This window comes from Pseudaminobacter soli (ex Li et al. 2025), assembly GCF_003012705.1.
GTDB lineage: Bacteria > Pseudomonadota > Alphaproteobacteria > Rhizobiales > Rhizobiaceae > Pseudaminobacter > Pseudaminobacter soli.
On record NZ_PXYL01000017.1, the window covers coordinates 1 to 56,280 of the forward strand.

Genomic DNA, 56,280 nt, shown 5'->3' on the forward strand with positions numbered 1-56,280 from the left:
GCCGACCTTGCCAGCCGTGCGCAGGGCGGTCATCAACGCACTCGCTATACCGACAGCACAGATCCGATGTCCGCACTGTCGACGTCACTTTCAAAGCCCAAATTCCATTCTGCCAAAGTAGTGCTAGTCTAGCTAGTACTCAGACGTCGCTTTGGGCCGAAATTTGGCGCAGACCGTCGAGGACCCCTTCGGGACGCTCAAGGCCTGGATGGGCAGTGCACTCGGTCAGGTCGAGACATTCACTACGTCGCTCTGGAACGCCCGCTTGCGCTCATGTGCGCCGCAGCAAAAATATCGTGAGGCACGCCGCACTTCCTTGGACGTTCTTCCTATATAATTGGATCGAGGAACGACTGCGGAGCGAAGCGCGAAGCTAGGGGTAAGCCCAAAGGTGCCTCGCGATCTCGACCGGGGTCGAAGCCCACCTATTCTCCGCTTGCTTCAGTGTCAGGCGTTTTGACGGCCAAGTGCTTGCTGCTCTTGAAAGGGGAGCTCAGACATGGCGCAGTCGTTGCATCCAGCGGCAGTGGATCATCTGCCCATATTCATCACCGCGCCAGGGCAGACGGATGTTCTCCTCGTCGTGATGGCCATATTCATTCTGGTGATCATCTTCCTGGTCGGAGTCCTGTACTTTCGGCTTCACGCCCTTCCCGAGCACATGGCGCATGGTGCCAGCAAGCGGCAGCTACAGCTGGTTGCCGTGCTGGCGCTGATTGCTCTGTTTACGCACAACCATCTCTTCTGGATCGCGGCACTGCTCCTGGCACTGATTGAGTTTCCGGACTTTTCAAGTCCCATGAACTCAATTGCCAGATCGCTTCGGAGGATTGCCGGCCAAGGCACCCCGCCGCCCGAGCCGTTGCCGACGGAAGCCCAGGGGACGCCCGCAACAGCCCATGCCGCCCAGACGGAGTCTCAAAAGCCGCACGCTCTCCAGACCGAACCTCAGGTGTCGCCGGTCGAACGCGACCCCGCTCCTGGCGACGAACTTTCCGAGCGCAGGGGATGAGCCATGCTTGAATTCATGATCTGCTCCCTGCTTACGATCTTTCCGGACTATCTCTTCCGCCGCTATGTCCAGGGCAAGAGAATTGGGCAAGAGATCAACCTCTATTCGATGTGGTTCGAGCTGCGGTGGGGCATTACCGCTTGCGTGATCCTCACGCTTTCGCTGATCACGGCGATCTTCTTTTTCCACCCTTCCACCAGCAACGTCACGGCCATCTTCCGCACCGTCACCATCCTGCCGCAAACGAACGGCCGCGTCGCGGAGGTCTATGTCGGCACCAACGACAAGGTGGCGGAAGGCGCTCCACTATTCCGACTGGACGACGCGAAGCAAAAGGCCGCCGTCGAAACCGCCCGGCGACGCGTGGCAGAAATAGATGCCGAGACAAGTGTGACGGAAACCGAACTGGCGGAAGCCGATGGTTTGATCACGCAGGCCGAAGGTGCCTATCAACAGGCCGTAGATGAATATGAGACGAAGGTCGAACTGAACAAGCGCAATCCGAACGTCGTGGCCAGGCGTGAGATCGAGAAGCTCCAAGTCGCGACAGAATCAAAAAAGGGCGGAGTAGCCGCGGCGATAGCGAACAAAACGACGTTGGAAACCAAAATCTCCTCGCTCCTGCCGGCGCAGAAAGCGAGCGCAGAAGCGGAATTGGCGCAGGCGCAGGTGGAGCTGGAAAAGACTGTTGTCCGCGCCGGCACGGCAGGAACAGTTCAGCAGTTTGCGCTACGGCCGGGCGATATCGTCAATCCGTTGATCCGCTCTGCCGGCATCCTGATACCCGACAATCGCCGCGTAGCTCTGGTCGCAGGCTTCGGCCAGATCGAGTCCCAGGTCATCAGGCAAGGGATGATTGCCGAAGCGACTTGCATCGGCAAGCCTTTCACCATCATTCCGATGGTCGTGACCGAGGTCCAGTCTGTCATTGCCGCCGGCCAAGTCCGCCCGACGGATCAGCTCGTCGATGTGCAGCAGATGGCACGTGAAGGAACGCTGACCACCTATCTGGAGCCGCTCTACGAGGGACAACTCGACGACATTCCTCCGGGCAGCAGTTGCATCGCCAACGCCTATACAAGCAACCATGACGAGTTGGAGCACGGGAACCTGAGCACCCCGCGCTGGTTCGTCCTGCATATGATCGATACGGTCGGATTGGTACATGCCATGGTTTTGCGCCTGCAAGCGATTCTTCTGCCGATCCAGACGCTGGTTCTGACAGGGCATTGAGAAGTTCCTCGATACGCCCTACGCCCGAAGCGACGATCAGGGCAGTGCGCGTCAGCCAGAATTTGAGGAAACTCGGTCGGCTGGTGCGAGAAGACCGCAAAATCCAACCTCCTGCAATCACACCTCACGGCGGGAAGGGCACGCCATGTACGATCAACCCACCGTGGACGCGGCGGCGGCCAATGCCGCGCGTCTGGGGATTGAGGAAACCACTCCATTCGACCTGACCTGGCCGAGACGACAGCGGAGGCAAGCCGCTCCACGCCTGAACGAAACATCTTCGCGCGATGATAGCCCGCATCAGTCTCCGAGGCGGGGTTTTCTTCGTGCCGGAGCTTCTGTTTCCCCTGACATGACCGACAACTCTGTCGGAGCTAAACTGCAATTGCGAATGAGCCATTTTCGCCCATCTGAACGGCTCGCCTCGGTCTCCGGGCGGGCGATATCCTCATGAACCGCCTCCGGAAAAGCCAGTCCGGGGGAACTATCCCCTTTGCGATGCGTTCACTCCAAACGTCCGATTTGGGGCCAGCCCTCACGGTTATCGCGTAGAGGCCGATCTTCCCCACGATCACCGCAGGCTATGGCCGAGCGGACGATTTCCGTTGGAGAAGGACAATGAGACGCTATCTCTCAACACTCGCATGTTCGGGGATGCTGACCATTGGCGTGCTGTCAGGATTTACAGCGTCGGCGATGGCTATTCCTGCCTTCAATCCAAACATTGCTCCGAAAGTCGCCGCGGCCGACGAGGCGTTCCATACGCCTCCAGCGCAACCGACGACCGATGGCACCATTTGGAATCTCACCTGCGCCGCTGGAAGTTGCGACCAGGGTGGCCTGCAGTCGGCCGTTCTGTTGCGCAATCCCGGAGATCTTGGCGGTAGCGTGCAGCTTATCCGCGGCGGCGATCGCGGCGGCGGCGATCGTGCCACCTACCTGCGTGGCGGCGGCCGGTACGGTATCGGCGGAGGCGGCTGGCGCGGCAATAACTGGCGTGGCGGTCGGTACGGTATCGGTGCCGGCGGCTGGCGTGGCAACTACTGGCGTGGCGGCCGATACGGTATCGGTGGCGTCGGCTGGCGCGGCAACTACTGGCGTGGCGGTCGATACGGTATCGGTGGTGTCGGCTGGCGCGGCAACTACTGGCGTGGCGGCCGGTACGGTATTGGTGGCGTCGGCTGGCGTGGTAACTACTGGCGCGGCGGCTGGCGCGGTGTCGCCCCCGTCGGCTGGCGCGGCAACTACTGGCGTGGCGGCTTCCACGGCTTTGGTGGCAGCGGTGCCATCCACAGCTTTGGTGGCGGCGGTGGCTTCTACGGCATGGGCGGCCCCAACTACACTGGCGGCTGGTACGGCATCGGTGCCGGCGGCTGGCGCAACAATTACTGGAACAACAACTGGAACAACAACTGGGGAGGCGGTGGCTTCTTTGGCTTTGGCCTGCCACTCTTCGGCGCGGCCACCACTTATGCGGCGGCGCCGGTTGCGACGACCCCGGTGTTGACGACTGCGCATGTCGCCTGGTGCTTTGGTCGCTTTCGGACGTATAGCGCTGCCGACAACACATTCCAGCCCAGGTTTGGACCGCGTGTTCAATGCGTTTCGCCTTTTTGATGTACGGGCTTAACGGTTCAACGGAATAGAGACGGCGCCGCTTGCGGCGCCGTTTCCTTTAAGCCTTCTGCCTTTCTGCTCCTATCACCTTTTGGATGTTGTCCGGCTTGCTACCATCGGTGACCTCAGATGCAACACGCCGCAAATCCAGGTTGCAGGTGGGCAGCCGCCGGGGCAGGGCGAAATTTGGCACCGCTCCCGGAACGGACGCCCGACCAAGCGTTGAGCGCTGCCTGCATTGCTTAGCAAATGGAGATCACGATGCTTAGAGCAGCAATTGTAGGGGTCACGGCCCTTCTTATCAGTTCGTCGACGTTAGCCTATGCGCAAACCGCTGCGCCCACGGATGCGCAGGGAGCTTCGAACGACTGGAAGGAATTAACCGATGTACGGATCGACCTGATCAAAGCGGCGTTGCAATTGACGCCGGAGCAGCAAAAATTGTGGCCAGCAGTTGAGTCGGCTATAAGGGCGCGGGCCGAAGTCCGGCGCGATCGCATCGAAAACCTGCAAAAGATGCGCAGCGATCAGCCCGATTTCTTCGATATCCTGCGTAATCGCGCCAACAACATGGCGCAGCGGGCCAACGGACTAAAGCAATACGCCGATGCCTGGGAGCCGCTCTACAAGACCCTCGATGACAAGCAAAAGGCGCGGCTGCGCTTCGTGGCGATGCTTGCCGCACACGAAGCTCGAGAGTGGATCGCAGAGGAAGGCGGCGGCGAGTAACGCAACTCGGCGCCCTCGCCCGCTATCCTACAAGCGTGCGCCTGTCAGAACTGGCCGGAAACAGCCCGCCTCGGTCTCCGGGGCGGGCTTTTGCGTCTAAATCGCCCAAGTCCGTCAAGACCTTGTCGACCACGTCGGGCCACGATATGGCGTCTACGGTTTAGTACTCCGTGCCGCAGCATCAAATGCCCAGGCAACAGGGCCGATGGAACATCAACGATCGCGACGCGTTTGGTCTGCATTCCTGCTACGGCACTGGCGCCTTCTCGATCGACGCCAGTCGAGCCTGTCGTCTCACCCGAGGCGGCGGGCTCCTTTTTGCGTTTCAGGCTTGGAATTTGGCCGCTTTCCCCCTGACGGGGCGCGGCGCTCGTTCTTCCTGGAGCCCTTGGCGGGCTCCGCAGCCTCCCTTGCGATAGCGGAATGGCCGCATTCTGGCGGCACCGTCCCAGAACCGGACGGTTCGCATACGCCCCAAGGCTGCCAGTCAGCATCGCGCCCAATGTCGGCCATACAGGCAAAGTTTTTCTCCGCCCAGAAGCAGACATCGCGGGGCACGATGCAGAAGGTCGTGGTCGCGCCACGCCGCGTGTACGTTTCCACCATTGCTGTCGAAGTAACGAAGTGCGCGCCCGATGCCGCAACTTCCGACGCAAGCAAGTCTACCTTGTCTGCGAATTCAAACTGGCCCCGAATTACAAGGATGGTTTGCGGTCCGGCGTCAGCCAGCCTTTCGATGGTGACGGCGGCTTGGGCGGCAGAAATCGACGCCAAAAGGCCCAGCAATACACTCGACAATGCCGAACAGAAGCGCACCAAATGTCCCCGGTTTGTTAATCAGCGCATAGAAGCATATCCCGTAAGGACAGTCGCAATCATCCAAACTCTGTCACTGGCTTTGGCCGTAGCGAGAAAGGAAGCGTTGCTGAGCTTCCTCGATTTCATTCAAGGGATAGCAGCCGACCACCCACGAGTAGTTGATAGCTGCACCGTGGAAGGCGGTCTCTGCAATTCCCATAACGGACCTGCTCACCGTCCATTGGAGGAGAGAACCTCCAATGATTCCCTTCTTACAGCCAAATCGCACACATTCGAGCGCAACGGATTTGGAGACCTGGGTGCAGCTAAATCCCAGGGTGCGGAGTTTCGCAGCCATCGCGGCTTCGTTGCCGTCCACTTCGGCAGCCAGTTTCTGTACGAACGCGTCGTAGTCATCGAGGTGCAGCGGCAATGGAGCGAGTGCGTCGTGGTGGTGGTCTTCAGCACGCGCCATGCTGCAGCTGCCGAGGCAGGCCACGAGGATGAGTGCCAGACCGCTTGGCGTTCTGAACCTCGATTGCTTCATGGCTCTCACTCCATATCCGGCACCTGCCCGGCCAAGACTGTGTCGTCGGCTCTCCTTGTCGCCGAGCGACCACCTCACCGATATTAAGTTCCTATTGTACAAGAACAATCAGAATTGTAAGCACAACCAAAATCGTAGAGGAAAGCCCAGCGCAAATCGAATAAAGTGGCATCACTTTGTTGTACTCAGCGCGAAATGATTCCGGAATTTCCTTATTTTTCCAATCTATATGTACGTATCCAGAGCCTGTTCCCCATGCGAACTTTCTATAGCCTCCCTACTTCCGCGCAAGTTTCTCCCGTTTCACGTTCCAGATTTTCTGGATGGCGAATGTAAAGACAGCCCATCCCATAAATACGGCGAAAAGCCACATAGAACCCTCCAAGGTTCACACTGTTACCGCTTGCCGGCCGTGGGCGTTCATTGAGGCCCTGGCAGTTCGATGGGTTGCTCTGGTCTAGCATGCTGCTCAACGTGCTGAATAAGTGCCTCTCGAATTTTGGCTCTCATCTGCTCGAACTCGTTGCTAACCTCAGAGAGCCTGTCACTATTGAGCAGGGCATCTGACGTGCCCCCGCAGAATTGGACCAGTTTGAATTGGAATTTTCCACTTATGATCCCGGTGTCGGGAGAGGGAGAGTTCCATGAAAGCATCGAAGTTCACGGAGGCGCAGATCGCCTTTGTCTTGAAGCAGGCCGCGGATGGCGCGCCGGTGGCTGAAGTCTGCCGGAAGGCGGGCATCAGCGACGCGACTTTTTATAACTGGCGCAAGAAATACGCCGGGCTGATGCCCTCGGAGATGCGACGTCTGCGTCAGCTCGAGGAGGAGAATGCCAAGCTGAAGCGGATCGTGGCCGATCTGTCGCTCGACAAGGCCATGCTTCAGGATGTGCTGTCAAAAAAGCTCTGAGGCCTGCCCGCAAGCGTGACCTTGTCGACAGGCTGCGGCGCGAATGGAAAGTGTCGGCCAGGCGTGCCTGCGCGACGCTGCGGATCGACCGTTCGCTCTATGTCTACAAGTCCAAGCGCGGCGGTCAGGCCGACCTGAAGCAACGGATCAAGGAGATCTGCGAGACCCGCGTACGCTACGGCTATCGCCGCGTGCACGTTCTGCTGCGCCGGGACGGCTGGGCGGTGAACCCGAAGCGGATCTATCGTCTTTACAAGGAGATGGGGCTGCAATTGCGCAACAAGGCCCCCAAACGTCGGGTTAAGGCGAAGCTGCGTCAGGATCGCACCGCAGCCGTCCAGATCAACGAGACCTGGGCCATGGACTTTGTCCACGACCAACTGGCCACCGGTCGCAAGATCCGGATCCTGACCATCGTCGATACCTATTCCCGGTTCTCGCCGGCCGTCGATCCGCGGTTCAGTTACCGCGGGGAAGATGTCGTGCTGACGCTTGAGCGGATCTGCGGCAATGTCGGCTATCCGAAGACCATACGGGTCGACCAGGGCTCGGAGTTCGTCAGCCGCGATCTCGACCTGTGGGCCTATCAGAAAGGCGTTACGCTCGACTTCTCGCGGCCGGGCAAGCCGACGGACAACAGCTTCATTGAGTCGTTCAATGGCAAGTTCAGGTCAGAGTGCCTGAACACGCACTGGTTCATGAGCCTTGACGATGCCCGCGCGAAAATGGAGGAATGGCGTAGAGACTACAATGAGGTCCGGCCACACAGCGCGATCGGCAACAAGCCGCCGATTTCGCTCATGAACGGCTCGCCGGCATCCCCGCCGGCATGAGCCTTAACCCCGGAAAATTCCAGCTCCCGCTGGCCCAAATACGGGGTGCACTTCACAACGGCTCAAGAGCCTACTTCGGGGAGGACCACTTTTCAGGGGGCAGACCAGATCAGGTCGGCTGTTCGCGCTGCGTCTGCCAGAAATTGCGTCGGATCGAAGACCGAGGACTCCCATTTGCGATTTCACTGCGACGCCCGATAGGGCCTTGTCGAATTCGGCTTCAAGCTCCTTGTGGCGTGCTTCTATCTCCTTGCGTTCGACGACCATCGCCTCACCGTCGAACACCATGCCGTCTGCCGCAACCACCGGCAGCGGGATGTCGGTGCCGCATAATCCCGTCAGATGGGCATCGAAATCTCTTGCCAATGCTGCAGCATAGCCGACGATGGGGCCAACGGCGGCGCAGTCGATGTCGATGTTCACGAAGATGGATTTGTAGGACATGGCGCTTCTCCCGGACTGCCTTGCGCTCGCCAGTATAGATATAGGCGCGCAAGGCGCCTTGACGCGGATCAAGCCGGTGGCTGCCCCTCGCGTTGCCAGGGCGGGAAAATTCGCGCTCGGGCTCTAATTGAGGATTCCGTGCAGGATCAAAAGGAACCGCTTCAATGTGGGTGAAGACCGTTTTCAGCGTCATCGGCGTCAACAGGTTCGAAACCGATCTGCAGATTGCAGCCGACCTCTGTGCCGATGCCGGCGCGCATCTCAGCATTCTCGTCGTCGCGCTAGCGTCTCCGCCACCGATCGGAGGTTATGCGGCCGTCCTCTCCGATCCATGGCGCGAGGAGCGCGAGAACGACCTGGTCAAGCTGGGCGAATGCAGTGAGCAGGTCGAAAGCCTGATCGCCAAGATCCCGGTCTCCGCCGACCTCGATCGGGAGTATACCGAAATGGCCTGGGCCGATTTGATCATCGGCGAACGCGCCCGCTATGCCGACCTCGCCGTTATCGGGCCGGATCTTCTGAGTGAAGGCGAGTTGAGAAGTCGCGCCATAGACGGGGCGCTGTTCACATCCGGCAAGCCGCTTCTCATCCTGCCTGGACAATGGACGTCGGCGCTGCACCCGAAGACCGTGTTGCTGGCCTGGGATTCGCGTCTTGCCGCGGTGAGAGCGGCCCACGAGGCGCTCGACATCATGCGCAAGGCCGATCAGGTGCATGTCACCATCGTCGATCCGGAAGCGACGACCGGACGGGACGGCCCCGAACCCGGCGCGGATATCGCCGCCTATCTGGCGCGTCACGACATCAACGTCATTGTCGACAGGCTTCCAAGTGCGGGTATCGCCGTTGCCGATGTGCTGCGGCGGCACGCCGGCGACATCGCCGCCGACATTGTAGTCATGGGGGCCTATGGCCACTCGCGCATGCGCGAAAGGATCTTCGGCGGCGTAACCAGAGCGATGATCGAAAAGATCACGCTACCCTTGTTCCTGGCACGCTGAGACAATACTGATGCTCCAGGCTCGCCGTCTCGGATGAGACGATGCTTTTCCTGCCAGCTACCGGAACTAGCGTGAGGACAGCATTCTCGTCGACTCTGTGTATCATAGGGCGCATGATCACTAGTCGGCACTTTAGGCGGTGTCGATTTTGGGCCAACGTCCCTAGCCCCGACCAAAGGAGGACATCATGTCTTCCAACTCGAACATGATCAGCCGCCTTATAGCTGAAGTGCGCGAATCCCAAACATTCCGTAACCATGCCAAGGAAACTGCCGCTGAACGTTTTCTCGCACAGGATGTCGCGAAAAATCACACAGCCGAAACGGAACTTCGCAGGAAGCTGGCCGCATATCTTGATGAATGGGAAATCAAACAAGAATGCCCACTGCCTCGCGGGAGACGACGGGCGTCTGACACGAAGATGTGCCCGCGTAGGGCGCGTTAAGCGAGCGCAGTGGCTCAACTCGCTAGCCGTTCTCTTGTCCCTCCGGGGCAACAAGCCGGCATGACGGTAGCCATGGGCAGCTCCGGCCGCAGGACACCGGATCAGCGCCATCGAACGAGGAGAGCCACGATGCATATCCGCACATTGTCGGGTTTCGAATGCACGGACCTGCTTGCCGGAAATCGGGTCGCCTTCCTGGCTTGTACGAAGGACGATCAGCCTTACGTCGTTCCGATCCACTACGCCTATTCCGATGGCCACGTCTATGCCTTCTCGATGCCCGGCAAGAAGATCGAATGGATGCGGGCCAATCCGCGCGTTTCCGTTTTCGTGAAGCAGCAAGGCGCGGGAAAGGCATGGAAAAGCGTGGTGGCCGAGGGCCACTACGAGGAACTGCCGGACGAGATCGGCCACAAGGTCGTTCGCGAGCATGCTTGGTCGGTGCTGAGCAAGCACTACGACTGGTGGGAGCCGGGAGCCTTGAAGCCGTTCGAACAGCCGCCGTCCCGCGATTCATCGCACGTCTTTTTCCGTATCCTCGTGGAGCAGATGTCAGGTCGGGAGGCCAGGGAATGACGCGACAAGCTGCCGACCTACGGAATGAGATTGCGCGTCAACGCTGCTGAATGCTGCGGATGTAATAGGCGAGAGCAAGGATCCGGTCCTCGGCGCTAACGGCGCTGTTGGTGGCTTCGTGGTCGCTACGAAATATCTTGCCCCATACCGGCATCTCCCGCGCCCCATGCCCCGCCACTTCAACGCGTCCGTCGATCGTCGCAATGACCTTGTCTTGTGGGAAACGACCGCCATTGTTTTTGGCAAGCACGGTCAGGTCGGCCGGCTTCTTCACCAACAGTTCAGCCATGATCCCGTTGCCGCGACCGCTGATGCCGTGGCAGCTGGCGCAATAGGTCCGGAACTCCTCTTGTCCGTTTGGCCTCTCCTGGGCGGCCAGGATGCAGGCCGGAAAGGCAGCTGCCAGCAAGACGAACAGCCCGAAAATCTCTTTCTTCATTGTCGGCATCCCTCGCGACGCTGTGCCTATGGTCGCGGGGTGGAAGCCTTCCGCGCAAGTCAGGGAAAGCCCGCCTGCCGCTGTGGGGGGGCGGGTGGGTGCCCGGTGCGGTTAGGTAATTCTGTCCAGCTCAGGCCGAAGTGGCCCAATCAATCTCCGGGCTGGATGTGGTATAAGGGGTTTATGAAGCTGTTCGCGCTGAAGGGCTCGGAAATCCTTGGTGCTTCCGTTGCGCGCGCACTGTGGACCGAACTCGACCCATGCGAGGAGCGGGATTTCGAGGACGGCGAACACAAGGCGCGGCCCATGGTCAGCGTGCGCGGCGAGGATGTGTACGTCCTGCACAGTCTCGCCGAAAGCCCCGGTTCTTCGGTGAACGACAAGCTCTGCAAGCTTCTGTTCTTCATTGCCACCTGCCGCGACAACGGGGCGAGCCGGGTCACCGCCCTGGTTCCATATCTCGCCTACGCCCGGAAGGATCGCCAGACCAAGGCCCGCGATCCGATCACTACGCGCTACATCGCCCAGTTATTCGAAGCCGTCGGGACCGGTCGGGTGGTCGGCCTCGAGGTGCACAATTTCGCTGCCTTCCAGAACGCCTTCCGCTGCGAGACCGTGCATCTCGACGCGCGCCGGCTCTTTTGCCCGGAAATTCGTTCCCTCGCGGACAGCCTGCCTGTGGTGTTCTTCTCGCCCGATGGCGGAGGCATGAAGCGGGTGCAACTCCTGAAAGAGGCCTTCGAGGCCGATACCGGGCTGACCACGAGCTTCGGCTTCATGGAAAAGCGGCGCAGCCGCGGCGTCGTCTCGGGCGATTTGTTCGCCGGCGACGTGAAGGGGGCGGCCGTCTTCATCGTCGACGACATGATCAACACCGGCGGCACCATCCTGCGCGCGGCCGAAGCCTGCCGTGACCGGGGCGCCGAAAGCGTTCATGCCGTGGCCACGCACGGGCTTTTCGGTGCCGGGGTCGAGCAGTTGTTCGAAAGCCTCGCGCTCGATCGCATCCTGGTCACCGACAGCGTCGCCGCGGCCTCGGAAGCAGTCATGAACTTCCCGCAGGCACGGATCGATGTCCTGCCGGTGGGGCCGCTGATCGGAGAAGCGGTCAGACGTCTCCATACGCACGGTTCGATCGGCGACCTGCTGGGGATGGAAGATTGAGGCATTGCGCGTCGGCTGCCGCGACGTAGCGGATCGCAAGCGGGTGCCATTTTTCGCCATGCCGCACCGGGTGTTCCAAAAGATGAGCGACGCACAGCCGGGCCCGCAACAGCGCGCGGAAGCCGCCATAGAGCGCAAGCAGCGGGGCATCGGGCGCGTTGCCGATGCCCCGCTCCAGCATCCTGCGCAGCAACGGCCGGATCCATGTCGCGCCAAGCACGTCGCATTCGATCCCCAGATAGTTCACCTCGTCATAGGGATCGACGATGCGCATCGTATGGTTGAATTCGAGGCAGTCGATAATCTGTGGCGGATCGGTGAGGCAGATATGCTCCGGACGCAGGTCGCCATGCCCTTCGACGATAGTGCCGCGGCGGACACGCTCTTCGATGGCAGGCCCGAGTTGCTCCAGCGCATGGTCCACCTTGTCGAGTGCGCTCTGCCCGAGTCCAGGTAATCCCAGTTCTGGCCGGCCGAGTATGCGGCGGTTGATCAATTGCTCCCCGGCAAGATAGCGCACATAGGTTTCGCCCGCTCCAAGCTCGCGCGGACAGCGGGCGTAGAAGTCGACCAGCCGGTCGCCCACCCGTTCGATTTCGTGGCGCGTTGCGCTGCCGTGCCGGATGCGCGCATCCAGCATGTCCGATGCCGGCAGCCGGCGCATCTCTACCAGCCAGTCGATGATGTGTCCCGCGCCGGACAGCGACATGTGTCCCGTTTCGTCGCAGCGAAGCGCAACCACGGCAAGATAGGTGTTCTCCGCCAGACGGCTGTTGAGCTTCAGCTCCTCGCGGCAAAAGTAGAACCGCCGCGGTAGGCTGCTGAAATCGAGGAATGGATATCTGACCGGTTTCTTGAGCTTGTAGACGCGGCTGTCGGTCAGGAAGACCCACGACATGTGGGTCTCGCGGGCTTCGACACGCCGGGTCGCGCCGCCATAGGACGACGGGTCGCTGAGGAACTTCACCTTCTCGGCCAAATGCGTCATCTGAAGCCCTGCCGCCTGACCAGTGTCCGATCACGTTTCAGCTGCGCATTTGTTCCGCACTCCCGACGTCGCTGCTTCGGCGAGCCGGCTACCTGTAAACCAGCACCGGGATGGTGGAATGGGTCAGCACCTTCACGGTCTCGCTGCCCAGCAGCAGCGCGGACGCGACCTTGCGACCGTGTGAGGCCATGGCAATCAGGTCGCAGCCATTGTCGGTCGCGATTTCAATGATGGCCTTGTAGGGCTGGTCGCTCAGCACCATGAGCGCTTGGCAAGGCACGCCCAGGGTCTTTGCCTTCAGCTCGGCTTCCGTAAGATACTTCGACGCCTCTTCGCGCGACAGCCGCTCGTATTCCTCCTTTGTCTTGGAGAGCTGCTTGCTCTCGGTCGAGAAAACACGGAATGGCTCGACCACCGTCAGAACCGTGACCTTGGCGCCGGCGTCCCTGGCAAAAGCCAAGCTCTTTTCGGTCGCGACCGAAGAGAGCGGAGACCCGTCCGTGGGAATGAGAATATGGTTGTACATCGCCTCACACTCCTCGACTTTTCTAGCCGAAGCGAGGCTGGGCCGCGTTGACTGGCTCGTCCCGAGCCGGCGCTTCACAAGCTCCTGCTGCTCCAGGCTCTTTGAAGTATATGGTTAGCTGGGATTATTTGTAGGAGCGCCCCTGCTCAAAACCGGCTGGAAGCCAGTCGGAGCCGCGCTACTTTCAAGTGAGCCCTGTCGCTACTTGCAACAGGGCACGGCTGACGATGATGCCTGCAGTAGCCTTGTGGGAGTTTGAGCAGCATGGAACCTGAAAGCGGTGGCGCCAACCTTGCTTCCCTGACGTGCATGCTGGCCGGCATATCCGCGCAGGCGGACTTCGAAGGGACCTCGGCATTGAGATACGCCACGGCGCTCGCGGCCCGAGACGGCTTCGAGCTCTCGCTCTATGTCTTCGCGCCGGCGGTCGACTCTCCGGCGCAACTCAGTTCGACCGCGGCATTGGACTGGGAGGAGCGAGAGACGGCACGGTCCGAGGAACTGTCGCGCTCGACCCTCCAGGCGGCCCGAGAATTGATTGCCGGAGCTGGTGTTGGACTGTTCGCCGACTATGCGTCTTCGCCCGGGCACGGTCCGGTTCCCTTCCTGCATGCGGCGCGCGTTCACGACCTGACGGTTCTGGACGCGGCAGGACCGGACAATGCGCCGGCCCGGAACGCGATTGAAAGCGCGCTGTTCGACTCCGGACGGCCGCTGCTCATCGTTCCGGCGCAGGGTGCCCTGCAGCCGCCGCGTCGCATCCTGATCGCCTGGGACGGAAGTGCGCGCTCGGGGCGTGCCGTGAAGGAGGCGATGCCGTTTCTGACGCTCGCCGACAAGGTGACGGCGCTGACGGTGACCGGCGAAAAGGACCTGTCGCAGATGACGCCGGGCGCCGGCTTGAAAACCTATCTCGCGCGACATGGCATAGGCTGCGAGCTCGCTGCCCTTTCCGGAAAGGCTGGCGATGCGGCTGATTTGATCCGCCGCTTTGCCGCCAGCGAAGCCATGGACATGCTGGTCATGGGCGCATTCGTCCATTCCTGGCTGCGGGAGGCCATTCTGGGCGGTGTCACCAGGTCGTTCCTCGGCGATTGCCCGCTGCCGCTGCTGATGGCGCACTGAAACTAATTGGCATTAGCTTCTCACGCCGTTGTCGGCCACGGCGTGCGCGCCTTCAGGGCCATAGATTTACTCCTGGGTGAAGCTCAAAATGCAGCTTGCCAGCACTATCGCATCGATAATGGCGGCCTCGTTGACCCAGCTACAATGGTGGGCATCTTTGCCGCGAACATCAGGATCAGCACCAGCGGGCTGCGGAACTGCCGTGCAAAGGCGGCAAGTGCCGTGCTGCGTGATGCCTGTCCGACCGTATTCGACCATATTTGCCGACGCGTTCTCGCGCAGCTGGGCAGGAAAGCCCGTTCTCGTTAGATTGCAGTTCGGCGAGGAGGCCGGCGGCTGGCCGCGGCCAGTAGGCATCGTCGTGCCCACCCAGACGCCAGCGGTGCGGAAAAGGAAGAAGCGAAGTCTTCCGCGGTGGTATTTGCCTCGTTGTCGGGGCGAGTGTTGTCCGCGACCGTGGCGGCGTAACCGGCAACCGCTAACCATAAAACACTCGCAACGGTGAGAACCGTTCGGGCCTGCTCGCCGTCCCCAAGTGGGCTGAGCATCCCTTCGACAGCTCGTTGAGGAATCTGCCGTCGGTCCCAGGCACTCGGCGAGCGATTGCAGGTATCGCGCTCCGCGCCGTTGGCAGTATGTTGCTCATATATGTATGAGCGTGATGTGGAAAACTGATCATACATGAGTGAGCGGAATAGATTGTTCTGCTCACATATATATGTTAGTTTGCGCCCGAAATGGACACCTATATATGAGCGAAAAGCAATCCAGGCTCGCCAGAAAGAACCTCGATAAGCGGCTTTCTCCCTTGAGAGCCGAGCGCATTGTGACGCCATCGCGTGGCTGGACGAAAGCCATTCGGGAGGCCTTGGGCATGACAACACGCCAGCTCGCCGAGCGCATGGGCGTGGCCCCCTCCCGGGTGACGGCTATCGAGAAAGCGGAAGCCACGGGCGCGATCACCCTAAAGACCTTACGCGAGACAGCCGAAGCGCTCGACTGTCAGTTCGTCTATGCTTTTGTCCCGACCAAGCCCCTCGACGACATTCTCTATGATCAGGCCGAGCGCAAAGTGAGGAACGAACTTGCGCATCTCAATCACACGATGCGTCTCGAAAACCAGGCGGTGAATGTGGAGGACCTTGAAGGGCAAAAGCGCCGCATCGTGGCGGACTACCTCGCGTACTTTTCGCGGAAGCTGTGGGACAAGGAATGAGCGATCCGCTTTTTGAGGGTGACGACGACGGGAACACGCCGCTCGAACCCGAGGAGCGGGAACAGCTCATTCCTTCCTACATCACGATGCGCGACGAGCTGAACGAGGCGGAGCTCGCCAACATCGCCGACGCCGTTCGCTGGGTCGGGCGGCGAAAGCGCAAGGTGCTCGACCAAGGCTTCCTGAACGAACTGCACAAGCAGATGTATGGCGATGTGTGGAAGTGGGCCGGCACGTATCGCACGACGGCGCGCAATATCGGCATCGATGCCTATCGTATTCCGGTTGAATATTATCAGGCGATCGACGACGCGAAATATTGGGTCGAGCACTCGACGTTTCCGGCGGTGGAAATCGCGATCCGTTTCAGCCACCGAGTCGTTGCGATCCATCCCTATCCCAACGGGAATGGCCGCTTCTCGCGCATGATCGGCGACCTGCTTGCGATCGAACTCGGTCAGCCGCGGTTCACCTGGGGACAGATCAATCTCGTCGATCCGTCCGCAACCCGAAAAGAGTATATCGCGGCGCTCAAAGCCGCCGACGCAGGCGACTACGGCCCCCTGCTGGCGTTCGCTCGCTCGTGAAGCCCCACGGATCATTGATGCTCAGTTGCCAGACCCGTTCCTGCCGGTCACGAAATAGACGTTGCCGGGTGTGATCGAATTGAGAAGGGCGTCGAATTTCCGCTCCTCAGAGTTGTCCGTCGTAGAGATCATTCACGGGGCGCCATCGTGAAAGCATTGCCGCCTCTTGGGCGATCTTGTCTGTTTAGAATGCAACGTGCCACGAGGTCTCTGCCTCTGGATACGCTGATCGCGTTGCTGCGCGCTCCGAGGACTACCGGTGCGAGCAACGCTCGTGTCGCAACATGGCCATCATGACCATCCGTTTCTAGGCTCAGCTTTGCCGGTTGGCAAAGTCGAACGAATGCAAGTTTCGGGTGGTGACGGTAGCACTCCAAATGGCCAATATGGGGTCGTGAACGGAATGGCTGCTTTCAGATGATTTCGCCCGAAAGCGGACTGACCCGTTTCGGCCCCAAACCTGCCGGGCGGCAACGCGCTCATGTCGGTCATTCCGCCGGCCGCCCCAGTCCTCCAGAAGCGGACATCGCTGGTGCCAGCGCCACGGACGAGGTCCCGCCAGTTGCATGACGTTGATGGCATTTCTCAATAGCGGACCTTGCCCAATCCGGGACCAATTAGGTCAAGCCGTTCGATGATCGCGGAGATCTGCGAAGTCAGGAACGACGCATCAAAGTGCGTCGTTCCTGCTCATGCGAGAGATCAAATAGCGGTGACCTCATTCTGTGTCCAACAGGATATCGGCCATCCGCTCGCCGATGAAGACGCAGCTCGCCATTGTGGCGCAACTCTATATCTTCGGCATGATCGAGCCGTCTGCCATCCGCAACCCCTCCATTCCACGCAGCTTTAGTTTGGCATCCACCACGGAAGCGTCGTCCGCACCCATGCGGCACGTGCCGACCTGGTGGAAGAAGGTCGTCGCGCCGTTGCGCACGAAGTCGGCCTTCGCCTTGTCGTCCAGACCGCGTCCCGGCGCCACCTCGCGCTTCACCCACGGGGCGAGCGCAGGTGCGTTGCCGATTTGGCGGCAGAGGTCGATGCCTTTCATCAGCGCCGTCACGTCGTCAGGATGGCTGAGGAACCTACTACGAGAACGTTGCCAAACGCCTGGACGTGGATCGGTTGTCGGTCCGCGCCCGATGGGACTTCAGGGGATATTCCGGGGCAAGCCGATCCGCACGACGATCCCGGACAAAACGGCTCCCAGCCCGCTCGATCGGGTGAACCGCCAGTTCAAGGCTCCTGCGCCGAACAGGCTCTGGGTTTCGGATTTCACCTATGTGGCCACTTGGCAAGGCTTCGTCTATGTGGCCTTCGTCATCGACGCCTTCGCGCGCCGGATTGTCGGCTGGCGGGTGAGCCGGACGGCGCATGCCGGGTTCGTCCTCGATGCCTTGGAACAGGCGCTTCATGAGCGGCGTCCCGTTCATGGCGGCGGCCTAATTCACCACTCGGACAGGGGCGTTCAATACGTGTCGATCAAGTATTCGGAGCGACTGGCCGAGGCAGGCATCGAGCCTTCCGTCGGAAGCGTCGGCGACTCTTACGACAACGCCCTCACCGAAACGATCAATGGCCTCTACAAGGCCGAGGTCATCCATCGGCGCGGCCCATGGCGCAGCTTCGAAGCGGTTGAATTCGCCACCTTGGAATGGGTCGACTGGTTCAACCATCGACGGCTTCTGGAGCCCATCGGCAACATTCCGCCAGCCGAAGCCGAGGAGCAACATTACGCCATGCTGGACGAGCCAGCCTTGGACGCATAACTTAAACCAACCAGCCTCCGGCAAACCCGGCGCGGTTCAACGCCTTCGACTTCGGCGGCATTGAGCTGCGGCTCATGTTGATAGCGGGCGAGCCATGGTTCGCTGATGCTGACATCCGCCGCGCCCTCGACGTGGCCAAGCACGGCAAGCGTCTCAATTACCTTGCCTCGGATGAATTTCAGGTTGTCCGTAAGTGTGGAAAATCCTCACTTAAAGGCAGAGGCCTCACGGTGGTCTCCGAGAGCGGGTTCTACAAGCTAGTCCTCCGCTCCACCAAGTCCGAGGCCCACAAGTTCCAGGACTGGGTGACCCGCGAAGTCCTCCCCTCCATCCGCAAGACGGGCGGCTACCTCCTGAACGAGGAAGCCCGCAAGACCGCTCATGCTGATGACCGGCAAAGCATGCCGCTGCCCGAACTGTTCGCCCAGGTGATGCAGGAAGCTTACCACGGTGGCTGCTGCACGTGCCTGGGCCGATAAGCTGGGAACAGCACACCGGCTGCAAACGCTCCTCCGGAGACAAGCAGTCCCCTCTTCAAAAAGCCTCGCCGTGTCGTCATATTTGAACTCCTTGCACGATCTGGTGGTTGTGATCTGGCTCCTGACAATCAACGAATGGCCCCGTTTCGGCACGAAGGCATGGATAGGATCCTTTGGCCAGCTGCGGCACATGAAAGGCAACTCCCATGAGGGCGTCATCTTTTTTCGGCATCCTGGCTCGGTTCCGCTGGTTTCTGATTGTCTTTTATGGCGGGCTGGCGCTCTCACTTGTCGGCTTTTCGATCATTTTCCTGCGCAAGCTCGCGTCATTCCTTCTTGACATCCCTTATATGGACGACATCGATGCCGTCCTGAGGGCCCTCGGATTGATCGACGCCACGCTGGTGGCGGGCCTCATCGTCATGGTCATGCTGTCTGGCTACGCCAATTTCGTACAGCCCTCCAACGAGGTTTCCGAGAAAAGCTGGTTCAGCAGCCTGAGTTTCGCCGGTCTGAAAACGAAATTCTCCGGGACCATCGCCGTGATCTCCGCCATCAATCTGCTCGAAATGTCGCTCGACATCCCCAATCTAAACGTCACCAAGATCTTGTTGTTGTGTGGTGTGCAGATCGTCCTGCTCTTGGTCTTTCTGGCATTCGCCCTTGCAGAAAAGATGTCGCACGGATCTGATGGCCTCAGTTGACCGCTCCACCCTCGCAAGAACATGATTTGTCCGATTACCGCCATGCCGCTGCCCGAGGTCTTCGCCCAGACAATCGCCCAGGACTCGTAGAGCCTCCTCTGGTTGCCTCCTGGCCTCCATGAGGGTGTGCCTCGAAAGAGCCCGAAGCCTCTCCATGGCCTTCCCTGAGCCGCTGAGATGGGGTTAGTATTCCCCATGGACAGCATCTCGCGATACCACATCACGGTCACCGAGGACGGCCTCTGGAACGTGCTCGACAGCTCCACAGGTGGGCCTGTCGAACTCAATCTCGATGGCAACTTCGTGCTGCTCTACAGGCTTCCCGAGGGGGACGCCAAGGCGTTGTCCAAGTGGCTCAACGGCCTGGATCGCACCTACAATCCCCGCTGAGGGGCCGGGCTATTTTTCAGCAAGATTCCGAGGCGGCAATCGACTAAACGGCAACGCGCGAGTCCCTCCGTGGCCCCCGCTTTGATTACCAACAGCGTCCAGTCGCACCGCCGTTTCCCTTCCGCTCTTACCACCCTCGTCCCCATCGTCACCACCAAGGACGGACAGGTCTTCGCCAACAGCCCGGTCGTGGCCGAGTTCTTCGGCAAGAACCACCGCGACGTTATTCGGTCGATTGACGAACTCATCGAGCAGGGTGTGCGCAGTTTTGCGCAGGCCCCCTATCTGCACCCGCAGAACGGCCAAGCCTACGGTGCCTTCGACATGACGCGGGACGGCTTCACGCTCCTCGCCATGGGCCGATGCTCTCACGGCTGCCATGACCGAGGCTGCACGGGAGTGGCTGAAACGCTGATCTCATGCAACAGCCCGACAGTGAGTGTGGGCACCTCGCTGGCGGCTCGGATCAACTCGGAGATGAAGGCAGCAGGTGTCGCGGCGCCACCGTTTTCCCCGACATGATCTGCATTTGGTTCTGAGATAATTTGACGACGTTAACGGTAGCCATCTTCGCCCATGTAGCCCGTCTCGTCCCCCAACGAGGCGGGCTATTTCATTGTGGCGAGACCGAAAGCTCACTCGATAGATTGCATCTGTGCGCACTACTTTCATTGAATTGCCACTCGGCCTCCGCGTTGGGGAATTTACTTTGATATGCCACTGTTTAACCTGACATGACGGGAAGTTCATTTGACGGTAATTTCTCTGCTTGGTCTGCGAGAGTTGGACCGTCCTCTCCAAAGGAAAAGGCCCGTTCCGGTTCGCTGGAGCGGGCTTTTGTCATTTCAAGCTCTCGGTGACGAAGCCAATTCGAGAACATATTCACAGTGTGTGCACTGCCGTGTGGTCAAAGAGACCGTGGATTGCTTACGGGCTGTTGTTCGCTGCGCCGCTGAGAATGTCCCTAGCTGGTTCGTTCGTCTGGCGCATGTGCCGGTGGATGCTCAACTGCGTAAGGACACCGGGGCGTTCGAAACCGCCTGCTGCGAACCAGGCGTCGGTGCTCTTGGCGGCCCACTCGATCAACTCGCTCGTGTGGGAGAAGTCATAGGGTGATCCGACGAGCGGGCAAAGCGGCGGAACCACAAAGAAGTCGATGCTGTCATCGAGAGCTTCCAGTTCCGCCACCAATTGCCGCGTGATCAGCAAGGTTAGCGCATGCAGCGCGCTGGCGACCGCTCCCACCGGCGGCTTGTCGAGTGCGCAGGCGTATCCGGTGGGCAGGACGATCAGCCGCCGCGCGCCACGCGCGACCGCCACCTTGACCGGCGTGTTGCTCGATACGGCGCCGTCGGCAAGATAGAGGTTGTTGAAACGGACCGGTGCGAAAGCTGCCGGTATTGCGGCGCTTGCTATGATCGCCTGCGCGGCCGGCCCCGCCGACAGCACGACACAGCCGCCCGTTAGAACATCGGTCGTGACGATATGCACCGGGATTTTCGCTTCCTCCAGATTGCGATAAGCGAGGTTCCGCTCGACGAGCCGGCGCAATGCATCGGACGTGACGAGGAAATCCCGCCGGTACAGGAATCCGACCGTCGTCCTCAACCGCAGAGGAAACACATCGCGCCGCCGCAAGCCGCGCCAGATGGTCTCCAGCCGCCGAACGCCTTCGATCGTGGGGTCGCCGGCATAATAGGCTCCGTTCAGCGCGCCGACACTCGAGCCGACGACCATGTCGGCGACGATGCCGCGGCTGGCGAGTGAACGCAGCATGCCAACCTGAATGGCGCCGAAGCTGCCGCCGCCGGCAAGGACAAACGCGGTTTTGGGTGGTGCAACATCGCTGGACACGGACGCGACTCCCAAATTGCAGGATCGCGGCTCACCCGCCGCGATCCTGCGTTGCAAACCGGCGGCTACGGCGCAGTCACGGTGATGCGACCCTTCATGTTGGGGTGGAAGCGGCAGTAATAGTCAACCGCGTTTGCCGTCCCCAGGACCATGCTTGCCGTCTTTTTCGCCGGGATCATCACGTCCCAGCCGCCCTCTACCGTGGCGGTATGAGCCAGGATATCCTTGTTGACCCATTCGATGGTGTCACCGACCTTCACTTTGATGTCTGCCGGCGAAAACGCCATTTTTTCGATCGTGACCTGTATGGTTTCCGCCTGGGCCGGCAACGCACCCAGGCTCAACGCCAGCGCAACAGTGCGCCGCAGATGCCGCTTCGATAACATGGCCCGATCCTCACTTGAGTTCAGCGGCGACGTGCTCCGCATGCTGCTGGTGGCCCTGGAATACCTTCAGGCCGGTTTCGAGCAGGCTCTTCAGTTCAGCGTTGCTCGCCGACGGGATCAGCAAGTTTTCGAGCGCGCCGTTCACCTGCTTGTGGTAGGCCACCTCGTTTTCGACATAGGCCTTGTCGAAAGCCGCACCATCCAGCTTGGCGAGTTTGTCGCGCTCCCTGGCGGCGGCCTTGGTCAATGCCTTGCTGGTGTCATTGTCTTGGGGAGTGACCTTGAGCTTCTTGACCAAAGCAAGCGCCTGCGCGTTCACGGCTTCGTGGTCGCGCACCATGTCCTTGGCAAAAGCCACAACATCCTTGTTCTTGGATTTCGCGATGGCCTGCTTCGCCGCCTCGACGTCAATCACGCCCGCGGTATAGGCGATGTGGGCGATCTGCGGATCGCTGGGCTTGTCGGCGGCCTGGGCCAAAGGCGCGGCGCCGAGCAGACAAAGCGCGGCCAAAGCCGCAATCGGACGCATAAGCATGAGAACCTCCTTCTCCCGGGCGCGCGGAGCGGCACCGGCAATATTCAGTTGACGACCATTGGATGCGGCGTGGCGGGAAACGTTCCCGGAAAAATCAATCCGGCAAGGCGAGCCGCTTCATCACCGCCGCGGTCAGGCGTTCGCAGCGCCGGCCCGCGAACGGGAACGCGTCCAGCAGCACGGGACCGATCTGCGCGTCCAACTCCTTGCGCACGAGCGCGCGGGCGCGATGCAGCCGGGTCTTGACAGTCTCGGGGCGCACATCGAGCAGTTCCGAGGTCTCTTCGATGCTCAGGCCTTCGATCACCCGAGCGATGAAGACGGTCCGGTACTGATCGGGGAGGTTGTCGGTCGCCCGTTCGACAAGTTGCAGGATCTGCCGCTGCGCCATCGTCCGCTCCGGATCGTCTAAGCCTGTGTTGAGGGGGAACTGGATGACCTGGGCTTCGGCCGCCCGATTGCCGGATCTTGCGAATAGCGCCGCGCGCTGCCTCTTGCGCAGGCGTCCGAGCGCCTCGTTGATCACGATACGGGAAAGCCATGTCGCAAGCGTGGACTGGCCGCGGAAACTCCCAAGGTGAGCAAAGGCGCGGACATAGGCTTCCTGAACGATGTCCTCGGCTTCGCTGTTGTTGGGAATGACGCCCCGGGCGATCCGGTAGAGCCTCTGGTTGTACCTCTGCATGATCGTGCGAAATGCGCGGCCGTCGTGCGCGAGTGCCCGGCGCACCAGTTCCATATCATCGACGGCGGCGACGATTGCGATCGCGTCTCTTCGAACATGCGACATGAGAAATCTCCTTACGCTGCAATAGATGGGGCTCGACAAGAAAGGTTCCCGAAACTCGTCACAGATCGATCGAGGCCAGGAATTCGCGCCTGAGATCGACGTCCGTCTCAAAGACGCCCAGCATGCGTTTGGTGACCATATGTGTGCCGTGGGCATGGACACCGCGCGAGTTCATGCAACTATGCTCGGCCACGAGCACGACGGCCACCCCGCCCGGCTGCAGGGCATCCTCGATGGCGCGGGCGATATCGTCCGTCAGCCGTTCCTGTATCTGCAGGCGACGGGCGCAGGCTTCGACGACCCGGGCCAATTTGGAAATGCCCACCACCCGGTTGACGGGCATGTAGGCGATATGCGCCTTGCCGCGGATCGCCGCCATATGGTGCTCGCAGAATGAGTGGAACGGAAGGTCGTGCAGTTCGACCGTCTGATCATAGTCGCCGATCTCATCGAAGGTCCGCTCGAGCAGCGCGACCGGGTCCTGATCGTAGCCGCCGAACCATTCTTCATAGGCGCGCACTACGCGGGCGGGCGTATCCAGAAGACCTGGCCGGGCCGGATCGTCACCGGCCCAGCAGATCAGCGTCCTCACCGCGGCTTCCGCATCGATGCGTGTCGGCCGGATGGGGCCGAGCGGTGGCTTGCGGCTTCCCACTGAATTTCGCCTGGCGGTGGCCGGCACGCTCTCTTCGGTTTCGTCCAGCAAGTGCGAATGCAGGTCCATCGGTCGCTCCCGTTTTCGACGCTTTCACCCATTGGATGCGTCCGGCGAGAATTGGTTCCACAGGTAGCGCGTCGCTCCTGTGAAATTGGGCTGCCATTCCTGGTTATGCGATGTCCTTCGCTTGGCGGTGCTGACAGAAATGGCTGCTTCCAAACAGGTTGAAGACAGACACAGCGAGCTAGGCCGCTACAATGGCTTATGGCGCGAGCCCGGTCGTATGCCGAAGGTCCGGTTCGGCGACGCGGCGCGAAGGTCAGCATCTAGCGCGACCAAGCCGTTCCGGAATCGGAAGTCATGACCCGAAACCGACTTGCGTCTGCCAGGAAGTTGAACGGCAGCGTTGCGCCCCATGTCGGCCGTAGAGATCAGCATTGCTGCTGCCTGAATGCTGACATTGCCGGCGATCACGCTGGAGGTCGCGGTTACGCCACAAACGGGCGTTCTAGAGCGACGCGGTAGACGCCCGACGCAAGCCCATCTTCATGTCGGACCGTCTGCACAGGAACTTCAGCCGCCACGGCGAGTTTGGTCCTTGTACGCTGTGGCTACTTGCGGGCGGCGTCACGTCTGCGGTCAAAACGCCTGTCACCGGTCGGTCCGCTTCAAGGGTGACAGGCGTTTTGCGATTGCTTTGGCCGTGGCGGCGGGCGTTTTTTTCAGGCTGGAACCTCGGCAAATCCGCGCCATATCGATACTGGCATTGTTTTGCTGGCGGCCAACATGCATCCCTCCCGCCAGCCGCTAGCCCGTCGCCTTCCAAACAGCCGGCGGGCATTTTTCCGTGACGGGAACATCAGCGGCCACGGCGAGTTTACTGCCACTTCTTCCGCTACGTACGCTGGATGCCACAAGGCCCGTCGTCTCGTCTCACCCCTGGCGGCGGGCTTTCCCCGACTTGCGTCGTTCCTTCGATCTGGCACGCTTTGGGCGCTGCCCGCCCAATCCGGCAGGCGGTCATCGCTGTTCCGAAGTCAATTGCAGACGCCAGATGCCAGCTCTCAACGGGCGAGAAGGGACATTCGAATGACTACCCGATCCAAATTGTTAGGGGCGTGTGGCGGTCTTGTCTTCGCCGCGGCCGCGTGGAGCGCCAGCCCCGCGCAGGCCCAGGAAGCGCAGAAGCCAAACATCCTGTTCATCATGGGTGACGACGTCGGCTGGTTCAACATTGGCGCGTATAGCCGAGGCATCATGTCCGGCAAGACGCCGAACCTCGATAAGCTTGCCTCGGAGGGCATGCTGTTCACCGACTACTACGCCGAGGCAAGCTGCACCGCTGGTCGCGCGAATTTCATCACCGGCGAACTGCCGATCCGGACCGGAATGACGACCGTGGGTCAAGCAGGGGCCGACGTTGGCATACCGGCGCAGGCCTCAACCATCGCCACCGCGCTGAAGGCGCAGGGTTACGAGACCGGGCAATTCGGCAAAAACCACTTGGGGGATCTGAACAAGTTCCTGCCGACAGTGCATGGCTTCGACGAATTCTTCGGCTACCTCTATCATCTCGACGCGATGTCGGATCCCTACTGGTATTCGTTTCCCGACGACGCGGACGTTCGTGCCAAGATAGGTCCCCGCAGCCTCGTGCACAGTTGGGCGACCGACACGGACGACACGACGGTGATGCCGCGCTGGGGTGCGGTCGGCAAACAGCGAATCGTGGACGAGGGCCCGCTGGCACCGTTTCCGGACATGACCAATGTTCCAAACATGCATGACATTACGCCGAAGGCCAAATACGACATGACGACCTTCGATGATGTGCTCGTCAAGGCGTCGAGCGACTTTATGGACAAGGCCAAGGCCGACGGAAAGCCGTTCTTCATCTGGCACAACACGACGCGCATGCATATCTGGACGTTCCTCGCGCCCAAGTATCAGGCGATGATGAACAGCAGGACCAACTATGGCCTGGAAGAGGCTGGCATGGCCCAGTTGGACGACAGCGTCGGAGCGCTGCTGAAACATCTGGACGACATTGGCGAGGCCAACAACACAATTGTCGTCTTCACCACCGATAACGGGGCGGAAGTCTTCACCTGGCCGGACGGCGGCATGACACCATTCAAATTCACCAAGGGTACGGTGGGTGATGGCGGGTTCCGCGTGCCGGCAATCATCCGCTGGCCCGGCAAAGTGAAGCCCGGCACCGTGGAAAACGGCCTCATATCCGGGCTCGACTGGTACCCGACGTTCCTGCACGCCGCCGGAAATCCCAACATAACGGATCAGTTGCTGAAGGGCGTTGATCTCGGCGGCACGACCTACAAGAACCATCTCGACGGCTACGATCAGACCGCGCTGCTTACCGGCACGGGACCGTCCGCGCGTCATGAACTTTTCTATTTTGGCGGCCCGCAATTGGGGGCCATCCGTGTTGATGACATGAAATTCACCTTCTTCCAGCAACCCGGTGGCTGGCCCGGTCCAAAGACGACCACGGACATGCCGATATTGGTGAACATCCGCCAGGACCCGTTCGAGCGCGCGCCGATGCTGTTGGGCGAAACGAGTGCGACCGGCGCTTGGGGCTATGGCAACGACTTCTTTGCCCGCGAAGCCTGGCGCTTCGTCGCCGTGCAGCAGGTCGCCAAGACACTGGCCCTGACGGCTGTCGACTTTCCGCCGATGCAGGACCCGGCGTCGTTCAACCTTTCTGCCCTCAAGGCGCAGGTTGATGAACTGGTCAAGAAGGCACAGGCGGCGCATCCAGGCGACTAGCCTCGCCTCAGCCTGCCTTCCTTGTGACCGTTTATGCCCGCCTCGGGTCGTTGGGGCGGGCAGAGAATGAGACCTTCGACGTCGGCTTGGATGCCCGCACGCCCCTGACGTTGGTGGAGTATCGTTACGATGTTCCGTTCAAGTTCACCGGCAAGATCGACGAACTCATTTTCAGATTGCAGTGATCCGGCCCCTGCGCCTTCATCGGGTAGGTTGCGCGGCCGGGCTGAACGGGCCTATCGGTCACATGAGCAAGTCACTTATTTGGGCCGCCGCAGCCGAAGCCGCCACCGGCTTGGCGTTGCTCGTTGTCCCGTCGATCGTGGGTCAACGTTTGCTGGGTCAGGAACTCGTCGTCATCGCGATACCGGTCGCGCGTGTCGCCGGGATCGCCCTGATTGGATTGGCGGTCGCGTGCTGGCCAGGGCCGCCGCTGCCTGGCATGCTGACCTATGGCATCGTCGTGGCCCTGTATCTTTGCTATGTCGGCATCTTCGTTGGGCTGGCCGGCTTCCTTCTTTGGCCTGCGGTCGCGCTTCATGCCTTTTTGTCAATCTTGCTTTGCCGCGCTTGGCTCGCCAACGAGGACAAATAGTGTCCGACCAAACCAACCGATACCGGCGCACGGGCAAACAGCAGTCGATCTTGAAGCATGGTGGGAGCGGCTGGAAGGGGTGGAACTTGGCCGTTCGCGCCGCCTGCCGGTACATCATGCGTTGCGCGAGCAAGCCCCGGATGGCTGCAATGGGCATTGCAGCCGCCATGGATGACAGAAACGGGTCGTTTGCCGAGTCCGCTTCAGCCAAATGTGTTTCGAAAGCGGCCCGCCCGGTTACGACCCCAAAAACTCCAATAGGCAGCATGTAGCCACCAATCGTTCAATGGCGAAGCCAGTCACGACTTCCGCTTGGGTGAGGATTTCGCCGATGCCGGCTTTTCGCGAATGCGTATGGCCCGCCCTTCCGGATGTTCGATCTCAAAGGCATTGGTCTTGCGGACGAGGTCGCTTAGCTTGCGGAAGCCAAAATTGCGGGGATCGAAGTCGGAGGATAGGTTCGCCAACTGCGTCCCTACCGCTCCAAGCGGTGCCCACCCATCTTCTGTCTCCATCTGAGCGAGAACGCGGCGGATGATCGGCGCGGCCGCACTCGGCGGCTGAAGGGGTTTGGATTTGCTTCCCGCGGCCTCCGTATTGGCCGGCGCATCGGGGAGCAAGTTTTCGGTGTAAGTGAAGCGTCGACAAGCCTGACGAAAGCTCTCTGGTGTCTTCTGTTCTCCGAACCCGAAGACATCGACGCCCTGCTCACGGATACGAGCAGCCAGCCGCGTAAAATCGCTGTCGGACGAGACCAGACAGAAGCCGTCGAAACGACCACTGTGCAATAAATCCATCGCATCGATAACCAGCGTGATGTCAGACGCGTTCTTGCCAGTCGTATAGGCGAACTGTTGCTGCGGGATGATTGCGTGCCGTGCCAGGACATCGATCCACGCTTTCGATCTCGAGCTGGCGAAATCGCCATAAATGCGCCGGACGCTGGCCTCACCAATCTTCGCGATCTCATCGAAAAGCCCGTCGACGATCTTCGCGGACGCGTTGTCTGCATCAATCAGTACAGCAAGGCGCGGGGAGCGATTATCGATAGCCATCACCGGAAGACCTTTCAGCCGGGAGTTATTTGCCTTCCTATCACGCGTTTCGTTGAACAGCGATGCCTTAAGGTCGGTTCAATCGAGGTTCTGCGTTTTTGGGCAGCCCGTTATGCTGGAGAACCAGATCCGTGGTCTCGCCGTGGTGTTCGGTGTCTTCATCAATCAGATGCTGCGGGCCAGCGGGATCAATGCCTTGTCGGCGGCGATGAAAGGCCTCTTCAACGACCGACCGCCGTCCCATCGGGCTGCCAAATGAAGGTGGGAGCTAGCTGGATGGCCGGCTCAAGTCGATTCGTCCTAACTCCGCCGACGGCATCAACCTTGATTACTTTCCGCACAGATCGCTCTAGGCGATTGCGCTTATGCGGCGACTCGTTTCGGCTCGACCGCAAACGGGCTGAGCCCAAGCCAAGTCTGAATGGAAGCGGCCAGCCCACGGTCTCCAGTCAGGACAACTTTCCCGCTTTCCTTGGCGACCGTGGTCAGTCCCATCCAGATTGAGGTCATCGTGCGCAGGTCACTCGACACATAGAGATCGACATCGAAACCCGGATCGGACCAGCACAGATCGACCTCACCATGCGGTTCGACGACCAGCCACCAGAACCGTTTGGATAGCGGTAGCTCCGGATACAAAAACTGTATCACCGTGCGCCTGTTGGGCAGCGGCAGGGGATTCAAATTGCGCCGCATATCCCACATCAGCAGCGACGGATCGAGGTTCTTGAGCGATTGCCTGGCCTCGACCCATCTCTGCCCCCAAAAGCCCATTGCTTCGATGACTTGGCGAAGATCCTTCCCGGACTCGGTCAAGTGGTATTCGAAGACGCCAGACTCCGATTTCAGCGCCCGGCGTTCGATGATCCCGGCCGCTTCCAACTCCTTCAATCGTTGCGACAGAAGGGTCGGCGACATTTTCGGAACACCGCGCCGCAAATCATTGAAGCGTGTTGTACCAGCGACGAGTTCGCGCAACAGCACCATTGTCCACCGCGAACACAGAATTTCGGCGGCCATGGCGAGCGGGCAAAACTGTTGGTATCCAGCCTGGGTCATTTGGGTATCCTCGAACTGGTTGATAGTGGACGCTATGCCTAAAGCCCCCCTTCGGCCAGTCCAGAATCTGTATCGTCCGCTCCAGTTCACGGACTGGAGGTCTGGCGCGCTTTCCTGTGAGGTATGGAGACGGTCACGGAACACCCCGTGTCGGTCAAACCAAACAGGGACAAAGACAATGTCAGCCTATTTGATCGCAGACATCAAAGTGACGAACGATGGCTGGATTCCGGAGTACGCGGCTTCGGTTCATGAGTTCGTGCACAAGCACGGCGGCAAGTATCTGTCGCGCAGCGGCAATGTGACGACCCTCGAGGGCCAGCCTCTCGAGACTTCGCTCATTGCCATCTTGCAATTCCCGACGGCGCACCATGCGATGGCCTTCGTCAACGACCCCGGCTACGCACCTTTCATTGCGGCACGCCAGAAAGGCAGCGAAAGCCGCTTCCAGTTGATCGATGACACCGATCTCGCTGGTACGCTCCCCTACCTGCCCAAGGGATGACCCGACAATGGCCATTAACCGTAGACGCGCAAGCCAGCGTCGCCAGTCAGGTGCAGTAGACCGCAGCCGAGCGTCTCCGGGTGTCGGGGCAGGTCGCATGGGCAGGCAAATATTGCCTGATCTCATCGCCTGTCCCGACCGAAGAAGTCGCGATACGTCAGGAACGGATGACTGGGAATGAAGGCTCGAACGTCACGATTCCACTTGTACCGGACCTTCTTGCGCCGCTGTTTAATAGTCCGCAACGCGTCGTCAGTGGAACGACTGCTTGTCATTGCTTGCGTTCCGAAAGCAGGCCGGCCGCATTCGGCCCAATCCGTCGTGGGAAATCATTTCACGCCCGGGGCACAAGGTGCGCAAGTTGATCCCCGTATCCGGCGCGCTGGCCTTGGCAGGTCAATACCCGGAGATCGTCGCGGCCTTTCCCGAAATGGTCAGCAATGCCGCCGAGATCGGTGCGGGCGTCGCAGCGTCGCCCATGGCCGAAATGTATCCGGACATCAACTGGGAAACGGCCTTCCGCAGGATGGGTGAACTAGCGTCGGAGGCTTGGGATTGGACAGAGGAAGCCGCGTCCGTCAAAGCGCCGATTCTGCTTGTCTTCGCCGACGCAGATAGCATGACAGGCGAACATGTTGTAGCCATGTATCGCGCCTTTGGTGGCTTCGCCCGCGACGCCAGCTACGATGGCTCCTTGCAGCCAAAAGCCCAGCTCGCAATCCTGCCGGGCAGGACGCATTACAACATCCTGGAAACGACCGAAGTCGCGACATTGGTGGAGAAGTTCCTTCGGCAGTAGCCACCAAACTATTGGCTTCGCGAGGTCCGCTTTAGAGCGACGTCAGTCGACTCAGTAACGACGATAACGAGGTCGGAACGGCAGCTATCGGCAAAGCGAAACCCAAAAGCCGACGGTCTGTTCACGGCCCCTTTGCTGTCTAACTGCAATGCGCCAAGCTCAGGCTTGCCAATGCCCAAAAGCAGACATGGCCGGCGACAACCATCGAGGTCGCGATGCGTCAGTTATGAACTGATGTCCGGGCTAATGCGGATGTATCGGCGCGTTCACCTTACCTCTTTGGCTTCCCTTGCCTGAGCCGACGCGAGCCAGGCTTCGACCGTCGAGCTTTCAGTCCCCGCATCGTTTTCCGCCCAGCTTAGGAACAATGCGCTGCCTTGCGAGCGCTGGGTCAATGCCAAGGCGTCGCTCGGGCTCATGTCATATCGCTTCCGGAAAGCCCGGCTGAAATGGGCTTCGCTGCGAAACCCATGCTGGTGAGCGATGGCTGAGATCTTCATCTTGCCTGCGCCACGTACAATCGCCTGCAGGCTGGCCGTAAGTCTTTCGCCAAGCAGCCAACGCTGTACGCCACCATGAATTTCAAACGAACGGAAAAGCTTCGAGCGCGACATCCCCAGTTCAGACGCCAGTTCCTCGGGTCCAAAGTCTGGATCGGACATGCGCTTCCTGGCCAGCCTATGCGCGCGGTGCAACACGTTGAGGTCGTCTCGCGTTCGTTTCGAAGCGGCGGCAGGAAAGGCGGTCGCAGCAAACTGCAATATGCCGTCGGCGGCGGACTGGGCCTGATCGACGCTTAGCTCATCGATATGCTCAATGAGCGTTCTCATCTGGGCCCCGATAACCTTTCCGGCGGCGCTACTTGCGCTCAACTTAGTGCCGTGGACATCGCCTTGCAGGCCCAAAGGCGCGCGCGCCCTGTCGAAGGTAAGCGTAATTCCTTCGTAGCCGGGCGTTAAGGCCTCATAGGGCAAGGAATAGTCGACTACGACGACATCGCCCGGAAGCTGGGTGTGCTTGAGCCCGTCATAATCCGTCACCACGCTCCCGCCCGTTAGCATGTAGATCGACATCTGGGAGATAGGCCGGTCGTCAATGACTTTCTGTGAGCGAGACATCGTAATGGCCGACCCGCCATTGATCTGCACAAAGGTCTCCGGAAGCTGCCAGGTGCAGCCATGGAAGTCGAACAAGGCTATGTCCGCATCGTCCGGTATTGCGCTATCGACAAGCCTGGAGATCGCGGCCTTCCAGACGGCGAAACATGCCGCTCCCGGCGGGTGTGGCCACACAATGGCCAGCGACGCGCATGTCTTGGGACTGCTCTCGGCTTCCGACATCTCCACTCCCACAACGGCCACCTTCGTCACCTCCGGCCGCAAGAGGTCGAAATGCCACGGTCGCGTGCGCCATGTTTGATCAGACCGGCGGCGACATGCTTTGCGAAACCGCCGGCCGAGTCGTCGATCCAGTGCAGTTGCGACAACAACGTCGCGCGCTCTGTATTCGAAGGCAACGCGAATTATCCAAGTCCCTCACAATTCGCTCCGACAAGTCCTGTTTCGCCCAAATCAGTCCGACTCAGGGTGCAGTTTGGCCAATGGGGAAAAGGCTCCGCCAGTTTGCGATGGCAGGCCTCCGCGGCACATGACTGGCCGTCCAATCTTCATGACTGAGCGTCCCAATCTGTAGTTACATGCGGCGACAGTGCCGTTTGGCTGTGCAAGGAATTCCGCGGCAACGACATTCGTGTGGATCAGACATTCTGGAGGGCCTCGCAGACTCGTTAACGCGCCACAGAGGGCCGAGCTCTGCGGCTTGCGACCGGACGCCACAACATGGCGGGGCTCCACTATTACGGTCGCGTTGTCTCAGCACCGACGTGCTGATCGATGGTCCGCTTGCGCGAGTGGGCAGGCTTTGTTGCTTGGGCGGGGGAAGTGCATGACTTTGAAAGATGACAAATCGACACGAGCAACTGCCCTTGCAGTGACGGCACTCGTTACCACAATCGCCGCTATGTCTATGGCCACACCAGCACAGGCGCAGTTCGTATGCAGCGATGGCGCCGCGTCCGCCCAAGGCGCGACAGCCACCGGATCAGGCGCCAATTTCGCCTGCGGCCCCGGTGCTAACGCCACCGGCGCGTCCGGCAGCAACAACACCGCGACCGGGACGGGAGCCAACGCCAGCGGCGACCGTAGCGGGAACACCGCCACTGGCCTTGCCAACGCCTCCGGCGACAATTCCAGCAACTCTGCCTATGGAAACAATACCAATGCCAGCGGCAATGGAAGCACGAACACTGCGGCCGGTGCTGGAGCTATTGCCAGCGGCAACGGCAGCAAGAACATCGCGACGGGGTTCGAAGCTAATGCCGGCGGCGACAACAGCAACAACATCGCGTCCGGGAACCGCGCCAATGCTGTCGGCGCAAACAGCTCGAATCTCGCGTCCGGGAACGGCGCCAATGCCAGTGGCAACAAGAGCAACAACAACGCGTCCGGGACTCGGGCGAATGCGAGCGGTGATATCAGTTCGAACGTCGCGACTGGCCTGAACGCCAACGCCAGCGGTTCCGGAAGCAGAAACGTCGCGACAGGTGACGGAGCCAACGCTAGCGGCGCCAGCAGCTACAACGCCGCGACCGGTTTTCTATCCAATGCGAGCGGTACCAACGCTGGGAACACGGCGACCGGAGCTGGCGCCAGAGCTCAAGGCAACGGCAGCGCGAACGTTGCTTTCGGGGTCAGCGCCAACGCGAGCGGGAACGGCGTTGCCAACACCGCCGTGGGTGGCGGTTCGAATGCCACCGGCGCCTATTCTTCCGCATTCGGAAGTGGCGCCTCGGCGACCTACGCAAACTCTACCGCCATCGGCACCGGTGCCACAGCGACGCGTGCGAACCAGCAAGCCTTCGGTACCGCTACGAATACCTACACCATGGCGGGGGTCACCTCGGCAGCGAGCCGCGCAGCCCAGTCCGGACCGCTGCAAGTCGTCACCACCGACAGCGGCGGCAATCTCGGCTCCAGTACGCTCGGCGACCTTGGCATTGCCGGCACTGCGGACATCGCGGGCATCAATGGACAGATCGCCGGCATCAACAACCGCCTCAGTGATCTCGATGGCAAGAGCAGCAAGGCCCTCAATGGCGTCTCTATGGCCTTTGCGATGTCGGGCACGCCGTGGGTCATGCCGGAAGAACGCTTCGCTATGTCGCTCAATTGGGGAGCGTTTCAGGGCACCAACGCCTTGGCATTAAGCGGGGCGCTCCGCCTTGGCGATCATGTGCAAGCCAACGGAGGCGTTGCATATGGCACGAATGGCGGCGGAGTGGGCGGACGTGTTGGGGTCCGGATAGGTTGGTGAAGACGATCGAGAGGAGCTTCGTGCGGCGGATTACTCGCGTTCTCATTGCTCTCATGTTGCTGCAGCTTTGTATGCCTGACAGCGCCAGATCTCAGCAGAAGATGCCAACGACTGTCCCGACACCGACGCCAAAGGCTTCACGCTTGGAGCCGCCTTTACCGATCTCGTTGGAGCAGGCGCTCTATCTGATCCGTTCAACTCTGCTCACGCTCAATGACGCCAACCGGTCAGGCAACTACACAGTCTTGCATGATCTTGCTGCGCCTGACTTCCAGGCGCAGAACTCAGCCGCCGATCTTGGCGAGAATTTCTCCGACCTGCGCCGTCGCAATTTTGATCTCTACGGCGCGGCACTTCTGGCGCCGCAATTCACCGAGACGCCCGCACTCGATCAAAACGGATTGCTACGCCTGGTTGGCTATTTTCCGACTAAGCCACAGCAGATCAAATTCGATCTCGTATTCCAGGTCGTAGGCGGGCAATGGCGCCTGATCGCGATAGCCGTCGCCACGCCGGAAGCCGCGCAAACCGCGGCACAGTAGCCATAAGGCAAAGCGGCGGGGTTTCTGTATCTGCCTAGGTAACATCAGCGGCGGCGCTGTGTTTTGCTTATGGCTCCAGCGCCCCTCGGCCAGCGAACGTGGATGCCAAAGCGCCCGTCGTCTCGTCTAACCCGAGGCGGTGGGCCCTTTTTTGCGTTTCAACGCAGGCTCGACGGCGCAGGGAGTTCTTCCCGACCCGCCTCAAGGTGCTCCCCGGGCGCAATATCATTTTTCACCGTAGCGGGTGTTGCCCCCCAACGGCGCCCACTCGTTGGAGCCGGGGTGGAAGCAGGTCAACCCCGCAACTTGCCCTCACGTCCCTGTGTGATCATCCTCCCCGTGTTCCGCGCGAGGGGTCGACATGATGAACAATTCATGGCTGGCCCCAGTTTGTCCCCTAGCTGCCAGCGCGTTCAAATAGCGGTATCTGCTATGTCCTTCGATGAGGAGAAAGCGCTTCTCGGGCAGGGCCGCGCGATGTGCGCGGATGCCCTGGGGGGTCTCCAAGGTGAGGATGGGGTAGTCCCATGTCCCTGTCTGGTTCATGACGGATACCGGAGGAGACTTTGCCGCAAACTTATTGAACACCTTGAAGTCGTGGTGGGGGTCTAGGTGCGAGTCTCGGACAAAGACCTGAGACAGGATGCGATTGGTATCCCACCGCTCTTGCCTCCAGCTAAGCGAGTCTAGTGACAGCCAGGCGTAAGGCGAATGCTTCCAGTGACGGTACACCCATTGCTCTGCGATTTGGGGATGGAGGTGCGCCAACCGAGTTTGATTCCGCGCCCACCATTGCGGAAATCTCTCCCGATCACATGTGCCAAACCCCTGTGGAGCAAGGTCTTCGGGCCACTCCGTGAAGTCCTGCGTAATGTCGAGCAACGTTGTTCCTTCCAACCAACAGCCAGAATCAGTTGAGAGTATACGGTTGTGAAGGATTATGTCGGGAACGCCCGTGCCAGGGACGCGATTTTCGTGCCCTTGTCGCATTCGCCGGTCATGGGCAGCTAGATTTTGGCGAAGTTTTAGTCGGCGGGGTTCGGGATCGGACTACTGACAGTCGATATCCGTCTGCAGCTTCGACGGGTTGACCTGCCACTGAGAATTTTGATCTGATCCCCGAAAACTGGACCGTTCAGAATTGGAGTTTTCCGCTGTAATTTCCCGGTTGGGAGAGGAGCGGAGAGCGATGAAGGCCTCGAAGTTTTCGGACGCCCAGAAGGCGTTCATTCTGAAGCAGGGAGCGGACGGCATTCCGGTGGCGGAGATCTGCCGCCGCGCGGGGATCAGCCAGGCGACCTACTTCAACTGGAAAAAGAAGTATGACGGGCTGCTGCCGACGGAGATGAAGCGACTGAAGCAGCTTGAGGATGAGAACGGCAAGCTCAGGAAGCTGGTCGCCGACCTGTCGCTGGACAAGGAGATGCTGCAGGACGTGATCCGCCGAAAACTGTGAGGCCTGGTCGCAAACGCGAACTGGTGGCGGATACCTGTACTGAGTGGAACGTGTCGATCCGGCGAGCCTGCCGGGTTCTGGAGTTCGACACCTCGTCCTATCACGACAAGTCCCGTCGCCGCGATCAGGCCGGCATCGAAGCGCGGATCAAAGACATCTGTGCAACGCGGGTTCGGTATGGCTACCGGCGCGTGCACGTGATGCTCACGCGCGAGGGCTGGGACATCAACATGAAGCGGACCTATCGGATTTACAGGGACTTAGGGCTTCAACTGCGGAACAAGACACCGAAAAGGCGGGTGAAGGCGAAGCTACGAGATGACCGCCAGCCGGCCGTCGAGCCCAACGACGTGTGGGCGATGGACTTCGTTCACGACCAACTCGCGACCGGCAAGAAGATCCGCGTCCTGACGGTCGTCGAGACGTTCTCGCGCTACGTGCCGGTGCTCGACCCGCGCTTCAGTTACCGAGCAGAGGACGTGGTCAGGACGCTGGAACAAGTCTGTCCGCGGATCGGCTATCCGAAGACGATCAGGGTCGATCAGGGCACGGAGTTCGTGTCCCGCGACCTCGATCTGTGGGCCTACAGCAAGGGCGTCACGTTCGACTTCTCGCGGCCGGGAAAGCCAACCGACAACGCTTACATCGAAGCTTTCAACGGCCGCTTCAGGGCGGAGTGCCTGAATGCCCACTGGTTCCTGACGCTTGCCGACGCGGCCAAAAAGTTGGAGGATTGGCGCAGATACTACAACGAGGTGCGCCCACATGGCGCAATCGGACACAAGGTCCCGATCTCGTTGATCAATCCCGATGGCGCCACCAGCCCGCCATCGTGAAACAGCCGGGAAACTCCACCTTCCGGCGGTCCAAGGAATGGTATCGGATCAAAACCGCTGAGGCACTAATCGCAGCCGGATGAAAGCTCAGTGGCAGGTCAATGGGCTTGTCGATCATCCTTCTCGTCGTCGCGAATATCCTCGCACGACGCGGCAAGAAATAGCCGTGCGAGCTTTAATTTCACAGTGGTTGCGGCGCCGTCGGCAACCAAGCTGCGCATCCAGAAGGCAAGTTAAAGTCCTCAAGTTCAGTTGGATCCGCCAGCCATTATGCTCCAAACGCGTAGCTGCGAACGTCCGCTGTCGGGATGCGCCCCGAATGGCCGGAAATGGCGCGAACCGGGCAGCTCGGTGCTGAACTCAACTTTGCCCAAAAGCAGACGTCAGCCACGGCAAGCTAGAGGTCGAGGTTGCGCCAAAATAGGTCATTCGGCGAACGCGATGCCGGGCTGGAACCAGTGCCGGCATCGTGGATCCCGTTGCGGACCGATATGCCTTGCTGGCTTAGGCCACGAGGTCAAGCCGGCGCGCAAGGTCGGCAAATTCCGCCGCCGACAGGTTCGGCCGCGCGGCAAATTCGATTACCGCATCGAAGGCCTCGCGTGGCGCCTGCTGCTTCATGCCGCCAAGCAGTGCGGCACGCTCCGCCGGGTTGATGGCCGGGATCATCAGTCGCATGAAGGCCATGGCTTTTTCCGGAGGAAGCGAGCCGACAATGCGGTTTTCGATCGCCATCATCTCCGCGTCGGAGAACAGCGACCACAGTTGCGGCGCGGCGACGGTTTCTTCCTCGTGCATGTGCTCGAGGTCGTGCGCGACATAGGTGCCGAAGGCGAGGTAGAGGCGGCGTCCGAGGCCAGGGCGCTCTTCTGCGCTGGCCGCCTCGATGCTCGCCAAAAGCGTCTCGAGCTCGGCAAAGGTGGCGCGATGGTCGTCATGCTGATGGTCGAGACGATCGACAGAGGCAGCGCCGCGCGTCCGCAGCGCGTCATGAATATGACGGTCCTCATGCTCGAGATGGGCGGCGGCGAGCACCAGAAGCGCGCGCATATCCGACAGCAGGTCCGCCGTCGCGCGGGCATCGCCGAAATCAACATTGCCGAGCCGGGCGAGAAGATCACATTGGGCTTTCCGAAGGCCCTTGTGAATGGGGCCGTAGATATCATGGCGGTCGTTCAAATCGGTGATCTTGGTAAGATGAAGTGAATGGGGCATGAAACGCTCCGAAATTTGCGCGAGTCTGGCAGCTTTGAAGCTCCGCGATCCGTTCAATAGGGGTGGCGGAAATTACGTATTATCGCTGGCGAGTTGAAGGGCGATCAGGTGAAGCGCCTGAGGGAATTGGAAGCTGAGAACGCCGGGCTTCGGCGGGCGGGGCTTGTATGGATCCCGTTATAAAGGAATCGGATGTGTCCAAACGACGGGCATGCCGGGCTCTCGGCCAGCATCGTTCCACACAGGGCATAGTCGCCAGGACGTCGGACGACGAGGCGGCATTGACCGCCGACATCACTGAATCCGACGCTAGTGCGCCACCGGAGATGGCGCACAGCAACGTCGCCGCAAGAAACGCTACCTTCAAAGATCTATCAATAGCAGGGTGATCCACTATGTTCCCCTTTTCTCAGTGTGTTGCGCGCATCGTTTCATGCAATTTTGTGATGTAACTGCCGTTGAAAGCAGTAATTATACTAATACAAGCAAAGTAATGCAGCAAAATATTGGCTGAAAATAACTCAATAATTCCAGAAAATACGAGGAATACGGCAGCAATCACGCAATTTTCTATTTGTTGATAACTTATTTTGCATGGCAGATGGTTGCTGTCACTGCCTTGGTGCGACATTGGGACTCTCTGTCATGAAAATGAGACGGATAGTCATGATGCCCTAAGCCGAACCCTTGGGAGGTGGCTTCTTTCGGCTTTCGGAGCGGTGGCAGATGGCAATTCGGCTACCGTCCTGAGCGGTTTCGGTAGCTTCCATCGGAGAGACCTCTGCTATCTTGTATTTCGCTGCCGCGCATCAGTGCCTTTCCAGCCGCCGAGCATGTCGAAAGCGTCCAGGCCATCCAATTGGTCATTGTGATGGGATTGTAGCCGCGAGCTCGCAACGGATCGGCGGCCATGGCCTTGGCTACACCCGCATTTGGGCAGTCCTTCCCGACCGTCGAGGAGGTCTTGTTCGATCGCGAAATACCAGTGCTCGGCAATCCGGAGGGCGATGTCACGGTAGTGGAATATTCGGAATTAGGTAGCAACTGCCACCAAACGGGCAGTTGCTACCTAATTCCGCTTTTCTGTCTGCTTACAAGTTGCCCAATCCGATTCATCCATCCGTTCATGCGTCGAGCCAGGTGCTTGCGTCTGGCGATCGCTACGAAAAGGCGCTCGGCGCCTGATGGTGACACCGGCGCGTCTGCGCAAGGAGGAGGTGGAGGCCGTCCTCGCCGAGGCCGGGCTCGATCCATCCGACCTCTTCGCCGCCTTCAAGGAGGATATGGTCCGGATCGACGGAATCCTCGCCCGCAACATGGTCCAGGCCAACGCTTTCGGCTTCGGCGGCGCTCCCGCCTTCATCATCGAGACCCGGATCTACCACGGCGCGATGGACAGGCAGGCACTGCAAGCGGCCATAGCCACGGCCCGCGAGAACTGAGGCTGAGCGCGTGAGCCGACGCTCAGGAGACATTTCTGCTCGTCGGAAGTTTGATCAGAACGGCCAGTTCTCTCCAACGTCCGCTAATCGTTCTTCGGACGCCAGAAGCTGACGGTCCGTTCTCGGCCCTTGTCAGACATGCTGACGGCTTCAGTGAAGATCTGAGGCAATCTCGTAATCTTGGGCACCAATCGCCCGTGGATGATCTGGACCATTGCCAAGGTGATGGGCAGCCTGAACCTGCGCGGGCCTGCACTGCCCGGGTTGAGATAAATAACGTCATCGCGGCTCTCGATACTGGCACGATGAGAATGACCAGAAATCACGAGATTGATGCCCATCATGGCTGGAGCAAACGTCATATCCTTTCGGTCGTGGATCACGAATATCTTCTGCCCGAACAGCGTCACTTGAAGGGTATCTGGAAACATAGACGCCCACGGCTCGACATCGACATTGCCGCGAATTGCCGAGACTGGCGCAACACGTTCCAATCTCTCGATGACGGTGGGGTTTCCAATGTCGCCCGCATGGACGATGTGGTCGACGCCTTGGAAAAGCGCAACAGCGTCCTCACGCAGAAGGCCGTGAGTATCTGAGATCACACCGAGAATGTTCATAGAGCCCAGAACTATCAGTCCTCGCTGGCACTGGCGAGAATGCTGACTTCGGAGTCGTTGGTCTGCGCTTGGAGACCCAGAACGAGGAACACGTCAAGAGTACGCGTACGCATCAGACCCTCGGCCGCTCGCTTCCTTCTAGATATGGAATGGCGATACGGCGACAACTGACAGCAGCTTCCTGGCTGGACGTCCAATATCAGAAACTGCGATTGGGTTGCGACCCAACAGCCCCTCTCAAATTGTTGGCCCGCGACCCGCGGCATCCCTATTTAGCTGGTAACCTGAACAAGCCCCGAGATGTCATGCGCAGTCCCCGGTTCCAACACACTTATGCCGCCGACCTCCCCGAACGGCTTTACGCCCGTCCGTATCCATCCTCGGTTTCGAGACCGCGTCTGCTGGAACTGAATGAAACACTGGCGACGGAACTAGGCCTCGACATCGGCTGGTTGCGTAGTCCTGACGGTATCGAAATGCTGGCCGGAAACCGCTTCCCCGCTGATGTGCGCCCCATCGCCCAGGCCTATGCGGGTCACCAGTTCGGCAACTTCGTGCCGCAGCTTGGCGACGGTCGTGCCGTCCTCGTCGGAGAGTTGCTCGATACCAGCGGCCAATTGCGCGACGTTCAATTGAAGGGCTCCGGTCCGACCCGGTTTTCCCGCAATGGCGATGGGCGCGCAGCGCTCGGACCGATGATGCGCGAGTACATCGTCAGCGAGGCGATGCACGCACTCGGGATCCCAACCACCCGAACGCTATCGCTGGTTGCCACTGGCGAGCACGTCTACCGCGAGACCAGGCTTCCCGGAGCGCTGATAGCGCGCGTTGCGGCCAGCCACATCCGCGTCGGCACGTTCCAGTACCTTGCCGTACGGGAAGACATCGACGGCCTGCGGGCGTTGGCGGACTACGCAATTGCGCGGCACTATCCGCATCTCGCCGAAGTCCCCCGTCGCTACCTTGGGTTCCTCAACGCCGTTGTAGCAGCGCAGGCGAAGCTGGTGGCACAATGGATGCTGGTCGGCTTTATCCATGGCGTCCTCAATACCGACAACGTCGCAATTTCTGGCGAGACGATCGATTATGGTCCATGTGCGTTCATGGACGCCTATCATCCGGCGACTGTGTTCAGTTCCATCGACCATCAAGGTCGCTACGCGTTTGCAAACCAGCCCCGTATCACCGTCTGGAACCTGGCGCGACTGGCCGAAGCGCTGCTGCCCATTCTGGGAAGCGAAGCAGGCGGAGACGATGAAGGTTTTGTGCAGGCGAAAGCGGCGATCGGATTGTTCCAGGCACGCTACGAGGCTGCGTTTCATGAAGGCATCCGCCACAAGATCGGGCTGTTTACCAAACAGCCGGGCGACCTTGATCTTGCCGCCGAACTGCTTGACCTGATGGCACGCAACGGGGCGGATTTCACCCTTACATTTCGCGATCTCGCTCATGAGGTCGACGGCTCCGGCCGAGTACGCAACCACTTCATCGACCCAACTGCTTTCGATAGCTGGGCTTCGCGCTGGCGTGAACGGCTGGCTCGCGAACCGGAGAATGCAGCCGACCGGACAGCTCGGATGCGCACGGTGAACCCGAAGTACATAGCACGCAATCACCGTGTCGAAGCTGCCATCGCCGCCACCACCGATGAATGCGACTTTGGCCCTTTCCAGAGCTTGCTCGCTGTCCTGGCGCGTCCGTTCGACGAGCAGCCCGAGATGGAGGAATACGCGCAGCCACCAGCAGACGAAGAGCGCGTACTGCAGACATTCTGCGGTACGTAATTGCTACTACGGTACAGGTGCCGAATGAGATGGGTTGCTGTCTGATCGTTTAACCATGCATGGTTCGGCGAGAATGGGGTGGGGGAGCGGAATGGCAGCTTTTGCTGTCTGTGGGGGCGGAAGCAGTGTCTGGGATCGCCGCGCTTTTTTGCCGGCAGCTATCCCACATCAGAGGCTCGAAACCGGACTGTCTGCTGCCGGCCCCCAAGCTGCCGTGCGGTAACGCGCCCCGTGCCGGCCGTTCAGGGGCCTTTCCCACTGCCTGAAAGCAGACTTCGCAGACAGCGAAGTTGGTGGTTGAGATTGCACCACTCCCCGGGACATCATCTCCGGCGTTTCCTCGAAGCGTGGCGTGAGGTCCTTATGCGGATCGAGCTTCGAGCGCGACGGGTTGGTTCTGCCTGGGAGCGACCTTGTTGCCCGCGGTAGCGGCGACACCAGTATGCCGTCGTGGCGATCTCGATCGGAAAACGCAGCGCCGCCTCTCGCGTCGAGAGGCCCTCTTCAATAACCAAAATCACACGACCGCGAAGGTCCGCCTCAAGCTGCGCGACATCACACCCTCCTGGCAAATAGACAGAACAGTGAAACAGACGGCACCTTTCAGGAGAAACTCGACGACTCCGGTTTCAATGAAAATGCCTTTTGCATCACGACCCGCAGCACGGCAGCCGGCATCCGGCCGGATTGTAGCCCGCTTCATTTTCACGTACCCTCGGCAGCCTCCGAGGAGGTAGCGAGGAGAAGATCCCGTATGGCGAGGCTCGTCTTTTTATTGAATCAGTCGCTGGACGGCTATGTCGACCACACGGCATTTGCGCCCGATCCTGTGCTTTTTCGTCATTTCATCGACGACGTGCGCGGCCTAGCCGGCAGTGTATACGGTCGCCGCATGTACGAGGTGATGCGGTATTGGGACGACGATCATTCCGAGTGGGACGAGGCACAACGTGACTATGCGGCGGCGTGGCGGAGCCAACCGAAGTGGGTCGTGTCGCGCTCGTTGAAGTCGGTTGGCCCGAACGCCACTCTCGTCAAGGATGATGTAGAGGCGGCGATACGCGGGCTGAAAGCGCAGCTCGATGGGGAGATTGAAGTTTCCGGACCAGAGTTAGCGGGAGGTCTGACCGACCTGGGCCTTGTCGACGAGTATCGATTGTACCTCCATCCCGTTGTGCTCGGCGGCGGAAAGCCGTTCTTCGCCGGACCGCGGCCCCCACTGCGCCTCGTGGCGAGCGATCGTATCGGCGAGGACGTGATCAGGTTGACATACGTTCCAGCATAGTCACGGCAATTAGCTCGACGGACCGCTGAAGGGGCGGCTTTTGGGATCGGCGACGGCAGTCTTTAATGTCCGCCATGGTGAAGGGTTTCGGGTGCCGTGAGGCGTACGAAAGCCTCTCATGCAGGAACCCGCGGGCCACGGGCGATGGCTATGGGGATTTCGGATTTCGGCTGGTGGCGTTGATGGCGTGTTCGGCGTCGGGAACCGCCGGGATCGATGCCGACGGACCGCGTCGTGGTCCGACAGTACGGCATCGTCGGCCCGGCGCGCAGTCAGACGCGGCCCTGTCGGTATCGATGACCACCATGGACGCGGAAGCGATCTGCGAAGCGGTGACACGCCCGACCATGCGTTTCGTGGCAGTGAAGTCAGCCGAGCAACAGGCGGCCCTGTCGCTTCACCGCACGCGCAACCTTCTGGTCAAGCAGCGTACGCAACTGGTGAACATGATCCGTGGCCTGTTGGCGGAGTTCGGCATCGACATTCCGGAAGGTTTGGAGCGGGCGCTTGGGCTGGCGCGCCAGATCGCCGCGAAGGACGCTGAACCAGACGTGCCAGCGATGGCAATGCAGATTCTCGGCCTGCTGTGCGGTCAAGTACTCGACACCCACATCCGTCTCCAGGCGATCGATCGTTCGATCGGTGCTCTGCAACGAACCGACGAGGTGGCGCGGCGTCTATCGATGATACCTGGCATCGGCCCGGTCGGTGCAACAGCGTTGGCGGCATCGGTTGCCAATCCGGGGCAGTTCCGCTCAGGGCGAGAATTCGCCACCTGGCTGGGGCTGACACCCTCACAAAACTCGAGCGGCGGTAAGGACCGGCTCGGCCGCATCACCAAGATGGGCGACCTCTATCTGAGAAAGCTCCTTGTGATTGGCGCAACCTCTTTGATCCGCCGTGCCAGGCATAAGCCCGAGACGGCGGATCCGCGCCTGCTCGCGCTGCTCGCCCGGAAGCCAGCGCGCCTGGCGAGTGTGGCCATGGCGAATAAGATGGCCCGTGTGGTCTGGGCGATCATGGCGCGCGGGGAGACTTATCAAGCTCGCCATGCCTCGACCATGGCGCTGTAAGGTGGCGAAGGAAATGAGCCGTTGAAGAGCAGCACAAACAGTTCGAGCCGTCCATTCGGTTCCATGAGGTTGTAAGGGCGACGCGATGTGATGGCGACACCGGTCAGCCGGGAACAAGGACAACCCGTCCGATGTCTGAGGCGTCATAGCCTGCAAAGCAGATTGGGACCTTGTTCGCCGACCCCATCAGGGCCAGCAGCTTCGAACAGCTGCATCAACAGGCCGGACAGAAGACTGCACCCGACCGACGCGCCATAACGCCGAATTACCTCTTGCAATACGGGAGCCATCCACAGAAGACATCGTTCACGATCATGCTGTAGGTCATGCGTCGCGCGTCCCAAAGCGGACGAGTATTTTATGACCAGTCCTGGCGCAGCGCGGTGCGCCAATGGGCCACAGAGTGGTCTGTGTCGCGCGATGCGCGGGCTCATTTTGCCCGAACGCAAGTTCTGCTACTATCTTACGTCCGTGCGTAGGAGTTGCGGTCAAGCTAATCCTCTATCGCACCAAGAGATTCTGCATGGTGGATAAGGTATGCGATCACTCGCCTGACACGATAAGAGAGGAGTTGCTACGCGTCCTGGCCTCGCCGGATTTCGATTCAACGGAGCGAATCCGCAAATTCCTGACTTACGTTGTCGAGGAAACGCTCTGCGGTCATCCCGAGCGGATAAAGGCCTATACCATTGCGACCTCCGTGTTCGGGCGCGACGAAAATTTCGATCCGCAGGTCGATTCGATCGTGCGCATCGTGGCCGGGCGCATGCGGCGTTCGCTGGAGCGCTATTATCTGACCGAAGGGCGTGGCGATCCCCTTCGTATCCGGATCCCAAAAGGTTCGTATGTGCCTGTTTTTGAGGACCCGGCCAGTCTGAGGGCGGATCCTCGTGAAGCCCCATCCCATAGGTCGGAGAACGGGGGAACCTCGATCCTGGTCGAGGCCTTCACGCAAGAGGACGGCCACTCGACCTATCCCGATTTCGCCCTCGGACTTACAAGGTCGCTCATCGTGGGTCTCGCGCGCTTCGCAAGCTTTCGCGTGTTCGGCCCTGAGGCGTCACGCGGGCAAACAGGGGATGCAAGACCTGCAAAGGGAAATAGCGAGCCGACACGGTTTGATTACATCCTGAGGGGGGGAACAGCTATCGATAGTGAGCACTGCCGCGCCTATGCCCTCTTGATCGACGCGCGCAGTGAGCTTGCGATCTGGGGCGATAGTTTCGAATGCCCGCCGCACCCTTCGAAGATCTACGCGCTTCGCAGCGATGTCGCAAACGACGTGGTGCGGATCTTGGCGCAGCCTTACGGGGTCATCTTCAGCTACCGCGCCCGAGACGTCGAAGGCGCACCGCCGCACCGCCTAAGCAGTTACGACCGGTTGCTGCTCTTCTACCAGTATTGGCGAACCTTCGATCAGGAGTTAAGGGAGAAGGCGCGCGAATGCCTCGAATGGACCATTCAGTCCGAGCCTAACGCTGCCGACGCATTTGCCTTCCTATCGCTTGTCTGCTCTGACAGCTCGAATCCAGCAAAGGGAAGATGTGCTTCTTTTCTGGATCTGCGAGAGCGGGCTCTCGACCTCGCCGAGCGCGCCATCGAGCTGGCTCCCAGTTCTAGCTGGGGGCATTGCGCACGCTCGTTGGCCTACTGGCGCGTCGGCGACTTACGATCGAGCCTGGACGCGCTGGAAACCGCCCGGATGCTCAATCCCAACGATTCCACCATCATCGCGGAACTTGGTCAGCGCCACGCCATGATGGCAAACTGGGAAAGGGCGGTGCCGCTCATCGTGCGATCTTTCGCGACAAGCCCAGCCCAACCCGGAAGGTACAGGGTCGGACTTTTTCTTTACCACTATGCCCACGGGCGATACCGAGATGCCTTCATGGAGGCCCGCAAGATTGGCGACTCCGATTTGCTTTCGACACGCGCAGCTATTGCCATGGCCGCGGCGCAACTAGGTCTACGAGAGGAGACGTCCGAGGCGATACGACAAATCCACAATCTCGATCCTGGCTTTGGCGACCACATCAAATCTGATCTGGAAGGCCAGCATCTTCATCCAGACCTGATACGCATGATCGTCGACGGATTGAAAATGGCGGCGCTGCCGGGCCGCGACACGAATTCTTCACAGCTTGGACTGGGACGCTAACTCACCGACGGAAGCATTTGCGTTACGCCACTTGATCCAAACGTGAATCGGAATGCCGGCCAGAATGAGCAGAAAACCGAGGTAGATGGTCTCTGCTCCTGAGCCGTAGAGCGCCCACAATGAATAAACGAAGCCGAGACAGCCGAGTATCGCGATCTTGACTACCGCCGGCCCACCGGACGTGCGGCCAGTCCGCACAAGGATCATCAATTCAGCGAGCGAGCACAGTGCGTAAGGCAACAAGCTCGACATGACAGCCAACAGGATGATGGTGTTGAACGCGCTCACGAGGCCCTTTGCAAAGTTCATCGTCACCAAGATGGAGGCGAGCAGGTTGGAGAGCACCAATGCGTTCGCTGGCGTGCCATAGCGCGACAAATGGCCGAAACGAACGGGGAATATGCGATCAAGTGCGGCCCCATAGGGAACTTGGCCACACAGCAGGGTAAAGCCGTTCAAAGTACCAAAGGTCGAGATCACCGCACCGATCGCTACGAGCACTCCGCCCTCTGCTCCCCACATCCGGCGCGCAACGTCGGCCAACGGCGCAGTCGAATGGGCGAGCGTATGCGGCGGCACGACCCCGATAGCGACGGTCGTCACGGCGATGTAAACAATCGCCGTAATCGATACGCCCAAGATGGTTGCTCGAGGGATCGTTCTCTTTGGATCGACTACGTCACCTGCAGGAACGGTGGCGGATTCCAGTCCAAGATATGCCCAAAGCGTCAGCGCGGCCGCACCTGATATCGCGGCCAGATCGGATTTGCCGCTCGTATTTAGAGCCGTGAAATTCGCGGAATCGATCCAAAGGAAACCCAAGGTTCCAATAAGCGTGAGCGGAACCAGCTTGAGTACAGTGGTGACTACCTGCACGAAGCCTGCTTCCTGGACGCCGCCCACATTGATCAAGGTCAGCGTCCATATGGCTATCAGGGCGACGGCGAGGCCATAAGCGTGCGAGCCTGCCACCGCGGGTACCAGGAAGCCTACATATCCGGCGAGGGCGACGGCCACCGCCGCATTGCCCGTCCACAGCGCAATCCAGTAGCCCCACGCGATGATGAACCCTGCGAAATCTCCGTAGCCTTCTCGGGTATAGGCATAGGGGCCACCAGTTTTCGTAACGACCTGCGAGAGCCGGCCGAAGATCACCGCCAAGACCACTGCACCAAAGGAGGTCACGGCCCAGCCGCCGAGCGCAATTGGCCCGTACGCTGCCAGCGATGCCGGCAGGAGGAATATTCCCGAGCCGATCATATTGCCGACCACCAGGGCCGTGCATGCACCAAGTCCCAGAGCACCCGGTGCGCTGGGAGCTTCGTTCGGAACGACGGTCGTCCCATGCTGCTCGGTCATGTCTCCGCCTGTCTTCCAAGCTGTGCGATGCGGGACCAGCGGTAAGTCTGCTTACAGTCAGTATGCCTTCTTAGAAAATAGGGGCAGCTAACGAACCTCTGCACGCAAAGCCCAGAGTTGCCAGCGTATAGGGCCAAGTTTACCGCAAGCCACACCACGGCCCCCCAAAAAAGCGCGGACTCCCCCACGCCGAGGGAAGCGAGGCAAAAGGCCTATTGGATCATTGGCCCCAGTTCAGGAAAAAGCCGACATCTCCCGGAATGCCGCCAGGGAAATTGATGATCATTGCTTTGAGTTTGTATCCTTGAGGCTTTCCGAAGGTCTGATAGCGCTCGTAGAATTCCTTGGCCTTGCCCTGCAGCGTTTGGGGCCAGTCCGGATCGTTACTATTTATCGCGCGGCCGTTATCCGTGCACATCTCGGAGGGAAAGCTGTAAACCATCGCCTCTAGCCTGCCGTCCCTCACGGCGTTCATCACCAGTCGCCGAACGGTGGCGATTTCGTTCTCGGTGACGTGGTGCCTTAGGAAGTTCGCGGTGAAATCCGCGAGCTCCTTCTTCTTGGCTTCTTGCTGCTTCTGGTACAGGTTGGACTTCTCCAGTTCCTGTTCGAGAAGCATTTTGCGAAGCTGCGAGGCGCTGGGCGGGGTTTCTGCAGGATTGGCCATGTCACCACCTGAAGGGCAACGCTGATCATACAGATTTGGAGATACGAGGCTTCAGACTCGTTTCAACCGGAGCGTAGTAACAATAACGTAAATTCTAGTAAATTACGTGATCTGCCTCGAATCGAGCCGGGACAAGCTTAATCCCCCACCTAGTTCACCGCCTATCCTACTTGGCCAATCCCCGGAAGAACGAACTTGCATGGCGGGTTCCGGGACGTCAGTCATTTAGTTAGCCGGAGATGGAGTGGAGGTCGGAAATGTCGACCACAGCTTTCACGGGCGAACAACAAAAAACGGCTTCTGAGACACCTACCAAGCTAACCTTACTGCCGCTCATTGCGTTGGTCGTCGGCTCGATGATTGGCGGTGGAGCGTTCAATCTCCCCTCCGATATGTCGCGCCAGGCTTCTCCCGCTGCAATTCTGATCGGCTGGCTGATCACTGGCGTCGGCATGCTGATGCTGGCTTTTGTCTATCAGGGGCTTGCAGTCCGCAAACCCGACCTGAATGCAGGTCCCTACGCCTATGCCAAGGCTGGCTTCGGACCCTTCGTCGGCTTCAACAGCGCCTGGGGCTACTGGCTGAGCGCATTTCTAGGAAACGTTGCCTACGCGGTAGCGATCTTCTCAGCGCTATCGCACTTCTTTCCCGTCTTCGGCGGCGGCAACAATCTCGCCTCGATACTCGGGGCCTCAATCTGCCTTTGGCTAATTCACGTCCTCGTGCTGGGCGGCATAAGACAGGCTGCTTTCGTCAACATCGTTACGACCATCGCGAAACTTGTCCCACTGATGGCATTCATCTTGGCGGCGATCATCGGGTTCAATTGGGACAAGTTTGCATTCAATTTCTGGGGCAGCGGGGACGTCCAGGGGGTGGGTAACCTGGGTTCGATCCTCACCCAGGTCAAAAGCACCATGCTGGTAACGCTTTGGGTCTTCATCGGTATCGAAGGCGCAAGCGTCTATTCCGCGCGGGCGGCTCACAGATCCGACGTCGGTCGCGCAACGATCATCGGATTTTTCGGCGCGCTGGCGATCTATGTGCTGATCTCGATTCTGGCCACTGGCGTCCTGACACAGCCTGAGCTCGCGGCCCAGAAAGTGCCTTCGATGGCGGGAGTGATGGAAGCTCTCGTGGGCCGTTGGGGAGCTTCCTTGGTGAATCTCGGGCTAATCGTTTCGGTCAGCGGTGCCTTCCTGTCATGGACCCTGTTGTGCGCCGAAATCCCCTATACCTGCGGGCGTGACGGCACATTTCCCAAATGGTTCGGCGGCGAGAACCAGAATGGCTCGCCGGCGCATTCGCTTTGGGCGACCAACCTTCTGATCCAGGCTTTCCTGTTGCTCAGCCTGTTTTCCAAGAGCGCTTATCAGTTCTTCTATCTCATAGCATCCGTTGCGATCCTGCCTCCTTATGTTCTGTCAGGTGCCTACGCACTGAAACTTGCCATGAGCGGTGAAGGCTATGCCGATGGCGACCGCGCACGGAACCGAGACGCCCTGATTGGTCTATTGGCGACGCTTTATGGGCTCTGGCTCGTCTATGCCGCTGGCCTCGGATTCCTCCTGATGTGCGCGGTCCTCTTCGCGCCGGGGATTCTGGTCTACGCCAAGGCCAGGGCCGAGCACGGCGAGCGCGTTTTCGTCGGATACGAATATGTCATCGCCGCCGGGATCGTCGTGCTGGCAATTGCCGCCGCTTGGCTCATGTGGACCGGGAAGCTCACCCCATTTCACTAGGGAGGAAGGCTGAAAGCCCGATGGAGGAGATGATGCGAGAGTTCGGAGTACATTCGGAAGTTGGGAAACTGCGTACCGTTATGGTCTGCAAGCCTTCGCTCGCGCATCAGCGGCTCACGCCCGGCAATTGCCATTCTCTTCTGTTCGACGACGTGATCTGGGTGCACGAGGCCCAAAGCGACCACTACGACTTCGTGTTAAAGATGCAGGAGCGTGGCGTCGAGGTCCTCGAACTGCACGATCTGCTGGCAGAGACGTTTGAAGATCCGGAAGGACGGGCCTTCGTCCTGGACCGGTTGATCACGCCAAATTCAGTTGGCGTCCAAAATGCGTCGCTCATGCGTTCTTGGCTGGATGAGTTGAAGCCACCTCAACTTACGTTGCTGATGATCGGCGGCATCACCGTGGCCGATCTCCCGGAGAGCATCCTGAAGGAAATGATGCGTGAAGCCTTCAGCGAGGCGGAGTTTGTCCTGCCACCAGTCCCGAACACACTCTTCCAGCGTGATCCCTCGTGCTGGATATATGGCGGGGTCACATGCAATCCCATGTACTGGCCAGCGCGTCGGCCGGAAACCCTCCTGCAGCGCGCCATATACAAGTTCCATCCTTCGTTCCGCGACGGCAACTTCAAGATCTGGTGGGGAGACTCTGACGAAACGTTCGCCGGCGCTACCATGGAGGGTGGCGACGTCATGCCAATCGGCAAGGGAATAGTATTGATCGGCCTCGGCGAACGGACCACGCATCAGGCCGTTGGACAGGTCGCGCGGCAATTGTTCAGCAACAATGCGGCAACGCGAATTATCGGCTGCCTCATGCCGAAGAGCCGTGCGGCCATGCATCTCGATACCGTTTTCAGCTTTTGCGACCGCGACCTTGTCACCGTCTTTCAGGAAGTGGTCGATCAGATACGCTGCTACAGCGTCTATCCGGTGGATGAACACGGGCATTTCGAGGTCCGCAAGGATGAGAAACACGTCCTCGAGGTCGTGGCGGAGGCTCTCGGCCTTCCCAAATTGAGGGCGGTCGCGACGGGTGGCAACGCCTATCAGGCCGAACGGGAGCAGTGGGACGACGGCAATAATGTCGTCGCCTTGGAGCCGGGCGTGGTGGTTGCCTACGACCGCAATACCTATACCAACACGCTGCTGCGCAAAGCCGGTGTTGAAGTGATTACCATCCGCGGTTCGGAACTTGGTCGTGGCCGTGGCGGCGGGCACTGCATGACATGCCCGATCCTGCGCGACCCGGCCTACTGACCCACAAAGCAGGGAGTAGAATGATGAGCTTCAACCTACGCAATCGCTCGCTGTTGACCGTGCAGGATTATACGCCGCGCGAGTTCCGCTACCTGCTCGACCTCGCACGCGATCTCAAGCGTGCAAAATATGCGCGGACCGAGCAGGAGCATCTGAAGGGCAAGGAGATCTGCCTGATCTTTGAAAAGACCTCCACCCGCACGCGTTGCGCATTCGAAGTGGCTTGCCACGACCAGGGCGCCAACGTCACCTATCTCGATCCCGCCGGTTCGCAGATTGGCCACAAGGAGTCATTCAAGGACACGGCTCGTGTGCTCGGCCGGCTCTACGATGCCATCGAATATCGAGGCGCGGCTCAACAGGCCGTGGAGCAGCTTGCCGCTTACGCAGGCGTGCCGGTCTACAACGGGCTGACCGACGACTATCACCCGACCCAGATGCTGGCCGATGTCATGACGATGCGAGAGCACAGTGACAAGCCGATCACCGAGATCAAATATGCCTATGTCGGCGACACACGGTCCAACATGGGGCATTCCCTTATGATAGTCGGCTGCATGTTGGGAATGGATGTGCGCATCTGCGGCCCCAAGCAACTCTGGCCGTCGGAAGACTACATGAAGATCGCCAACGACCTTAAGGCCAAATCGGGCGCGACCCTGACTGTCACGGACGACCCGCAGGTGGCGGTCAAAGGAGTGGACTTCATTCACACCGACGTATGGGTGTCGATGGGCGAGCCGAAGGACGTGTGGGCCGAGCGCATTAAGCTGCTTACGCCCTTTCAGGTGAATGCGAACCTGATGAAGGCGAGTGGCAATGCCCAGGTGAAGTTCATGCATTGCCTGCCTGCTTTCCATGACACCGAAACCACGGTGGGCAAGCAGATCGCCGCAGATTACGGCATGGCCAACGGTTTGGAAGTCAGCAACGATGTCTTCGAGTCGGAGGCGAACGTCGCTTTCGAGCAGGCCGAGAACCGCATGCACACGATCAAGGCCCTCTTGGTAGCCACGCTGGGAGATTGAGCCATGCGCATCGTCATCGCGCTCGGCGGAAATGCGCTGCTGAAACGAGGCGAACCCATGACCGCTGAGGCTCAGCAGCGGAACGTGCTGGTCGCCGCCCAGGCCATTGCCCCGGTCGCCACCGAGCATCAGGTGGTGATCAGCCACGGCAATGGTCCGCAAGTGGGATTGCTGGCGCTGCAGGGGGCGGCCTACAAACCAGACGAAGCATATCCGCTAGACATACTGGGCGCCGAAACCGAGGGCATGATCGGATATATGATCGAACGGGAGCTCGGCAATCTGCTGCCGTTCGAGGTGCCGTTCGCCACCTTGCTGACAATGGTCGAGGTCGATGGCAATGATCCCGGCTTCAGCAATCCGACCAAGTTCGTCGGTCCGGTTTACGATCAGGCCGAAGCGGACCGGATCAAGGCGGAAAAGGGCTGGGTATTCAAACCCGATGGTCCGAAATGGCGGCGTGTAGTCCCTTCACCTCAGCCCAAGCGCATTTTTGAGATAAGGCCCGTGCGATGGCTGCTGGATCACGGCACCGTCGTGATCTGTGCGGGCGGCGGCGGCATTCCCACCGTCTATGCCCCCGATAAGGACCGCAAGCTCGTTGGCGTCGAGGCAGTCATCGACAAGGACTGGTGCTCGGAGTTGCTCGCGCGGGAGGTCGAGGCGGATTTGTTCATCATGGCGACCGACGCCGAGGCAGTTTTCATAGGATGGGGAACGCCGGAGGCGAAGGCCATACATAGGGCAAGCCCGGACGCGATCTCTGCCTATGAATTCCCAGCCGGATCGATGGGCCCCAAGGTCGAGGCGGCCTGCCATTTCGCTCGATCGACGGGACGCACCGCGGCGATCGGCGCCTTGGCCGACATCCCCGCGATCGTTCGCGGCGAAAAGGGAACATTGGTGAGCCCTGATTTCGAAGGCGTCAGTTGGCACTCTCAATGATCAGTGCCAAGTCGAGAAAAGTCTCACTCGTTGGGAGGCGCTTCCGGTGGCCCTTCAATTTCACGGGCGTTTCGACATTTCCGGTGCTGATCGCCATGCCAGCACCCCCTGTGACCCGGACGCTTGATAGGCGGCTTGCCTGAGGCTTCCAATCACCTCTTCGATCTTGGCGTCGCTGTCTCCAAGAGTCTTGAGAACCATGCCGCCGAGCAGCAGGCTCGACTCGATCGTTTCCGGCATAACCTGGCTTGCGCCGTTGCGCAGCAATTCGTCCATGTTTTCGGCGTCGCGCGCCCGGACAACAACAGGGATATCGGGTAACTCGCTCCTGATCATCCTGAGGACTGATGCTGTGGCGCTGGGGGCATCAAGGGTGATTACAGCGGCGCGCGCCTGCCCGATCTTCGTGGCGTGAATGATCACTTCATTGGAAGCGTCTCCAAAGAAAACGGGAAGCCCCTGAGCACGGGCCGCAGCCACATTGATGGGGTCGAGGTCAACCGCGATCCATCGGATTTTTCGTGCATCGAGGATGGCGGCAATAGTGCGGCCTACGCGTCCAAAGCCTGCGATGACTACATGGTCCGTAAGAGCTTCTGCCTCCGACGCCAATGAGGCCAAGCCGCCAGGCGCTCTTGCTTGTAACCAGGATTGTGTAAGCTGCCCGATCCGGCCCAAAAGCGGCGTCAATGCCATGGTGATGGCCACGACAGTCAACAGGAACTGGCCTGCCTGGACCGGAAGGACCCCAGTTCCCATCGCAAGCGAAATCAGTACGAATGCGAACTCGCCGCCCTGCGCGAGATGCAATCCTACAGTGGCAGCGAGCGGCAGAGGCAGTTGAAACAGTCGGCACAAGCCAGTCATGATCGTTGCCTTGGCAAGTACCAGAAGCGCGGTCGCAGCCAAGATCTCAGGCAACCGCGGCGCGACGGTCCGAAAGTCGACAAGCATTCCTATGGAAATGAAAAACAGCCCCAGGAGCAGGCCGCGGGCAGGACGGATATCGGCTTCGATCTGGTGACGATATTCGGTGCCGGCCAGCATCAGGCCGGCCAGGAACGCGCCGAGTGCGGTGGACAGACCCGCTTGTATCATTCCCCAAGTGGTCCCCAGAACCACCAGCAATGTTGCGGCGGCAAACAGTTCCGGGCTGCGCATCCCGGCAATCATGCGGTACAGCGGGCGGAGCACCCATCGGCCTACCACCAGAATGAGAGCAAGAGCGGCGACGGCCTTCGCCGCCGCAATTGCGAGCGCTTCGGAGAGCGCATCGGGTTGGGAGCCGAGCGCGGTTACAACTGCCAGACCCGGCACTACTGCGAGATCCTGGAGCAGCAGCACGGATAGAACAACCCGACCAAAATGTGTGTGAAGCTCCCCGCGTTGTGAGAGAAGCTGAAGCACAAACGCCGTTGACGACAAGGCCAGTGCCCCGCCGATCACGGCCGCTTGGCCCGGACTGGCACCGAGAGCCAGTACGCCCGCGGCAAGAACCGTTCCAGTGACCACGACTTGGGCGACGCCGAGGCCAAACACGTATCGCGCCATCACCCGGAGCCTTTCGGGCGATAGCTCCAGACCGATTGAAAACAGCATGAAGACAACGCCGAGCTCGGCCAGTTGGTGAGTGCCCTCGACCTCGTGCACGAGTGCGAGCCCGTGAGGACCGATTATGGCGCCCGCGACAAGGTAACCGATGACGGCGTTGACGCCGAAACGGCGAAACAGCGGCACGACCACTATTGCCGCAAGCAGGAAGACGATAGCGTCGCGCAGGATCACGGGTTCGTGGAACGCGGGAGCTGCCATAGGCGGATCCGAAAACCGGTGCGAATTGTACAGTTTAACGCGATTACGCCCCGAACGCGAGTTCGCTGGGGTGCGTGCCCACTCTGACAGCGCGACTTGTGGCCTACAATTCGTCCGCGGCGGAGGCGTCCATGGCTTTGGCCGCGAGCGAGCTCCTTAGGTCCAGCGCGCGCTCGCGCTATACCACCAAACTGCCACATCCTTCAAAAGACAGCGGGGAGCCCGTCGTCTGACCCGAGGCGGCGGGCTCTTCTTGCCATTACGGTTAGGATGCCGATAGCCCGAGCTCCAAGTCCGTCGCCGGCAAGCCGTATTTCTCGCGTGACGGCCAGGGGCGATCCTGCCAGCGCGGCTCGAAGGCGAAGCTGGAAACCTGGCGGCCCGGAAGCAGCGCTCCGTTTCCTGCACCCATGGCGTAGTCGTAGTAGAGCTTGACGATCTCTTCCTTGCAGACCTGCTGGACGGCGGGATGGATCAGGCAAGCATCGCGCCAGCGACGTACTCGTTCCAAGCCAAGCTCGGCAACGTCGAAATCCTCATAATAGTCGAGAAACCAGAAGCGCATGAACAGCGGCGTGAATACGGCTTCTGCCAGGCCGAAGCCGTCGAACAGATAGGCCCCTGCCGGATTGTGCCATTCAAGGAAATCGTTCAGCCGGCGATATTGCGCAATCATCGCTTCGCGGCAGCCGGCGCGCCGGTCGCGATCCTGGTTCATGACGAAGCGGTATCCTGCCCCGGTGAAATCGCCCTCCATGGCGATCAGCATCGATTCGATCGCCCGCTCATAAGGAGCGGACCGTGCAACCGGTGCATCTTGGAACAATTCGTCGAGATAGCGCAGGATGACGAGGCTTTCCTTGAGGACACCCTGTGCCGTCTGCATGATCGGCAATGCCGTGGACCCGCGGGAAAGCTCCAGCAGTGCGGCATCGCGCGGTCGTGTGATATCGACGACCGAGAAACGCACGGCATCGCGTTTTCCCTTCAGTTCCAGCAGGATTTCCAGGCGCTGCGAAAAAGGACAGACGGGGATGTGATAGACAACAAGCTCACTCTGCATTGCTTCCCTCCCATGCTTCGATGACATGGGGACGCAAATTGGTGCAATGGTCAATCCGTC

At 60.0% G+C, this 56,280-nt stretch carries 54 protein-coding genes and 4 pseudogenes; 35 read left to right on the plus strand and 23 right to left on the minus strand.

Annotation, left to right across the window (positions count from 1 at the left end):
- Positions 1-499 precede the first annotated feature (499 nt).
- From C7I85_RS23820 to C7I85_RS23835, 4 genes are all read left to right on the plus strand, one after another.
- The gene (locus C7I85_RS23820; protein WP_106726515.1) at positions 500-1,012 is read left to right on the plus strand and encodes a hypothetical protein; all 513 of its coding nucleotides are present in this window, start codon (positions 500-502) and stop codon (positions 1,010-1,012) included.
- 3 nt (positions 1,013-1,015) lie between these two features.
- Positions 1,016-2,245, plus strand: coding sequence for an HlyD family secretion protein (locus C7I85_RS23825; RefSeq protein WP_106726516.1), 1,230 nt, complete (start codon positions 1,016-1,018; stop codon positions 2,243-2,245).
- 618 nt (positions 2,246-2,863) lie between these two features.
- Positions 2,864-3,862, plus strand: a complete 999-nt coding sequence (locus C7I85_RS23830; protein WP_146148933.1) for a BA14K family protein — start codon at positions 2,864-2,866, stop codon at positions 3,860-3,862.
- 261 nt (positions 3,863-4,123) lie between these two features.
- Positions 4,124-4,591: a Spy/CpxP family protein refolding chaperone gene (locus tag C7I85_RS23835; RefSeq protein WP_181257333.1), complete on the plus strand. Its 468-nt coding sequence runs from the start codon at positions 4,124-4,126 to the stop codon at positions 4,589-4,591.
- Between the two features lie 294 nt (positions 4,592-4,885).
- On the opposite strand, the gene C7I85_RS23840 is transcribed toward C7I85_RS23835, so the two are convergent.
- Positions 4,886-5,407, minus strand: coding sequence for a hypothetical protein (locus C7I85_RS23840; protein ID WP_146148934.1), 522 nt, complete (start codon positions 5,405-5,407; stop codon positions 4,886-4,888).
- A gap of 73 nt (positions 5,408-5,480) precedes the next feature.
- A complete protein-coding gene (locus tag C7I85_RS23845; protein ID WP_106726520.1) occupies positions 5,481-5,936 on the minus strand; it encodes a hypothetical protein in 456 nt (151 codons plus the stop codon).
- Between the two features lie 644 nt (positions 5,937-6,580).
- Between C7I85_RS23845 and C7I85_RS23850 the strand changes: the two genes are divergently transcribed.
- Positions 6,581-7,680, plus strand: a protein-coding gene (locus tag C7I85_RS23850) for an IS3 family transposase (protein ID WP_106726521.1) whose coding sequence is annotated in 2 segments (ribosomal slippage) — positions 6,581-6,833 and positions 6,833-7,680 — 1,101 coding nt in all. Because the reading frame shifts where the segments join, the coding sequence is not laid out codon by codon here.
- Between the two features lie 3 nt (positions 7,681-7,683).
- Here C7I85_RS23850 and C7I85_RS23855 read toward each other — a convergent pair.
- The gene (locus tag C7I85_RS23855) at positions 7,684-8,124 is read right to left on the minus strand and encodes a hypothetical protein (RefSeq protein ID WP_106726522.1); all 441 of its coding nucleotides are present in this window, start codon (positions 8,122-8,124) and stop codon (positions 7,684-7,686) included.
- A 164-nt stretch (positions 8,125-8,288) separates the two neighbouring features.
- Here C7I85_RS23855 and C7I85_RS23860 point away from each other — a divergent pair, with 164 nt between their 5' ends.
- The 3 genes from C7I85_RS23860 to C7I85_RS23865 all read left to right on the plus strand — a co-directional run bounded on the left by C7I85_RS23860 (position 8,289) and on the right by C7I85_RS23865 (position 10,146).
- On the plus strand, positions 8,289-9,125 hold the full coding sequence (locus C7I85_RS23860) for a universal stress protein (protein WP_106726523.1): 837 nt from the start codon (positions 8,289-8,291) through the stop codon (positions 9,123-9,125).
- Between the two features lie 187 nt (positions 9,126-9,312).
- Positions 9,313-9,570, plus strand: coding sequence for a hypothetical protein (locus C7I85_RS30635; RefSeq protein ID WP_146148935.1), 258 nt, complete (start codon positions 9,313-9,315; stop codon positions 9,568-9,570).
- A gap of 129 nt (positions 9,571-9,699) precedes the next feature.
- Positions 9,700-10,146, plus strand: a complete 447-nt coding sequence (locus C7I85_RS23865) for a pyridoxamine 5'-phosphate oxidase family protein (protein WP_106726524.1) — start codon at positions 9,700-9,702, stop codon at positions 10,144-10,146.
- 37 nt (positions 10,147-10,183) lie between these two features.
- Here the strand turns inward: C7I85_RS23865 and C7I85_RS23870 are convergent, their stop codons facing one another.
- Positions 10,184-10,585 carry a c-type cytochrome gene (locus tag C7I85_RS23870; RefSeq protein WP_245445074.1) on the minus strand — a complete coding sequence of 134 codons (402 nt, stop codon included), beginning with the start codon at positions 10,583-10,585 and terminating at the stop codon, positions 10,184-10,186.
- A gap of 39 nt (positions 10,586-10,624) precedes the next feature.
- On the opposite strand from C7I85_RS23870, the gene C7I85_RS23875 reads away from it, so the two are divergent.
- Positions 10,625-11,749 (plus strand): ribose-phosphate diphosphokinase, encoded by a 1,125-nt coding sequence (locus C7I85_RS23875; RefSeq protein WP_245445075.1) that lies wholly within the window; start codon positions 10,625-10,627, stop codon positions 11,747-11,749.
- Here the strand turns inward: C7I85_RS23875 and C7I85_RS23880 are convergent.
- Complete coding sequence (locus C7I85_RS23880) at positions 11,694-12,737, minus strand: hypothetical protein (RefSeq protein WP_106726526.1); 1,044 nt, start codon at positions 12,735-12,737, stop codon at positions 11,694-11,696. The two genes, C7I85_RS23875 and C7I85_RS23880, sit on opposite strands and share 56 nt — an antisense overlap.
- 88 nt (positions 12,738-12,825) lie before the next feature.
- Positions 12,826-13,263 carry a universal stress protein gene (locus C7I85_RS23885; protein WP_106726527.1) on the minus strand — a complete coding sequence of 146 codons (438 nt, stop codon included), beginning with the start codon at positions 13,261-13,263 and terminating at the stop codon, positions 12,826-12,828.
- 264 nt (positions 13,264-13,527) lie between these two features.
- Between C7I85_RS23885 and C7I85_RS23890 the strand changes: the two genes are divergently transcribed.
- A complete protein-coding gene (locus C7I85_RS23890) occupies positions 13,528-14,388 on the plus strand; it encodes a universal stress protein (protein WP_245445076.1) in 861 nt (286 codons plus the stop codon).
- Positions 14,389-14,492: 104 nt separating this feature from the next.
- On the opposite strand, the gene C7I85_RS32325 is transcribed toward C7I85_RS23890, so the two are convergent.
- Positions 14,493-14,678, minus strand: coding sequence for a cation-transporting P-type ATPase (locus C7I85_RS32325; protein WP_146148945.1), 186 nt, complete (start codon positions 14,676-14,678; stop codon positions 14,493-14,495).
- Between the two features lie 461 nt (positions 14,679-15,139).
- Here C7I85_RS32325 and C7I85_RS23905 point away from each other — a divergent pair, with 461 nt between their 5' ends.
- Both C7I85_RS23905 and C7I85_RS23910 read left to right on the plus strand, forming a co-directional pair.
- Positions 15,140-15,604 (plus strand): mobile mystery protein A, encoded by a 465-nt coding sequence (locus tag C7I85_RS23905; RefSeq protein WP_106726529.1) that lies wholly within the window; start codon positions 15,140-15,142, stop codon positions 15,602-15,604.
- A complete protein-coding gene (locus C7I85_RS23910; protein ID WP_106726530.1) occupies positions 15,601-16,191 on the plus strand; it encodes a mobile mystery protein B in 591 nt (196 codons plus the stop codon). Before C7I85_RS23905 ends, C7I85_RS23910 begins: the two co-directional genes overlap by 4 nt.
- Before the next feature lie 790 nt (positions 16,192-16,981).
- On the opposite strand, the gene C7I85_RS23915 is transcribed toward C7I85_RS23910, so the two are convergent.
- Entirely contained in the window at positions 16,982-17,242 is a 261-nt protein-coding gene (locus C7I85_RS23915; protein WP_245445077.1) for a GMC oxidoreductase, read from the minus strand.
- An 85-nt stretch (positions 17,243-17,327) separates the two neighbouring features.
- Here C7I85_RS23915 and C7I85_RS23920 point away from each other — a divergent pair.
- Both C7I85_RS23920 and C7I85_RS23925 read left to right on the plus strand, forming a co-directional pair.
- A pseudogene (locus C7I85_RS23920) lies at positions 17,328-17,960 on the plus strand (IS3 family transposase); the annotation flags it as partial.
- Between the two features lie 74 nt (positions 17,961-18,034).
- The gene (locus C7I85_RS23925) at positions 18,035-18,439 is read left to right on the plus strand and encodes a BRO-N domain-containing protein (protein WP_106726532.1); all 405 of its coding nucleotides are present in this window, start codon (positions 18,035-18,037) and stop codon (positions 18,437-18,439) included.
- Here C7I85_RS23925 and C7I85_RS32330 read toward each other — a convergent pair.
- Entirely contained in the window at positions 18,403-18,519 is a 117-nt protein-coding gene (locus tag C7I85_RS32330; RefSeq protein WP_146148936.1) for a twin-arginine translocation signal domain-containing protein, read from the minus strand. The two genes, C7I85_RS23925 and C7I85_RS32330, sit on opposite strands and share 37 nt — an antisense overlap.
- Before the next feature lie 126 nt (positions 18,520-18,645).
- On the opposite strand from C7I85_RS32330, the gene C7I85_RS23930 reads away from it, so the two are divergent.
- The 3 genes from C7I85_RS23930 to C7I85_RS23940 all read left to right on the plus strand — a co-directional run bounded on the left by C7I85_RS23930 (position 18,646) and on the right by C7I85_RS23940 (position 20,055).
- The gene (locus tag C7I85_RS23930; RefSeq protein ID WP_106726533.1) at positions 18,646-19,143 is read left to right on the plus strand and encodes a YqhA family protein; all 498 of its coding nucleotides are present in this window, start codon (positions 18,646-18,648) and stop codon (positions 19,141-19,143) included.
- A 195-nt stretch (positions 19,144-19,338) separates the two neighbouring features.
- Entirely contained in the window at positions 19,339-19,533 is a 195-nt protein-coding gene (locus tag C7I85_RS23935) for a hypothetical protein (RefSeq protein ID WP_106726534.1), read from the plus strand.
- Positions 19,534-19,602: 69 nt separating this feature from the next.
- Complete coding sequence (locus C7I85_RS23940; RefSeq protein WP_245445078.1) at positions 19,603-20,055, plus strand: Rha family transcriptional regulator; 453 nt, start codon at positions 19,603-19,605, stop codon at positions 20,053-20,055.
- 405 nt (positions 20,056-20,460) lie between these two features.
- Here the strand turns inward: C7I85_RS23940 and C7I85_RS23945 are convergent, their stop codons facing one another.
- The 5 genes from C7I85_RS23945 to folE form a co-directional block, all read right to left on the minus strand.
- Entirely contained in the window at positions 20,461-21,387 is a 927-nt protein-coding gene (locus tag C7I85_RS23945; RefSeq protein WP_245445079.1) for a patatin-like phospholipase family protein, read from the minus strand.
- Between the two features lie 65 nt (positions 21,388-21,452).
- A complete protein-coding gene (locus C7I85_RS23950; protein ID WP_106726535.1) occupies positions 21,453-21,773 on the minus strand; it encodes a cupredoxin domain-containing protein in 321 nt (106 codons plus the stop codon).
- A gap of 10 nt (positions 21,774-21,783) precedes the next feature.
- Positions 21,784-22,308, minus strand: a complete 525-nt coding sequence (locus C7I85_RS23955) for a DUF4142 domain-containing protein (RefSeq protein WP_106726536.1) — start codon at positions 22,306-22,308, stop codon at positions 21,784-21,786.
- Between the two features lie 94 nt (positions 22,309-22,402).
- Positions 22,403-23,098, minus strand: coding sequence for an RNA polymerase sigma factor (locus C7I85_RS23960; protein ID WP_106726537.1), 696 nt, complete (start codon positions 23,096-23,098; stop codon positions 22,403-22,405).
- A 58-nt stretch (positions 23,099-23,156) separates the two neighbouring features.
- Positions 23,157-23,822 (minus strand): GTP cyclohydrolase I FolE, encoded by a 666-nt coding sequence (folE, locus tag C7I85_RS23965; protein WP_106726538.1) that lies wholly within the window; start codon positions 23,820-23,822, stop codon positions 23,157-23,159.
- Positions 23,823-24,845: 1,023 nt separating this feature from the next.
- Between folE and C7I85_RS23970 the strand changes: the two genes are divergently transcribed.
- Positions 24,846-26,546, plus strand: coding sequence for an arylsulfatase (locus C7I85_RS23970; protein WP_106726539.1), 1,701 nt, complete (start codon positions 24,846-24,848; stop codon positions 26,544-26,546).
- A 247-nt stretch (positions 26,547-26,793) separates the two neighbouring features.
- On the plus strand, positions 26,794-27,141 hold the full coding sequence (locus C7I85_RS23975) for a hypothetical protein (RefSeq protein WP_106726540.1): 348 nt from the start codon (positions 26,794-26,796) through the stop codon (positions 27,139-27,141).
- 299 nt (positions 27,142-27,440) lie between these two features.
- Here the strand turns inward: C7I85_RS23975 and C7I85_RS23980 are convergent, their stop codons facing one another.
- Entirely contained in the window at positions 27,441-28,196 is a 756-nt protein-coding gene (locus C7I85_RS23980) for an NYN domain-containing protein (RefSeq protein ID WP_106726541.1), read from the minus strand.
- Positions 28,197-28,245: 49 nt separating this feature from the next.
- Between C7I85_RS23980 and C7I85_RS31745 the strand changes: the two are divergent.
- A pseudogene (locus C7I85_RS31745) lies at positions 28,246-28,428 on the plus strand (IS110 family transposase); the annotation flags it as partial.
- 131 nt (positions 28,429-28,559) lie between these two features.
- On the opposite strand, the gene C7I85_RS23985 reads toward C7I85_RS31745, so the two are convergent.
- Positions 28,560-29,255 (minus strand): winged helix-turn-helix transcriptional regulator, encoded by a 696-nt coding sequence (locus C7I85_RS23985; protein ID WP_106726542.1) that lies wholly within the window; start codon positions 29,253-29,255, stop codon positions 28,560-28,562.
- Between the two features lie 178 nt (positions 29,256-29,433).
- On the opposite strand from C7I85_RS23985, the gene C7I85_RS23990 reads away from it, so the two are divergent.
- Together C7I85_RS23990 and C7I85_RS23995 are read left to right on the plus strand one after the other, a co-directional pair.
- Positions 29,434-29,760, plus strand: a complete 327-nt coding sequence (locus C7I85_RS23990) for a DUF1330 domain-containing protein (RefSeq protein ID WP_106726543.1) — start codon at positions 29,434-29,436, stop codon at positions 29,758-29,760.
- A 352-nt stretch (positions 29,761-30,112) separates the two neighbouring features.
- Entirely contained in the window at positions 30,113-30,559 is a 447-nt protein-coding gene (locus C7I85_RS23995; RefSeq protein ID WP_146148937.1) for an alpha/beta fold hydrolase, read from the plus strand.
- 266 nt (positions 30,560-30,825) lie between these two features.
- Here C7I85_RS23995 and C7I85_RS24000 read toward each other — a convergent pair whose 3' ends face one another.
- The gene (locus tag C7I85_RS24000; RefSeq protein ID WP_106726604.1) at positions 30,826-31,899 is read right to left on the minus strand and encodes an AraC family transcriptional regulator; all 1,074 of its coding nucleotides are present in this window, start codon (positions 31,897-31,899) and stop codon (positions 30,826-30,828) included.
- A 604-nt stretch (positions 31,900-32,503) separates the two neighbouring features.
- Here C7I85_RS24000 and C7I85_RS24005 point away from each other — a divergent pair.
- From C7I85_RS24005 to C7I85_RS24025, 3 genes are all read left to right on the plus strand, one after another.
- Entirely contained in the window at positions 32,504-33,931 is a 1,428-nt protein-coding gene (locus tag C7I85_RS24005) for a YadA-like family protein (protein ID WP_106726545.1), read from the plus strand.
- Positions 33,928-34,473 (plus strand): hypothetical protein, encoded by a 546-nt coding sequence (locus tag C7I85_RS24010; RefSeq protein WP_245445081.1) that lies wholly within the window; start codon positions 33,928-33,930, stop codon positions 34,471-34,473. Before C7I85_RS24005 ends, C7I85_RS24010 begins: the two co-directional genes overlap by 4 nt.
- Positions 34,474-35,662: 1,189 nt before the next feature.
- Positions 35,663-36,765, plus strand: a protein-coding gene (locus C7I85_RS24025; RefSeq protein ID WP_106726549.1) for an IS3 family transposase whose coding sequence is annotated in 2 segments (ribosomal slippage) — positions 35,663-35,924 and positions 35,924-36,765 — 1,104 coding nt in all. Because the reading frame shifts where the segments join, the coding sequence is not laid out codon by codon here.
- Positions 36,766-37,269: 504 nt separating this feature from the next.
- Here the strand turns inward: C7I85_RS24025 and C7I85_RS24030 are convergent.
- Positions 37,270-37,980, minus strand: a complete 711-nt coding sequence (locus C7I85_RS24030; RefSeq protein WP_106726550.1) for a hemerythrin domain-containing protein — start codon at positions 37,978-37,980, stop codon at positions 37,270-37,272.
- 38 nt (positions 37,981-38,018) lie between these two features.
- Here C7I85_RS24030 and C7I85_RS31750 point away from each other — a divergent pair.
- Positions 38,019-38,282: pseudogene (locus C7I85_RS31750) on the plus strand (IS3 family transposase); the annotation flags it as partial.
- 882 nt (positions 38,283-39,164) lie between these two features.
- Complete coding sequence (locus C7I85_RS30645) at positions 39,165-39,422, plus strand: DsbA family protein (protein ID WP_146148938.1); 258 nt, start codon at positions 39,165-39,167, stop codon at positions 39,420-39,422.
- An 83-nt stretch (positions 39,423-39,505) separates the two neighbouring features.
- Here the strand turns inward: C7I85_RS30645 and C7I85_RS24040 are convergent, their stop codons facing one another.
- Positions 39,506-40,042 (minus strand): metallophosphoesterase family protein, encoded by a 537-nt coding sequence (locus tag C7I85_RS24040; protein ID WP_106726552.1) that lies wholly within the window; start codon positions 40,040-40,042, stop codon positions 39,506-39,508.
- Positions 40,043-40,347: 305 nt separating this feature from the next.
- On the opposite strand from C7I85_RS24040, the gene C7I85_RS24045 reads away from it, so the two are divergent.
- The 4 genes and pseudogenes from C7I85_RS24045 to C7I85_RS24060 all read left to right on the plus strand — a co-directional run bounded on the left by C7I85_RS24045 (position 40,348) and on the right by C7I85_RS24060 (position 46,342).
- Positions 40,348-41,826, plus strand: coding sequence for a protein adenylyltransferase SelO (locus tag C7I85_RS24045; RefSeq protein WP_106726553.1), 1,479 nt, complete (start codon positions 40,348-40,350; stop codon positions 41,824-41,826).
- Positions 41,827-42,580: 754 nt separating this feature from the next.
- Entirely contained in the window at positions 42,581-43,111 is a 531-nt protein-coding gene (locus tag C7I85_RS24050; RefSeq protein WP_106726554.1) for a dihydrofolate reductase family protein, read from the plus strand.
- A 308-nt stretch (positions 43,112-43,419) separates the two neighbouring features.
- Positions 43,420-44,184 (plus strand): annotated as a pseudogene (locus C7I85_RS24055) (IS110 family transposase); the annotation flags it as partial.
- A gap of 523 nt (positions 44,185-44,707) precedes the next feature.
- Complete coding sequence (locus tag C7I85_RS24060; RefSeq protein WP_106726555.1) at positions 44,708-46,342, plus strand: tetratricopeptide repeat protein; 1,635 nt, start codon at positions 44,708-44,710, stop codon at positions 46,340-46,342.
- Here C7I85_RS24060 and C7I85_RS24065 read toward each other — a convergent pair.
- Entirely contained in the window at positions 46,319-47,701 is a 1,383-nt protein-coding gene (locus C7I85_RS24065) for an amino acid permease (protein WP_106726556.1), read from the minus strand. The two genes, C7I85_RS24060 and C7I85_RS24065, sit on opposite strands and share 24 nt — an antisense overlap.
- A gap of 220 nt (positions 47,702-47,921) precedes the next feature.
- A complete protein-coding gene (locus C7I85_RS24070; protein WP_106726557.1) occupies positions 47,922-48,368 on the minus strand; it encodes a histidine kinase in 447 nt (148 codons plus the stop codon).
- Between the two features lie 257 nt (positions 48,369-48,625).
- On the opposite strand from C7I85_RS24070, the gene arcD reads away from it, so the two are divergent.
- From arcD to arcC, 4 genes are read left to right on the plus strand one after another with little or no spacing between them, the layout of a single operon-like run.
- Entirely contained in the window at positions 48,626-50,110 is a 1,485-nt protein-coding gene (arcD, locus tag C7I85_RS24075; RefSeq protein ID WP_106726558.1) for an arginine-ornithine antiporter, read from the plus strand.
- 32 nt (positions 50,111-50,142) lie between these two features.
- Positions 50,143-51,372: an arginine deiminase gene (arcA, locus tag C7I85_RS24080; protein ID WP_106726605.1), complete on the plus strand. Its 1,230-nt coding sequence runs from the start codon at positions 50,143-50,145 to the stop codon at positions 51,370-51,372.
- 23 nt (positions 51,373-51,395) lie between these two features.
- Positions 51,396-52,400: an ornithine carbamoyltransferase gene (locus C7I85_RS24085; RefSeq protein WP_106726559.1), complete on the plus strand. Its 1,005-nt coding sequence runs from the start codon at positions 51,396-51,398 to the stop codon at positions 52,398-52,400.
- Positions 52,401-52,403: 3 nt separating this feature from the next.
- Positions 52,404-53,345, plus strand: a complete 942-nt coding sequence (gene arcC / locus C7I85_RS24090) for a carbamate kinase (RefSeq protein WP_106726560.1) — start codon at positions 52,404-52,406, stop codon at positions 53,343-53,345.
- A gap of 60 nt (positions 53,346-53,405) precedes the next feature.
- Here arcC and C7I85_RS24095 read toward each other — a convergent pair whose 3' ends face one another.
- On the minus strand, positions 53,406-55,157 hold the full coding sequence (locus tag C7I85_RS24095) for a monovalent cation:proton antiporter-2 (CPA2) family protein (protein WP_106726561.1): 1,752 nt from the start codon (positions 55,155-55,157) through the stop codon (positions 53,406-53,408).
- 265 nt (positions 55,158-55,422) lie between these two features.
- On the minus strand, positions 55,423-56,220 hold the full coding sequence (locus tag C7I85_RS24100) for a glutathione S-transferase family protein (protein ID WP_106726562.1): 798 nt from the start codon (positions 56,218-56,220) through the stop codon (positions 55,423-55,425).
- Between the last annotated feature and the right edge of the window lie 60 nt (positions 56,221-56,280).

Bases quoted from the DNA above. Each gene is read 5' to 3' on its own strand.
- C7I85_RS24085 (WP_106726559.1), top strand. From the start codon at position 51,396: ATGAGCTTCAACCTACGCAATCGCTCGCTGTTGACCGTGCAGGATTAT.
- C7I85_RS24065 (WP_106726556.1), bottom strand. From the start codon at position 47,701: ATGACCGAGCAGCATGGGACGACCGTCGTTCCGAACGAAGCTCCCAGC.
- C7I85_RS23870 (WP_245445074.1), bottom strand. From the start codon at position 10,585: ATGAAGAAAGAGATTTTCGGGCTGTTCGTCTTGCTGGCAGCTGCCTTT.
- C7I85_RS23880 (WP_106726526.1), bottom strand. From the start codon at position 12,737: ATGACGCATTTGGCCGAGAAGGTGAAGTTCCTCAGCGACCCGTCGTCC.
- C7I85_RS23955 (WP_106726536.1), bottom strand. From the start codon at position 22,308: ATGCTTATGCGTCCGATTGCGGCTTTGGCCGCGCTTTGTCTGCTCGGC.
- C7I85_RS23990 (WP_106726543.1), top strand. From the start codon at position 29,434: ATGTCAGCCTATTTGATCGCAGACATCAAAGTGACGAACGATGGCTGG.
- C7I85_RS23975 (WP_106726540.1), top strand. From the start codon at position 26,794: ATGAGCAAGTCACTTATTTGGGCCGCCGCAGCCGAAGCCGCCACCGGC.
- C7I85_RS24060 (WP_106726555.1), top strand. From the start codon at position 44,708: ATGGTGGATAAGGTATGCGATCACTCGCCTGACACGATAAGAGAGGAG.
- C7I85_RS24040 (WP_106726552.1), bottom strand. From the start codon at position 40,042: ATGAACATTCTCGGTGTGATCTCAGATACTCACGGCCTTCTGCGTGAG.
- C7I85_RS23980 (WP_106726541.1), bottom strand. From the start codon at position 28,196: ATGGCTATCGATAATCGCTCCCCGCGCCTTGCTGTACTGATTGATGCA.
- C7I85_RS23835 (WP_181257333.1), top strand. From the start codon at position 4,124: ATGCTTAGAGCAGCAATTGTAGGGGTCACGGCCCTTCTTATCAGTTCG.
- C7I85_RS24100 (WP_106726562.1), bottom strand. From the start codon at position 56,220: ATGCAGAGTGAGCTTGTTGTCTATCACATCCCCGTCTGTCCTTTTTCG.
- C7I85_RS24030 (WP_106726550.1), bottom strand. From the start codon at position 37,980: ATGCCCCATTCACTTCATCTTACCAAGATCACCGATTTGAACGACCGC.
- arcD (WP_106726558.1), top strand. From the start codon at position 48,626: ATGTCGACCACAGCTTTCACGGGCGAACAACAAAAAACGGCTTCTGAG.
- C7I85_RS24005 (WP_106726545.1), top strand. From the start codon at position 32,504: ATGACTTTGAAAGATGACAAATCGACACGAGCAACTGCCCTTGCAGTG.
- C7I85_RS23855 (WP_106726522.1), bottom strand. From the start codon at position 8,124: ATGTCCTACAAATCCATCTTCGTGAACATCGACATCGACTGCGCCGCC.
- C7I85_RS23935 (WP_106726534.1), top strand. From the start codon at position 19,339: ATGGACAGCATCTCGCGATACCACATCACGGTCACCGAGGACGGCCTC.
- arcC (WP_106726560.1), top strand. From the start codon at position 52,404: ATGCGCATCGTCATCGCGCTCGGCGGAAATGCGCTGCTGAAACGAGGC.
- C7I85_RS23910 (WP_106726530.1), top strand. From the start codon at position 15,601: ATGAGCGATCCGCTTTTTGAGGGTGACGACGACGGGAACACGCCGCTC.
- C7I85_RS32330 (WP_146148936.1), bottom strand. From the start codon at position 18,519: ATGACGACACGGCGAGGCTTTTTGAAGAGGGGACTGCTTGTCTCCGGA.
- C7I85_RS23915 (WP_245445077.1), bottom strand. From the start codon at position 17,242: ATGAAAGGCATCGACCTCTGCCGCCAAATCGGCAACGCACCTGCGCTC.
- C7I85_RS23865 (WP_106726524.1), top strand. From the start codon at position 9,700: ATGCATATCCGCACATTGTCGGGTTTCGAATGCACGGACCTGCTTGCC.
- C7I85_RS24045 (WP_106726553.1), top strand. From the start codon at position 40,348: ATGCGCAGTCCCCGGTTCCAACACACTTATGCCGCCGACCTCCCCGAA.
- C7I85_RS23960 (WP_106726537.1), bottom strand. From the start codon at position 23,098: ATGTCGCATGTTCGAAGAGACGCGATCGCAATCGTCGCCGCCGTCGAT.
- C7I85_RS23845 (WP_106726520.1), bottom strand. From the start codon at position 5,936: ATGAAGCAATCGAGGTTCAGAACGCCAAGCGGTCTGGCACTCATCCTC.
- C7I85_RS23885 (WP_106726527.1), bottom strand. From the start codon at position 13,263: ATGTACAACCATATTCTCATTCCCACGGACGGGTCTCCGCTCTCTTCG.
- C7I85_RS23985 (WP_106726542.1), bottom strand. From the start codon at position 29,255: ATGACCCAGGCTGGATACCAACAGTTTTGCCCGCTCGCCATGGCCGCC.
- C7I85_RS23905 (WP_106726529.1), top strand. From the start codon at position 15,140: ATGAGCGAAAAGCAATCCAGGCTCGCCAGAAAGAACCTCGATAAGCGG.
- C7I85_RS23830 (WP_146148933.1), top strand. From the start codon at position 2,864: ATGAGACGCTATCTCTCAACACTCGCATGTTCGGGGATGCTGACCATT.
- C7I85_RS23860 (WP_106726523.1), top strand. From the start codon at position 8,289: ATGTGGGTGAAGACCGTTTTCAGCGTCATCGGCGTCAACAGGTTCGAA.
- C7I85_RS23930 (WP_106726533.1), top strand. From the start codon at position 18,646: ATGAGGGCGTCATCTTTTTTCGGCATCCTGGCTCGGTTCCGCTGGTTT.
- C7I85_RS23925 (WP_106726532.1), top strand. From the start codon at position 18,035: ATGTTGATAGCGGGCGAGCCATGGTTCGCTGATGCTGACATCCGCCGC.
- C7I85_RS24050 (WP_106726554.1), top strand. From the start codon at position 42,581: ATGGCGAGGCTCGTCTTTTTATTGAATCAGTCGCTGGACGGCTATGTC.
- arcA (WP_106726605.1), top strand. From the start codon at position 50,143: ATGCGAGAGTTCGGAGTACATTCGGAAGTTGGGAAACTGCGTACCGTT.
- C7I85_RS23950 (WP_106726535.1), bottom strand. From the start codon at position 21,773: ATGTTATCGAAGCGGCATCTGCGGCGCACTGTTGCGCTGGCGTTGAGC.
- C7I85_RS30635 (WP_146148935.1), top strand. From the start codon at position 9,313: ATGTCTTCCAACTCGAACATGATCAGCCGCCTTATAGCTGAAGTGCGC.
- C7I85_RS24000 (WP_106726604.1), bottom strand. From the start codon at position 31,899: ATGTCGGAAGCCGAGAGCAGTCCCAAGACATGCGCGTCGCTGGCCATT.
- C7I85_RS23970 (WP_106726539.1), top strand. From the start codon at position 24,846: ATGACTACCCGATCCAAATTGTTAGGGGCGTGTGGCGGTCTTGTCTTC.
- folE (WP_106726538.1), bottom strand. From the start codon at position 23,822: ATGGACCTGCATTCGCACTTGCTGGACGAAACCGAAGAGAGCGTGCCG.
- C7I85_RS23890 (WP_245445076.1), top strand. From the start codon at position 13,528: ATGGAACCTGAAAGCGGTGGCGCCAACCTTGCTTCCCTGACGTGCATG.
- C7I85_RS30645 (WP_146148938.1), top strand. From the start codon at position 39,165: ATGGTGACACCGGCGCGTCTGCGCAAGGAGGAGGTGGAGGCCGTCCTC.
- C7I85_RS24070 (WP_106726557.1), bottom strand. From the start codon at position 48,368: ATGGCCAATCCTGCAGAAACCCCGCCCAGCGCCTCGCAGCTTCGCAAA.
- C7I85_RS23825 (WP_106726516.1), top strand. From the start codon at position 1,016: ATGCTTGAATTCATGATCTGCTCCCTGCTTACGATCTTTCCGGACTAT.
- C7I85_RS23820 (WP_106726515.1), top strand. From the start codon at position 500: ATGGCGCAGTCGTTGCATCCAGCGGCAGTGGATCATCTGCCCATATTC.
- C7I85_RS24095 (WP_106726561.1), bottom strand. From the start codon at position 55,157: ATGGCAGCTCCCGCGTTCCACGAACCCGTGATCCTGCGCGACGCTATC.